45 protein-coding genes are annotated in these 44,511 nt (G+C 64.7%); 23 read left to right on the top strand and 22 right to left on the bottom strand.

The window, feature by feature from the left end; all coding sequences use genetic code 11:
* Positions 1 to 175: 175 nt before the first annotated feature.
* From yajC to CV770_RS28870, 6 genes are read left to right on the top strand one after another with little or no spacing between them, the layout of a single operon-like run.
* A complete protein-coding gene (gene yajC / locus CV770_RS28895; protein WP_014495068.1) occupies positions 176 to 550 on the top strand; it encodes a preprotein translocase subunit YajC in 375 nt (124 codons plus the stop codon).
* Between the two features lie 47 nt (positions 551 to 597).
* Complete coding sequence (gene secD, locus CV770_RS28890) at positions 598 to 2,202, top strand: protein translocase subunit SecD (RefSeq protein WP_104464795.1); 1,605 nt, start codon at positions 598 to 600, stop codon at positions 2,200 to 2,202.
* A gap of 10 nt (positions 2,203 to 2,212) precedes the next feature.
* Entirely contained in the window at positions 2,213 to 3,232 is a 1,020-nt protein-coding gene (gene secF / locus CV770_RS28885; RefSeq protein WP_091963258.1) for a protein translocase subunit SecF, read from the top strand.
* Positions 3,233 to 3,292: 60 nt separating this feature from the next.
* A complete protein-coding gene (locus CV770_RS28880; RefSeq protein ID WP_028144478.1) occupies positions 3,293 to 3,676 on the top strand; it encodes an Mth938-like domain-containing protein in 384 nt (127 codons plus the stop codon).
* A 7-nt stretch (positions 3,677 to 3,683) separates the two neighbouring features.
* Positions 3,684 to 4,547 (top strand): phytoene/squalene synthase family protein, encoded by an 864-nt coding sequence (locus CV770_RS28875; protein ID WP_104464794.1) that lies wholly within the window; start codon positions 3,684 to 3,686, stop codon positions 4,545 to 4,547.
* Between the two features lie 45 nt (positions 4,548 to 4,592).
* Positions 4,593 to 5,837 carry a threonine ammonia-lyase gene (locus CV770_RS28870; RefSeq protein WP_104464793.1) on the top strand — a complete coding sequence of 415 codons (1,245 nt, stop codon included), beginning with the start codon at positions 4,593 to 4,595 and terminating at the stop codon, positions 5,835 to 5,837.
* 6 nt (positions 5,838 to 5,843) lie between these two features.
* Here the strand turns inward: CV770_RS28870 and CV770_RS28865 are convergent, their stop codons facing one another.
* The 5 genes from CV770_RS28865 to CV770_RS28845 all read right to left on the bottom strand — a co-directional run bounded on the left by CV770_RS28865 (position 5,844) and on the right by CV770_RS28845 (position 10,561).
* Entirely contained in the window at positions 5,844 to 7,022 is a 1,179-nt protein-coding gene (locus tag CV770_RS28865) for an aminotransferase class V-fold PLP-dependent enzyme (RefSeq protein ID WP_104464792.1), read from the bottom strand.
* Between the two features lie 78 nt (positions 7,023 to 7,100).
* Positions 7,101 to 7,658, bottom strand: coding sequence for a CAP domain-containing protein (locus CV770_RS28860; RefSeq protein WP_201760088.1), 558 nt, complete (start codon positions 7,656 to 7,658; stop codon positions 7,101 to 7,103).
* A 93-nt stretch (positions 7,659 to 7,751) separates the two neighbouring features.
* Complete coding sequence (locus tag CV770_RS28855) at positions 7,752 to 8,846, bottom strand: serine/threonine protein kinase (RefSeq protein ID WP_201760087.1); 1,095 nt, start codon at positions 8,844 to 8,846, stop codon at positions 7,752 to 7,754.
* 7 nt (positions 8,847 to 8,853) lie between these two features.
* A complete protein-coding gene (trmFO, locus tag CV770_RS28850; protein WP_091963280.1) occupies positions 8,854 to 10,281 on the bottom strand; it encodes a methylenetetrahydrofolate--tRNA-(uracil(54)-C(5))-methyltransferase (FADH(2)-oxidizing) TrmFO in 1,428 nt (475 codons plus the stop codon).
* Between the two features lie 127 nt (positions 10,282 to 10,408).
* Positions 10,409 to 10,561 carry a DUF1127 domain-containing protein gene (locus CV770_RS28845; protein WP_007590701.1) on the bottom strand — a complete coding sequence of 51 codons (153 nt, stop codon included), beginning with the start codon at positions 10,559 to 10,561 and terminating at the stop codon, positions 10,409 to 10,411.
* A 660-nt stretch (positions 10,562 to 11,221) separates the two neighbouring features.
* Here CV770_RS28845 and CV770_RS28840 point away from each other — a divergent pair.
* Positions 11,222 to 11,485 (top strand): hypothetical protein, encoded by a 264-nt coding sequence (locus CV770_RS28840; RefSeq protein ID WP_104464789.1) that lies wholly within the window; start codon positions 11,222 to 11,224, stop codon positions 11,483 to 11,485.
* Positions 11,486 to 11,554: 69 nt separating this feature from the next.
* Here the strand turns inward: CV770_RS28840 and CV770_RS28835 are convergent, their stop codons facing one another.
* Entirely contained in the window at positions 11,555 to 12,379 is an 825-nt protein-coding gene (locus CV770_RS28835) for a lytic murein transglycosylase (protein ID WP_091963287.1), read from the bottom strand.
* Positions 12,380 to 12,508: 129 nt separating this feature from the next.
* Entirely contained in the window at positions 12,509 to 13,417 is a 909-nt protein-coding gene (locus tag CV770_RS28830; RefSeq protein ID WP_104464788.1) for a DUF2189 domain-containing protein, read from the bottom strand.
* A gap of 333 nt (positions 13,418 to 13,750) precedes the next feature.
* Between CV770_RS28830 and CV770_RS28825 the strand changes: the two genes are divergently transcribed.
* A complete protein-coding gene (locus tag CV770_RS28825; protein WP_165637606.1) occupies positions 13,751 to 14,146 on the top strand; it encodes a DUF3597 domain-containing protein in 396 nt (131 codons plus the stop codon).
* A 78-nt stretch (positions 14,147 to 14,224) separates the two neighbouring features.
* Here the strand turns inward: CV770_RS28825 and CV770_RS28820 are convergent, their stop codons facing one another.
* Positions 14,225 to 14,500 carry a GNAT family N-acetyltransferase gene (locus CV770_RS28820; protein ID WP_104464787.1) on the bottom strand — a complete coding sequence of 92 codons (276 nt, stop codon included), beginning with the start codon at positions 14,498 to 14,500 and terminating at the stop codon, positions 14,225 to 14,227.
* Positions 14,501 to 14,817: 317 nt separating this feature from the next.
* Here CV770_RS28820 and CV770_RS28815 point away from each other — a divergent pair, with 317 nt between their 5' ends.
* Entirely contained in the window at positions 14,818 to 15,213 is a 396-nt protein-coding gene (locus tag CV770_RS28815; RefSeq protein WP_091963689.1) for an SPW repeat protein, read from the top strand.
* A 49-nt stretch (positions 15,214 to 15,262) separates the two neighbouring features.
* Here CV770_RS28815 and CV770_RS28810 read toward each other — a convergent pair whose 3' ends face one another.
* Both CV770_RS28810 and CV770_RS28805 read right to left on the bottom strand, forming a co-directional pair.
* Positions 15,263 to 15,538 carry a GNAT family N-acetyltransferase gene (locus CV770_RS28810; RefSeq protein ID WP_104464786.1) on the bottom strand — a complete coding sequence of 92 codons (276 nt, stop codon included), beginning with the start codon at positions 15,536 to 15,538 and terminating at the stop codon, positions 15,263 to 15,265.
* A gap of 87 nt (positions 15,539 to 15,625) precedes the next feature.
* The gene (locus tag CV770_RS28805; protein WP_104464785.1) at positions 15,626 to 15,985 is read right to left on the bottom strand and encodes a hypothetical protein; all 360 of its coding nucleotides are present in this window, start codon (positions 15,983 to 15,985) and stop codon (positions 15,626 to 15,628) included.
* A 94-nt stretch (positions 15,986 to 16,079) separates the two neighbouring features.
* On the opposite strand from CV770_RS28805, the gene CV770_RS28800 reads away from it, so the two are divergent.
* The 6 genes from CV770_RS28800 to CV770_RS28770 all read left to right on the top strand — a co-directional run bounded on the left by CV770_RS28800 (position 16,080) and on the right by CV770_RS28770 (position 22,657).
* Positions 16,080 to 16,577 carry a hypothetical protein gene (locus tag CV770_RS28800; protein ID WP_104464784.1) on the top strand — a complete coding sequence of 166 codons (498 nt, stop codon included), beginning with the start codon at positions 16,080 to 16,082 and terminating at the stop codon, positions 16,575 to 16,577.
* Positions 16,578 to 16,682: 105 nt separating this feature from the next.
* Positions 16,683 to 18,290, top strand: a complete 1,608-nt coding sequence (locus CV770_RS28795) for an acyl-CoA synthetase (protein ID WP_104464783.1) — start codon at positions 16,683 to 16,685, stop codon at positions 18,288 to 18,290.
* Between the two features lie 9 nt (positions 18,291 to 18,299).
* A complete protein-coding gene (locus CV770_RS28790; RefSeq protein WP_104464782.1) occupies positions 18,300 to 19,160 on the top strand; it encodes a PCC domain-containing protein in 861 nt (286 codons plus the stop codon).
* A 105-nt stretch (positions 19,161 to 19,265) separates the two neighbouring features.
* Positions 19,266 to 20,033, top strand: coding sequence for an AAA family ATPase (locus tag CV770_RS28785; RefSeq protein WP_091963312.1), 768 nt, complete (start codon positions 19,266 to 19,268; stop codon positions 20,031 to 20,033).
* Between the two features lie 1,086 nt (positions 20,034 to 21,119).
* Complete coding sequence (locus CV770_RS28775; RefSeq protein WP_091963315.1) at positions 21,120 to 21,701, top strand: SRPBCC family protein; 582 nt, start codon at positions 21,120 to 21,122, stop codon at positions 21,699 to 21,701.
* 2 nt (positions 21,702 to 21,703) lie between these two features.
* Positions 21,704 to 22,657: a YVTN family beta-propeller repeat protein gene (locus tag CV770_RS28770; protein WP_104464781.1), complete on the top strand. Its 954-nt coding sequence runs from the start codon at positions 21,704 to 21,706 to the stop codon at positions 22,655 to 22,657.
* Between the two features lie 72 nt (positions 22,658 to 22,729).
* On the opposite strand, the gene CV770_RS28765 is transcribed toward CV770_RS28770, so the two are convergent.
* Positions 22,730 to 23,371 carry an HAD family hydrolase gene (locus CV770_RS28765; RefSeq protein WP_104464780.1) on the bottom strand — a complete coding sequence of 214 codons (642 nt, stop codon included), beginning with the start codon at positions 23,369 to 23,371 and terminating at the stop codon, positions 22,730 to 22,732.
* Positions 23,372 to 23,479: 108 nt separating this feature from the next.
* On the opposite strand from CV770_RS28765, the gene CV770_RS28760 reads away from it, so the two are divergent.
* Positions 23,480 to 23,992: a hypothetical protein gene (locus tag CV770_RS28760; protein WP_146101372.1), complete on the top strand. Its 513-nt coding sequence runs from the start codon at positions 23,480 to 23,482 to the stop codon at positions 23,990 to 23,992.
* A 15-nt stretch (positions 23,993 to 24,007) separates the two neighbouring features.
* On the opposite strand, the gene CV770_RS28755 is transcribed toward CV770_RS28760, so the two are convergent.
* From CV770_RS28755 to CV770_RS28735, 5 genes are all read right to left on the bottom strand, one after another.
* The gene (locus CV770_RS28755) at positions 24,008 to 24,574 is read right to left on the bottom strand and encodes a DinB family protein (protein ID WP_104464778.1); all 567 of its coding nucleotides are present in this window, start codon (positions 24,572 to 24,574) and stop codon (positions 24,008 to 24,010) included.
* 122 nt (positions 24,575 to 24,696) lie between these two features.
* A complete protein-coding gene (gene uvrA / locus CV770_RS28750) occupies positions 24,697 to 27,672 on the bottom strand; it encodes an excinuclease ABC subunit UvrA (protein ID WP_104464777.1) in 2,976 nt (991 codons plus the stop codon).
* 284 nt (positions 27,673 to 27,956) lie between these two features.
* A complete protein-coding gene (locus CV770_RS28745) occupies positions 27,957 to 28,703 on the bottom strand; it encodes an outer membrane protein (protein WP_104464796.1) in 747 nt (248 codons plus the stop codon).
* A 223-nt stretch (positions 28,704 to 28,926) separates the two neighbouring features.
* Complete coding sequence (locus CV770_RS28740) at positions 28,927 to 29,601, bottom strand: outer membrane protein (protein WP_091963333.1); 675 nt, start codon at positions 29,599 to 29,601, stop codon at positions 28,927 to 28,929.
* Positions 29,602 to 29,835: 234 nt separating this feature from the next.
* Complete coding sequence (locus tag CV770_RS28735; protein WP_091963335.1) at positions 29,836 to 30,585, bottom strand: outer membrane protein; 750 nt, start codon at positions 30,583 to 30,585, stop codon at positions 29,836 to 29,838.
* Positions 30,586 to 31,033: 448 nt separating this feature from the next.
* On the opposite strand from CV770_RS28735, the gene CV770_RS28730 reads away from it, so the two are divergent.
* Complete coding sequence (locus CV770_RS28730; protein ID WP_018317913.1) at positions 31,034 to 31,531, top strand: single-stranded DNA-binding protein; 498 nt, start codon at positions 31,034 to 31,036, stop codon at positions 31,529 to 31,531.
* A gap of 357 nt (positions 31,532 to 31,888) precedes the next feature.
* A complete protein-coding gene (gene gyrA / locus CV770_RS28725) occupies positions 31,889 to 34,618 on the top strand; it encodes a DNA gyrase subunit A (RefSeq protein WP_104464776.1) in 2,730 nt (909 codons plus the stop codon).
* Between the two features lie 65 nt (positions 34,619 to 34,683).
* Here the strand turns inward: gyrA and CV770_RS28720 are convergent, their stop codons facing one another.
* A complete protein-coding gene (locus tag CV770_RS28720) occupies positions 34,684 to 36,537 on the bottom strand; it encodes a potassium transporter Kup (RefSeq protein ID WP_104464775.1) in 1,854 nt (617 codons plus the stop codon).
* A 174-nt stretch (positions 36,538 to 36,711) separates the two neighbouring features.
* Complete coding sequence (locus tag CV770_RS28715; RefSeq protein WP_018317917.1) at positions 36,712 to 36,969, bottom strand: hypothetical protein; 258 nt, start codon at positions 36,967 to 36,969, stop codon at positions 36,712 to 36,714.
* Positions 36,970 to 37,228: 259 nt separating this feature from the next.
* Between CV770_RS28715 and coaD the strand changes: the two genes are divergently transcribed.
* From coaD to queA, 5 genes are all read left to right on the top strand, one after another.
* The gene (coaD, locus tag CV770_RS28710) at positions 37,229 to 37,726 is read left to right on the top strand and encodes a pantetheine-phosphate adenylyltransferase (RefSeq protein WP_104464774.1); all 498 of its coding nucleotides are present in this window, start codon (positions 37,229 to 37,231) and stop codon (positions 37,724 to 37,726) included.
* Positions 37,727 to 37,762: 36 nt separating this feature from the next.
* Positions 37,763 to 38,326: a peptidylprolyl isomerase gene (locus tag CV770_RS28705; protein ID WP_028144511.1), complete on the top strand. Its 564-nt coding sequence runs from the start codon at positions 37,763 to 37,765 to the stop codon at positions 38,324 to 38,326.
* Positions 38,327 to 38,335: 9 nt separating this feature from the next.
* A complete protein-coding gene (locus tag CV770_RS28700) occupies positions 38,336 to 38,758 on the top strand; it encodes a UCP034077 family protein (RefSeq protein ID WP_104464773.1) in 423 nt (140 codons plus the stop codon).
* Positions 38,755 to 39,219, top strand: coding sequence for a peptidylprolyl isomerase (locus tag CV770_RS28695; RefSeq protein WP_018317921.1), 465 nt, complete (start codon positions 38,755 to 38,757; stop codon positions 39,217 to 39,219). The genes CV770_RS28700 and CV770_RS28695 overlap by 4 nt, the downstream gene beginning before the upstream one ends.
* Before the next feature lie 141 nt (positions 39,220 to 39,360).
* A complete protein-coding gene (gene queA / locus CV770_RS28690; RefSeq protein ID WP_104464772.1) occupies positions 39,361 to 40,434 on the top strand; it encodes a tRNA preQ1(34) S-adenosylmethionine ribosyltransferase-isomerase QueA in 1,074 nt (357 codons plus the stop codon).
* Between the two features lie 126 nt (positions 40,435 to 40,560).
* Here queA and CV770_RS28685 read toward each other — a convergent pair whose 3' ends face one another.
* From CV770_RS28685 to CV770_RS28670, 4 genes are all read right to left on the bottom strand, one after another.
* Positions 40,561 to 41,598 (bottom strand): aspartate-semialdehyde dehydrogenase, encoded by a 1,038-nt coding sequence (locus CV770_RS28685; protein ID WP_104464771.1) that lies wholly within the window; start codon positions 41,596 to 41,598, stop codon positions 40,561 to 40,563.
* Between the two features lie 231 nt (positions 41,599 to 41,829).
* Positions 41,830 to 42,432 carry a PepSY domain-containing protein gene (locus tag CV770_RS28680; RefSeq protein WP_201760086.1) on the bottom strand — a complete coding sequence of 201 codons (603 nt, stop codon included), beginning with the start codon at positions 42,430 to 42,432 and terminating at the stop codon, positions 41,830 to 41,832.
* A gap of 251 nt (positions 42,433 to 42,683) precedes the next feature.
* The gene (locus CV770_RS28675; RefSeq protein ID WP_201760085.1) at positions 42,684 to 43,430 is read right to left on the bottom strand and encodes a TetR/AcrR family transcriptional regulator; all 747 of its coding nucleotides are present in this window, start codon (positions 43,428 to 43,430) and stop codon (positions 42,684 to 42,686) included.
* 136 nt (positions 43,431 to 43,566) lie between these two features.
* Positions 43,567 to 44,511 (bottom strand): patatin-like phospholipase family protein (locus CV770_RS28670; protein WP_104464768.1); only part of this gene is annotated, 945 nt, incomplete at its 5' end.

Below are 44,511 nucleotides of genomic sequence, written 5' to 3'. Positions count from 1 at the left end.
GTTCCTGAGAACGCAGCCTTATCGGGCCTGACGGCGCGCCGCAAGGTGGGTCAAAAGGGCAGTCTGGCAGCGTTGCAATTGGGGCAATGGCCGCTATAGTCCGCGCGAATTTGACCGAGCCGGTCGCCTTTGAGGGCCTGACCGGCTTTCCCCCGTTCTCACGAGGATCGTCCGAATGCTGATTACCCCTGCGTATGCCCAGGCCGCGGGCGCCGGCGACACCAACAGCATGTTGATGTCGCTGCTGCCGTTCGCCCTGATCTTCGTGATCATGTACTTCCTGATTCTGCGTCCGCAGCAGAAGAAGGTCCGTGACCACGCCGACCTCGTGAAGAATATCCGCCGCGGCGACACCGTCGTGACCTCGGGCGGCCTCGTCGGCAAGGTCACCAAGGTCGTCGACGACGACCAGATCGAGTTCGAGATTTCCGACGGCGTGCGCGTGCGGCAGATGCGCCAGATGATCTCGGGCGTGCGCGCCAAGGGCGAGCCGGCGAAGGAATCCAAGGATAGCAAGGAAGCCGCCAAGGACGACGCCGCCTCGAAGTGAGCGCGTCCGCGAGCATCTCAAGTCTCCTGATCTGACAGGTCCAGTCGATGTTGTATTTCACGCGGTGGAAGGCGCTCGGGATCATCCTGACAGCGCTGATCGTGTGCCTCTGCGCGGTCCCGAACTTCTTCCCCGAGTCGCAGGTCAAGACTTGGCCGGCCTGGGCGCAGCGCCGGCTCGTGCTCGGCCTCGACCTCCAGGGCGGCTCCTACCTGCTGCTCGAGGTCGATTCCAACTACGTGAAGAAGGAAAGGCTCGACCAGGTCCGCGACGACGTTCGACGCACGCTACGCGACGCCAAGATCGGCTTCACCGGCGGCGTGACCGTGCGCAACGACGCGGTCGAGGTTCGCATCACCAAGGAATCCGACGCTCAGGCTGCGCTCGCCAAGCTGCGCGAACTGTCTCAGCCGCTGGGCGGCCTGATGGGATCCAGCGGTCAGCGCGACCTCGAGGTGACCGATGCCGGCGGCGGGGTGATCCGCCTGAGCGTCCCGCAGGCCGCAATGCTCGATCGCCTGCGCAAGACCATCGAGCAGTCGATCCAGATCGTCGAACGCCGCGTCAACGAGCTCGGCACCGTCGAGCCCGTGATCCAGCGCCAGGGCAATGACCGCATCCTGGTGCAGGTCCCCGGCCTTCAGGACCCGACCCGCCTGAAGGAGCTGCTGGGCAAGACCGCGAAGATGGAATTCCGCATGGTCGACACCTCCGTGCCGCCGGATCAGGCGCAAGCGGGCAGGTTGCCGCCTGAATCCGAGCTCCTGATGAGCGCATCGCCGCCGCCGACGCCCTATGTGGTCAAGAAGCAGGTGCTGGTCGCCGGTGGCGATCTGACCGACGCCCAGGCGAGCTTCGACCAGCGCACGGGCGAGCCGGTCGTCAGCTTCAAGTTCAACACTTCCGGTGCGCGCAAATTCTCGCAGGCCACGCAGGAGAACGTGGGGCTGCCGTTCGCGATCGTTCTGGACAACAAGGTGATTTCGGCGCCCGTCATCCGCGAGCCCATCACCGGCGGCCAGGGCCAGATCTCCGGCAGCTTTACCGTGCAATCGGCCAACGATCTGGCGATCCTGCTGCGCGCCGGCGCGCTGCCGGCGCCGCTCACCGTGGTCGAGGAGCGCACCGTCGGTCCGGGCCTCGGCCAGGACTCGATCGAGAAGGGCGAGCTCGCGGCCTATGTCGGCTCGATCCTCGTCATCATCTTCATGCTGCTGACCTACAGGCTGTTCGGGGTGTTCGCGAACATCGCGGTGGCCATCAACGTCGCCATGATCTTCGGCCTGTTGTCGCTGCTCAACGCCACGCTGACGCTGCCCGGCATCGCCGGCATCGTGCTCACCGTCGGCATCGCCGTGGACTCCAACGTGCTGATTTACGAGCGCATCCGCGAGGAGTTGCGCGGCGGCCGCAACGCGATCTCGGCGATCGATGCCGGCTTCAAGCGGGCGCTCGCGACCATCCTCGATTCCAACATCACAACCTTCATTGCCGCCGCGGTGCTGTTCTACATCGGCACCGGCCCGGTGCGCGGCTTCGCCGTGACGCTCGGCATCGGCATCATCACCACGGTGTTCACCGCCTTCACGCTGACGCGGCTGATCGTCGCCTGGTGGGTGCGGTGGAAGCGGCCGCAGAGCGTGCCGATCTAGGAGCCTGATCGTGACTCACACCGTTCTCATCGGGCTCGGCGTCCTCATTGCCGTCCTCACCGTGGTTGCCGCGCTCGGCCTGCTGCCGTCGCTGCGTATCGTCCCTGACGAAACGCATTTCGATTTCACGCGCTTCCGCCGCATCAGCTTCCCGATCTCGGCGGCGCTGTCGATCGTCGCGATCACGTTGTTCTTCACTCATGGCCTGAATTTCGGCATCGACTTCCGCGGCGGCACGCTGCTGGAGGTCAGGGCGAAGTCGGGCGCCGCCGACATCGCCGCGATGCGCACGACGCTGGATGGATTGCGTCTCGGCGAAGTGCAGTTGCAGCAGTTCGGCGATGCCGCGAACGTCCTGATCCGCGTCGCAGAGCAGCCGGGCGGCGATGCCGCGCAGCAGGAGGCGGTGCAGAAGGTTCGTTCCGCGCTCGGCGATTCCGTCGAGTATCGCCGCGTCGAAGTGGTCGGCCCGCGCGTCTCCGGCGAGCTGCTGGCGTTCGGCATGCTCGGCCTGATGCTCGCGATCGTCTCGATCCTGATCTATCTCTGGTTCCGGTTCGAATGGCAGTTCGCGCTTGGCGCCATGATCGCCAACGTGCACGACATCGTGCTTACGATCGGCTTCATGTCGATCAGCCAGGTCGATTTCGACCTGACCAGCATCGCCGCGCTGCTGACCATTCTGGGCTATTCGCTCAACGACACCGTCGTCATCTACGACCGCATCCGTGAAATGCTGCGCCGCTACAAGAAGATGCCGATGCCGCAGTTGCTCAACGAGTCCATCAACTCGACGCTGTCGCGCTCGATCATCACCCACTTCACGGTGACGCTGGCGCTGCTGGCGCTGCTCCTGTTCGGCGGTCATGCCATCCACAGCTTCACCGCGGTGATGATGTTCGGCGTGGTGCTGGTCGGCACCTACACCTCGATCTTCATCGCGGCGCCGATCCTGATCTATCTCGGCGTCGGCGAGCATCGCGAGGATGCGCCCGATACGGCTACGCCGGCGAAGAAAAGCAAGGCATGATCCGAACCGCATGCCCTCGCAGGCGTTTGCGAGGGCAGTAAGCCCATTCGGACGAAGCTCATGGCCGGCGATCCCAACGCACCGCATTTCCCGCGCTCGGCGCCGATCGAGGCCTATGGCAAGGGCGGCTTTGCCTTTGCCGGCATGTCGCATCGGGGCTCGCTGCTGTGCCTGCCCGACGCGATCTGGGCCTGGGACGTGACGGATCCCCAGAAGATCGACCGCTATTCGCTGGACCGGGTCTTCACGGCCGCCAACAGCATCGACACGCTCCTGATCGGCACCGGAACCGGGGTCTGGCTGCCGCCGCCGGCGCTGCGCCAGGCGCTCAAGGCGGTGAGGGTGGTGCTGGACACGATGCAGACCGGTCCCGCCGTGCGCACCTACAACATCATGATCGGCGAACGGCGGCGCGTTGCCGCTGCGCTGATCGCGGTGCCATGAACAGCACATGAGCAGCGCCGCGCCGCCGCCCGATTCCGTCACTTTCTGCGCCGATCTCGTGCGCAGCCATGACTTTCCGCGCTATGCCGCGACGCTGTTCGCGCCCGCCGCCGAGCGCCGCGCGCTGCTGGCGCTCTATGCCTTCAATGTCGAGATCGTCCGCGTCCGCGATCAGGTGAGCCAGCCCTTGCCCGGCGAAATCCGCTTTCAATGGTGGACCGATCTGTTTTCCGGCCTGGTGCACGGCAGCGCCGAGGGCAATCCGGTGGCGGCGGAGCTGCTGCGCGCGATCCGGGACTTCGACCTGCCGGTCGAACCGCTGTCGCTGCTCGTCGACGAGCACCAATTCGACCTCTACAATGATCCGATGCCGACCATGGCGGCGCTGGAAGGCTATCTGGCCGCGACCTCATCGGCGCTGTTCGCTCTGGCGGCGCAGATTCTGGCGCCGCCCTCGGAAGCCACCGAGCATCTCGCCCGTCATGCCGGGCTGGCGCAGGGCATCGTCCAGGTCATTGCAAACCTGCCGCGCGATGCCGCCCACCGGCAATTGTTCCTGCCGCAGCAGCTGCTAGCGAGCCACGGTTGCAACGTGGACGATGTGTTCGCCGGCAAGGAGACGCCGAATTTGCGTGCCGTGCTGGAGCAGCTCGCGGGCGAAGCGAGGCAGCATCTGGCTACGGCGCTGTCGTTGCTGGCGGAGGTGCCGGCAGCGGCTCGGGCAGCATTTTTGCCGCTTGGACTTGTGCGGGCCGACCTCAAGCTGCTGTCGCAACCGGGGCGCAATCCGTTCAAGCCGCAGCAATCGTCCCGGCTGCGCACGCTGTGGGCGCTGTGGCGGGCTTCGCGGTCGCGTGAGTTTACCAAATAGCGGCCGGCTTATCGCCTGAGCCGGCCAAATGGCCTATGCTGTCCTATGGCTGACTTGTTCCCAATCTCGCCCTTTGATCTCAGCGGTCTGCCGGTCGCCCCAAGCGACATTGCTGCCGCAGCCGAGACGATCAGGGGCGCCGTCGTCGAGACGCCCTGCAGCTACAGCCGCACGCTGAGCAGCATCTGCGGCTGCGAGATCTGGCTCAAATTCGAGAACCTTCAGTTCACCTCCTCGTTCAAGGAGCGGGGCGCGCTCAACCGCCTCACCGCGCTGACGCCGGAGGAGCGCGCGCGGGGCGTGATCGCGATGTCGGCCGGAAACCACGCGCAGGGCGTGGCCTATCACGCCAAACGGCTCGGCATCCCCGCCACCATCGTCATGCCGGTCGGCACGCCCATGGTGAAGGTCGAGAACACCAGGCATCATGGCGCTGAAGTGGTCGTCACGGGCGCGACGCTGGAGGAGGCGGCCGCGTTCGCGCGCAGCCACGGCGAAGCCAAAAGCATGATCTTTGTCCACCCCTACGACGATCCGTTGGTGATCGCGGGGCAGGGCACGGTCGGGCTGGAGATGATGAGGGCCGTGCCGGAGCTCGACACGCTGGTCGTGCCGATCGGCGGCGGCGGCCTGATCAGCGGTATCGGCATCGCGGCGAAATCGATCAAGCCGTCGCTGCGAATCCTCGGCGTCGAGGCCTGGCTCTATCCCTCGATGTACAACGCTATCCATGACGGCAATCTGCCGGCGCGGGGCGACACGCTGGCCGAAGGCATCGCGGTGAAATCGCCCGGCAAGATCACCACCGAAATCGTCCGCCGCCTCGTCGACGACATCGCGCTCGTGAACGAGGCCGAGCTCGAGCGAGCGGTCGCAACCCTGATCTCGATCGAGAAGACAGTCGTCGAGGGCGCCGGCGCCGCCGGCCTTGCCGCGCTGATGTCCGATCCGACCCGCTTTGCCGGCCAGAAGGTCGGCCTCGTCCTGAGCGGCGGCAATATCGACACGCGACTGATCGCATCCGTCCTCACCCGCGAGCTGGCGCGCGAGGGGCGGTTGACCCAGCTCTCGCTCGACATTCCTGACAGACCCGGGCAATTGGCCGCCGTCGCGGCCCTCCTGGCCGAAGCCGGCGCCAACATCATCGAGGTCTCGCACCAGCGGACCTTCTCCGACCTGCCGGCCAAGGCCACGCTCCTGCAACTCGTCATCGAGACCCGCGACAGCGCCCATCTCGACGAGGTGATGGCGAAGCTCAGTGCATCTGGACTGAGCGCGCGCTGCACCTGAGCGGCTCTATCGCCGCGCCAGTCCCGCGATATGTTCGATCAGCCGGTCGACCTCGGCTTCTATGTTGTAGTAATGCGGCGAGGCCCGCACGACATTCGGCAACGAACGCATTTCGGCATCGATGCGGGTGCTCGCTGGATCTGAGGCGCCGATTGTGATGCCGGCCTCGGCGGCGCTGCGGACGATATCCTCGGCGTCGTGCCCTTCCACCGTGAAGCTGACGATCGCGCCCGGCGTGCGTCCGAGGTCGCGAATGGTAACGGCGCGAACGCCGGCAAGGCCGCTGCGAAGCCGGCCCGCAAGCAGGCGGCAGCGCTGTTCGATCGGGCCGATGCCGATTTGCAGGGCGTAGTCGACGGCGGCGCCGAGCCCGAGCCGGGCTGCGTAGTTGTTCTCCCAGGTCTCGAAACGGCGGGCATCGTCCCGCAGTTCATAAGTGTCTCGTGAGACCCAAGGCGCCGCGAAATGATCGATCATCGGCGGCTCGAGCCGTTGCAGCATCGCGCGGCGAACGTAGAGAAATCCGGTACCGCGCGGGCCGCGCAGGAATTTGCGACCCGTGGCCGACAGCATGTCGCAGCCGATGGCTTCGACGTCGACGGCCATCTGGCCGACCGCTTGGCAAGCGTCGAGCAGATAGGGAATATTGTGCGCCCGTGCGATCTTGCCGATCGCCGCTGCCGGATTGACCAGCCCGCCATTGGTCGGAACCCAGGTAATCGCGATCAGCTTCACCCGCTCGTCGATCATGCGGTCGAGCGCTTCGACATCGAGCTCGCCACTGGCATCGCTCGGCACCACGTCGATGGTCGCGCCTGTACGCTTGGCGACCTGAAGAAAGGCGACATAGTTCGCCGCGTATTCCGCCTCGGCAGTCAGGATCCGGTCGCCCTTGCGAAACGGAAGCGCGTAGAACGCCATCTGCCAGGCGACCGTCGCGTTCTCCACGAGCGCGATCTCGTCGGGCGCGGCATTCAGCAGACGCGCCGCCGCGCCGTAGACCGCTTCGAGCCGGTCCGCCTCGCGATCGGCAGCAGCATAGCCTCCGATCTCGCTCTCCAGATCGATGTGTTGCTTCATCGCCGCGACAACCGGCGCCGGCATCAGCGCTGCGCCCGCGTTGTGGAGATAGGCGAGCCGGCTAGTGGCTGGCGTCTCGGAACGAATTTGGTCGAGGTCGATCACTCACGCCCTCCGCTTCTTGCGATCTCGTGCATGAATTAGGCGCGTTGCCTGGCGCGAGCAAGATGGCTTTGGCTCGCCTCAGATACAGAGGCCGAGCAGCTTGACGTGGCAGTTGCTCGATTTGGGCTTGCTCGCAGGCGCCGCCTCTCGTTTCACGGCAACGAGGGGCTCCTTGTCCTTGTTCTTCTTGCCCTTGCCCTTCGGCTCGTAGTCGCCCGCGATCACCATGGCCCAGTAGGTGCGCTTGCCGTTGGCATTTTTGGCGTTGGCGATGCCGACGCGGGAGGCGTTGTGCAGCAACAGGTTTTTGCGGTGCCCGGACGAGTCGATCCACTGTCCCAGGGTCTTCTCGAAATTGTCGTAGCCGTAGGCGATGTTCTCGGCGGCGCGCCCCGCGCCGGCGGGCGCGACACGGCGATTGAAGGGGCCTAGCGCGTCGTGACTGAGGTCATCTTTCGCCGCCATCGCGCGGGCCTGGTCCATGGCGATGCGGTCGAGGGTGGAATCGCGGACGACGCGAACTTCACCGTGCTTGAGGCGGAAGCTGGAGATCAGCTCGGCCGGGGTCTCGGCCATTGCGGGCGCGGCCGCCAGCAGCAGAAGGCCGGCAATCAGGCCGCCAACCACGCGATGCATCATCGTCCCCCGAGTGCCCATGACCCCGCCGAGCCTAACTTGTCCGACCGCTTCTCTATCGCCAATGTGGACGCTTCAAGGCGAGACCGCCCGTCAGCTCGCTGGTAGGTCCGCCTCGAAATTGAAGCGGTCGCGCAGGTTCTTCCGCTGTTCCAGGATGTCCTTGAAGAAGGCGCGGTCCTGGTCGTTCTTCATCATCGGCTCGATCAGGTCGAGCTGGTTCATGGCAACCAGTTGCAGGATCTCTGTGCGCGGCTTGCCGCTGGCATCGCGCGGCAGCGCGTGCACCACCTGGATGTGCTCCGGCGGTTTCGGCCCCTTGGCGGCCGAAAGCTCGTTCCGCAACTGGCCTTCGAGCGTGACCTGGTCGGCTTCGACGAAGGCATAGAGCCCGACGCCGGAGCGGCGGTCCGCGAAAGCCACGATGGCGGTGTCGCGCACGGCTGGATTTTTGCGGATCAGCTCGGTCAGCACCGGCGCGTCGTTCACGAGCCTGCGGCCGCCGCCCTCGCGATCGGTGAAGTTGAACAGGCCGCGTGTGATGGCACGATAGACCTTCTTGCCGGTGACAAGCCACAGGCTGGCGGCGAATGACTTCTTCGCAAGGATCTTTCGCTCGCGCGGCGTCAGCGCCTCAGGTGCGTAGGAGCGCTTGTGCTTGAGCAGATGCCGGAGGTCTTCATAGGCGAGGATGCGATAGAGCCGGCCGCGCCGTGCAAAGCAGGCGGCGAGTTGGAAGTCGGTGACATAGGCGAGGCCGTCGCGGCCGACCAGCCAGTTCTGTTCCTTGGCAAGATCGTTGTGGCAGATGCCGGCGCGGCGCAGCCGGCGCAGGGCCGCCTTGGCCGAGCGGAAATAGGCGAGGTCGCCATGCGGCTTTGCCAGATGCAAAGCGACGCCGTCGACGAAGCCGCGCACCAGCGCACGGCGTCCGGCCCACAGCAGCTCCGGACCAACGTTGAGGCCTTTGGCGAGCGCCAGAGCGTGCTTCTCGCGGGCGAACAGATGGCGCGCCAGGAGAAACGACCACCACGGCACCTCGTCGAGCCGTCGCAGCACGGCATCGACCTCGCCGCTCTGGCCGTGGAAGCGCCCGCGCTCGACGGTCGAGAACACGTCGCGCTTGAGCAGCACGCCCTCGGTCCAGCGCGCCGAGAGCGTCGCGGCGTCGTCTTTGGGGAGGCTCATCTTGAACTCACGCGGCTGCGGCAATGCGCAAATGATCGGCGATCCAGCGATCGAGATCGGCGAGTGCCAGTGCGCTCATCGCCTGCTTCTTGGCCACCGTCTTCTCGTTGCCGCGCAGGCGTGTGCCGTCGGGCTTCTTCGTCGGCGCGGTCGCAAGCGGTGGGAATAGACCGAAATTGATGTTCATCGGCTGGAACGAGCGTGTGCCGGGCTCGATGGTCTCGATATGGCCGCCGGTGATGTGGCCGAGCAGCGATCCGAGCGCGGTCGTGCCAGGCGGGCTGACAAGCGTCTCGCCGCGCGCGTCCGCCGCTGCATAGAGACCGGCGATCAGGCCAACGCTGGCCGATTCCACATAGCCCTCGCAACCCGTCATCTGGCCGGCGAAGCGCAGCCTCGGCTGCGCGCGCAGGCGCAGCTGGCCGTCGAGCAGTTTTGGCGAGTTGAGGAAGGTGTTGCGATGCAGGCCGCCGAGGCGGGCGAATTCGGCCTTCTCCAGCCCGGGAATGGTGCGGAAGATGCGCTGCTGCTCGCCATACTTCAGTTTCGTCTGGAAGCCGACGATGTTGTAGAGCGTGCCGAGCTTGTTGTCCTGGCGCAGCTGCACGATCGCGTAGGCTTTGGTCGTGGGATCGTGCGGGTTGGTGAGGCCGACCGGCTTCATCGGACCGTGGCGCAAGGTCTCGGGGCCGCGCTCCGCCATCACCTCGATCGGCAGGCAGCCGTCGAAATAGGGCGTGTTGGTCTCCCACTCCTTGAACTCGGTCTTCTCGCCGGCGATGAGCGCGGCGACGAAGCCGTCGTACTGCTCCTTGGTCATCGGGCAGTTGATGTAGTCCGCGCCGGTGCCGCCGGGGCCGACCTTGTCATAGCGTGACTGAAACCAGGCCACCGACATGTCGATGGATTCGCGGTGCACGATCGGCGCGATCGCGTCGAAGAAGGCGAGCGCGTTCTCGTCGGTCAGCTCGCGGATGGCATCGGCGAGCGCTGCCGAGGTGAGGGGGCCGGTTGCAACGATGACGTTGCTCCAATCGGCCGGCGGCAAGCCTGCAACCTCGCCACGGGCGATCTGGATCAGGGGATGGTCGTTCAGCGCTTTGGTGACGGCCGCGGAGAAGCCGTCGCGGTCGACGGCGAGAGCGCCGCCGGCAGGCACCTGGTTGGCGTCGGCTGCACGCATGACCAGCGAATCGAGCCGGCGCATTTCGGCATGCAGCAGGCCGACGGCGTTGTTGGCGGCGTCGTCCGAGCGGAACGAATTGGAGCAGACGAGCTCTGCGAGCCCGTCGGTGCGGTGCGCTTCGGTCATGCGGGTCGGCCGCATCTCGTGCAGCACCACGGGCACGCCGGCTTTGGCCACCTGCCAGGCGGCTTCAGAGCCGGCAAGGCCGGCGCCGATCACGTGCACGATGTTGGATTGAGGTCCTGTCATGGGGCGGACAGGTAGCGCTTTTCGGCGGGGAGTGGAATCGCCGAGATTGAGTTTTCTGCGGCTAGATACGACAACGCCCGCACGAGGCGGGCGCTATCGGTCCGTTCCGGTGAAGGGCTGAACGATATCAGCCCTGGTACTGACCGGCGGCAACGCGCGGGATGTCCGAGCGATCGAGGCCGATATCGGCCAGTTCGCGATCGCTGAGCTGGGACAGCTCGGCAACATTGCGCTGATAGTCCCGGAAGGCCTGGATCATGCGGATGAGCGAGAGCAGCATTGGTAGTCTCCTGTAGTTCGATTCAGCCCTTGCCCGGGCTGCATCGTTGAAATGAATATAGGTGAGAGTGGTGCAGTGCGAAAGTTCCGATGTTGCGATGCAGCTAAGCGACTAGCGCATACCGTGAGTAAGGGACGCTTAACCTCTCGCCAGTCCCGCCCAAGGCTTGGGCTGTATGGGCCGAATCCAGCAATAAGCTCCCGTGAAATCATGGATTTAAGGGAAGTCGGCTTGATATCGATCATAGCCGAAATAGGTTGCGTGCCCGTCGCCGGCAAGTCGGTCGGCAGCTTCTATACCCAAGTCCGGCATGCGTGATTCGCATGAGAAGGATCTCGCCGATTTGAATTTAAGTTCACTTCTTGTCAGCCCCGAAATGGTCCTAGAGGCTTAGCCGGAGCAGATTTGGCGACGGGAATGCAGCGGAACCGCCCATTCGCACCCACATAGCGCAGCGCACACACGCCGAGCGTGTGGCGATGATTACCGGGATGTAATGAAAATCAGAAATTTCGCATGCGGCTCTGCGTGGCGCGCAACATCACGCAATTCTCGCGGGGAATTTATTGCGGCAAGTTGCCGCGTCCGGGGGAAAGTCATGTCGCAGAATCCGGCAATGTCGCTGGTCCTGCTTCAAGAACAAGAGAAGGAAGTAACATCATGACGAAGTTACTCGGGGTTATCGCAATTGCCGCCGTCGCGTTCGCCGTCGCGCCGGCCCAGGCCGCCAAGCACGCAGCGGGCGGTTGTAGCTCGGCCAACCTGGAGAAGACGGAGACCGCGATCGAGAGCATGGCCGACGGTGACAGCAAGTTCGTCGCGCAGAAGGAGATCGCGGCTGCCCAGGATTCGCTACTCAACGGCAAGATGGGCGCGTGCGGCGCGCATCTGAACAAGGCGATGCACGCCACCATGGGCAAGTAAACGGGTAGGTAGACGCACCAGAGAGGGCCGGTCGCCGGGCGATCGGCCCTACGCGTTTGGGCGACCCACTTAAGGGGCGCGCGCCAGCTGGGTGGCGAAATAGGCGACGGTCTTGGAATAAACCTCGCTCTTGTTCCACTGCTGCAGCACTGCGAAATTCGGACTGCCCGGCTGCCAATCCTTGCCCTTCTGCCAGCCATAGCCGGCAAGATAATTGGCGGTGGAGGCGAGCACGTCGGGCGCGTTGTGCAGGAGGTCGCGCTTGCCGTTGCCGTCGAAATCGACGGCGTATTTCATCCAGGACGACGGCATGAACTGGGTCTGGCCGAGCTCGCCGGCCCAGGCGCCCTTCATCTCGGCTGGCGCGAGATCGCCGCGCTGGACGATGCGCAGCGCGTCGAGTAGCTCGGCGCGGAACTGCTCCGCGCGCCGGCAGTCATAGGCCAGTGATGCGAGCGACCGGATCGTGGCGAACTTGCCGGTGTTGACGCCGAAATCGGTCTCCAGGCCCCAGATCGCGACCAGGACCTCACCGGGAACGCCATAGGTCTGCTCGATCCGCGACAGCACCGAGCCGTACTGCTTCATCCTGTTGGACCCTCGCTCCAGGCGCGGCGGCACCATGCGGCCGGAAAATTCCTCGAAGGTCTGGGCGAAGACCTTTTGCGAGCGGTCGCGGTTGAGCACGCTCTGATCCAGCGTCACCCCGGCGAGACCCGATGCAATGGCCTGTTGTGAGATGCCCTTGGCCGCAGCGTCGGTCTTGAAGTCCGCAAGCCAGGCATCGAAATTACCCGAGCCGCAGGCAACCGCGGCGAACGCTGGCTGGGCGGACAGGATTGACGCGGAGAGGGCGAAGGCTGCGAGAGCGAGACGAGAAATCGTCGAGGTCATTCGAGGTAATGAATTCCGTGAAGCGATCTGGCCGGCCGGCGCAATCTCGGTCTGAACCGCGGCCAAAGCAAGGCGTGCGACAGGCCACGATCCTGCCCGAACCAGGGCAGGATCGATGTCACGATACCGTCAGGCGTCCGTCCTGTTACGCCAGGGGAAGAGGTTGGCCGGGAAGTCGGCAGCCGGCTTGCGCGGACGATGCGGCGGGGGCGGCACCGGACGTGCACCGGGCTCCGAGACGATCACCTTGCGGTAAAGATGCCAGGTGGCATGGCCGAGCAGGGGGATCACCACGGCGAGGCCGACGAAGGCTGGAATGGTGCCGAGCGCGAGCAGCACCGCCACGATCAGGCCCCAGGCCGCCATCGGCACCGGGTTCCTCGCGACCACGCGCAGCGAGGTGCTCATCGCCTCGAACGCGCCGGTATGGCGATCCAGCATCAAGGGGAACGACACGGCGCTGATGCAGAGCGCGGCGAGCGCGAACAGGAAACCGACGCCGCAGCCGACCACGATCAGCCACCAGCCCTGCTGCGTCGTCAGCACGCGCGTCATGAAGTCCGAGATTCCGGTGACGCCCTCATAGCCGAACGCCGCAACATAGATCGCCTGCGCGGTCGCAACCCAGGTTACGAACAGCGCGAGCAGCAATGTGCCGAGGCCGAGCATCGCCCCGAACGAAGGCGAGCGCAGCACCTCCATCGCATCCCACGCGCTGGCTTCCTCATAGCGTTCGCGCCGGCTGGAGAGCTCGTAAAGACCGAGTGCCGCGAAGGGGCCGATCAGGGCGAAGCCGGCGGCGAGTGGAAACAGCAGCGGCAGCACCGAATAGCCCATCACCACGCGGGCGAGCACGAGGCCGAGCACCGGGTAAATCACGCAGAGGAGGATGGCGTGGCTCGGCACGGCCTTGAAATCTTCCCAGCCGCGCCTGAGCGCATCGTGCAGATCGGACAGCTGGATGGTTCGGATCACCGGTCCAGCCGCATCAGTGGGCTGGGCCATCGTGGGGACATTGCCCTGGTAGAGTGTGGCCATGGTCGCTAGCTCCCTTGCCGAGCGGCCGAATTCGGCGCCGGCAAACGGCGCGAGCGGCCGCCATTCTCTTAAGTCCCGCGATCCCGACCAGAGAATTCCGGATGGCGTCGCGAACTGAACTGCAACCGTACGCCCATTTCCGAGTCCTGTCCCTCACGCTTGGGTGAAATTCGATGCCGCATCGCAACCTCGACGATGTCATTCGGCCGTCATTTCGCCGCAGATAAGCTGATGCTGTGTGGTGGTTCGCAGAACTTCGCGGGCGCTACGTAGTAACTTGGTCTATAAGTGCCACTCAAGGCCCTTCCAACGGATCCTTTTCGGGGAGCAGACATGAGCATTTTCGGGAAAATCATGAGCGCGATCTTCGGCGGCCAGCCGGCTTCCGCCGCGCCCGCCGGTGGCGCAGCGCCGGGCAGTGCGCCCGCAGGGGCCGCGCCGGGAGCGCCGGCTTCCGCGCCGATGGCCGCGGTCGATGTGGCGGCGATCGTCGACAAGGCGGTGGCCGCGCACAAGGGCGAGAAGCTGGAATGGCGTACCTCGATCGTCGACCTGATGAAGGCGCTCGACATCGATTCCAGCCTCGCTGCGCGCAAGGATCTCGCCAAGGAGCTCGGCTACAGCGGCGACATGAATGACTCCGCCAGCATGAACGTCTGGCTGCACAAGCAGGTGATGTCCAAGCTCGCCGCCAATGGCGGCAAGCTGCCGCCTGAGATCAAGCACTGACCGCAAGCCCTGACCGCAAGCACTGACCGAATGCCGGTCGTGCCGCAGGGGCCCGCGATCTCGCGGGCCCTTTTGCTTTCAGGCGACCAGATCCGCATCCTCCGGATGCCTGTCGAGATAGTCGACCACGAAGCCGCAGCCGGCGATCACCTTGCGGCCGTCGCGCCGGATCAAATCGAGCGCGCCCTTGATCAGTTCGGAGGCGATGCCGCGGCCGCGCAGCGCGCGGGGCGTCTCGGTGTGGGTGATGATGACCGCCGTCGGGGTCAGCCGGTAATTGGCGAAAGCGACCTCGCTGCCGACATCGAGTTCGAAGCGGCTCCTGTCCTTGTTGTCCCGTACCGATGTCACCATGCAAGATCCTTCCGACGTGCGTCTGACGCGTTGATCTAGGAGCCCGTCCCCGTCCCTGGCAAGGCGCGGCCAGGGGAGCCTGCCGCACGGCAGATATCTGCAAACGCGCGTGCCTGTAGCTGCACTGCAGTATGAGACGTCATCGCTGGCGAACACCACGCCAGCTCCAATAATTACCGGCGCCACTCTTGCAAGTTCCACGGCGGCTCCCACGTCCTCTTAAGGACATACGCCCGAATGCGGCCGGCAGGGTCGCTAGACATTCGGAGTGTCATGATTGCCAGCCGCAGACGTATGCCTCTTTGTAGGAGGTTACGATGTCGGACTTTGGTTTCTTGAATACTCATCGAACATGGGAAGACTGGTGCGGGATGCTGCTTGGCGCGCTCATCGTGGCTTCGCCGTGGTTTCCCATCCAGGATCCGGCGATTGCCGGGCACCCGACGGCGATCCTGAATACGGTCGCAATCGGCCTGATCGTATTTGGCATCAGCCAGCTCGAATATGTCGCCTTGCAGCGCTGGCAAGAGGTGACGACGATCCTCGTCGGACTGTGGCTCATCGCCTCGCCTTACGCCCTCGGCTATTCCGCTGACGGCTTTCTCCGCATCTACCACACGAGCCTCGGCGCGGCGGTGGTGCTGCTGGGCATACTTCAGCTGTGGCAGGACTGGGATCTGAATGATCAGGACATGCTCAAGCACGGACGATAGGCCGTGGATGTCGGCAGGCCCGCTGGCTACGGGCGGCGGGCCTGTGCTCTCACCTCGCCACGAGATCTGCATAGGCCGGATGCTTTTCGATCCATGCCTTCACGAACGGGCATTGCGGGATCAGTTTCAATCCGGCCGCGCGGACCTGGTCGAGCGCGCCTTGCACCAGTTTTGAGCCGACGCCCTTGCCGCCGAGCTCCTTCGGCACGTCGGTGTGCTCGAAGGTGATCACGTTGCCATCGAGCTTGTAATGCTCGGTCGCAAGATGGCCTTCCACCGCGAGTTCGTAGCGGCAATGGTCCTTGTTGTTGATGACGTTGCTCATGTTGTCGACCCTCTAACTGCCAGCCTCGCGCACCAAGTCATAACGCACGGTCGCGCCGGCCGGTTTCCGATGTTGAGGTCGTTCGGTTCAATCAGCCGCTTTGGCGAGCCTGGAATCTTCGGGCTGCTGCGGCGGGCGCAGGCACCCCTGGCAGATGACCAGGGAGCGATTGACCCTGGCATCCTGCTCGGCGTCGCTGCCGTCCTGCGCCTGCCACCATTCCTTCGAGCGGGGCTGAAGCCCGGCTTGCGAGCCGTTCTGCTCGGATCGGGCCGCGGTCCGCGCTGGCTGTGCGGCTGCCCGCGGCCGATTGGGATCCTCGCCGGCGCCATCCCAGGCATAACGTGCAGGCTTGAACGCGGGATCGGAGGCAAGATGCGCCTGTGGCGCCACGGCACATCCGGCGAGCGCCAGCGACAACAGGAGGAAGGCGGGCGCTTTGACCATGATGCGGCACTCTGTACGCGAGAACTGAGCGAGGGTGCGCCGATCATGTTTAAAATTCCCTGAACGGTTGCGGCCGCGCCGGCGACAAACGCGCATGCGCTATTTGATGCTTCTGCTCGCTCTGTTCGTCTCCGCCGCGCGCGCGGAGGATGCAAAGCCGTTCGATCCCTCCGACTATCCGCCCGGCGTGCAGAAGGCACTGCGCTACGCCAATGAGGAATGCACCAGCCAGGACGGTGGCGAGGTGACCTTTGCGCCTGATACGGTGCGCAAGATCGACCTGACCTGTGACGGCCGCGACGACTACATCGTCGATTTCCAGGACACCAAATGCGGCGATCGCGAGACGACCTATTGCGGAACTGGCGGCTGCGTCATCAACATCCTGGTGACGCTGCCGGACGGCAACGTTCGCCCGGTGTTTGACGGCTATGTCCTCCGCTATAAGATCATGGCCCCGCCGATGAAGCGCGGCGCTGCGCGCACCGTCCGCTTCGATCTTCATGGCAGCTTCTGCGGCGGCTTTGGTCCGCAGACCTGCGTCAAGCAGAAGGCGATCACGGCGACGCCGTTTGCGTTCAAGCAGCCGTAGGGGAGCCGTGCATCCGGCGGCCTTGCAGGGGCGCGGGCGATGGCGATAAATGGGCTGCAATGAGCCGGCGGCCAGCGCGCCGTCCGCCCTCGAAGAGGAAACCCCATGCAGCCCCTGCGCATGTCGCGCCGCGTCATGAATCTCGCTTACATGCTGACCCAGAATGCCCGGCGGCATGGCGCGCGTCCCGGTTTCGTCTGGGGGGACAAATCCTGGAGCTGGCGCGAGATCGACGCGCAGGTCTCGGCGTTGGCCGCAGCGCTCGCCGCGCGTGGCATTGCCATGGGCGACCGTATCCTGGTCCATTCCAAGAATGGCGACGAGATGTACTTCTCGATGTTCGCCGCGTTCCGGCTCGGCGCGGTCTGGGTGCCCACCAATTTCCGCCTGATGCCGGATGAGGTCACCTATCTCGCAGAGGCCTCCGGGGCCAAGGCGTTTCTGTGCCATGTCGATTTTCCCGAGCATGCGGCGGCCGTGAAAGGCGGCGCGCTCGAGTTCACCTGGAGCGTCGACGGCAAGGGCGCGTTCGGCGAGCGCTCGGTTGCTGAGGCCATGGCCTCGCAGGCCGGCGCCAATGTCGCGAACGTCGCTGTCGAACACGACGATCCCTGCTGGTTCTTCTTCACCTCGGGCACCACCGGCCGCTCCAAGGCCGCGGTGCTGACCCACGGCCAGATGGGCTTTGTGATCACCAACCATCTGGCCGATCTGACGCCCGGCGTCACCGAGAACGACGCCTCGCTGGTGGTGGCGCCGCTGTCGCATGGCGCCGGCGTGCATCAACTGGTGCAGACCGCGCGCGGCGTCTGCACTGTCTTGTTGCCGACCGAGAAATTCGACATCAACGAGGCGTTCCGCCTGATCGAGACCCATCGGGTCGCCAATCTCTTCACGGTGCCGACGATCCTGAAGATGATGGTCGAGCACCCCGCCGTCGACAAATACGATCATTCCTCGCTGCGTCACGTGATCTATGCGGGGGCACCGATGTATCGCGAGGATCAGAAGACCGCGCTGAAGAAGCTCGGCAAGGTCATCGTGCAGTATTTTGGCCTCGGCGAGGTCACCGGCAACATCACCGTGCTGCCGGCAGCGCTGCACGATCCCGAGGACGGCCCGCACGCCAAGATCGGCACCTGCGGCTTCGAGCGCACCGGCATGCAGGTCTCGATCCAGGACGACGAGGGCCGCGAGCTCGAGGCCAACCAGAGCGGCGAGATCTGCGTGATCGGGCCGGCGGTGCTCGCAGGCTATTACGACAATCCCGAAGCCAATGCGAAGGCGTTCCGCAACGGCTGGTTCCGCACCGGCGACCTCGGCCACATGGACGAGGAGGGGTTCGTCTACATCACGGGCCGCGCCTCCGACATGTACATCTCCGGCGGCTCCAACATCTATCCGCGCGAGATCGAGGAGAAGATCTTGACGCATCCCGCGGTCGGCGAGGTCGCCGTGCTCGGCGTACCCGATGCGACCTGGGGCGAGGTCGGCGTCGCCGTCTGCGTGGCGCGTGCCGGCGAGAAGGCGGTGAGCGAAGCCGAAATGGCGGCGTTCCTCTCGCCGAAGGTGCCGCGCTACAAGATGCCGAAGCGGTTCTTCTTCTGGGAGGCGCTGCCGAAATCCGGCTATGGCAAGGTGCCGAAGCGCATGGTGCGTGATGAGCTCGAGGCGCGCGGGCTGCTCGATCTCGACAAGACGAAGGCAGGCTGAGCGCAGGTGATGCGGAGTATCAAGCAGCCGGGCGCGCCCATCGCGGAACGCATTCAATGGGTGGAGGCGAGGGGGCGCGCCTTCTCGTTTACGCTTCCGGCAGGTCTGCCGCTGCTGGAAGCCGCGCGGCGCGGCTTTGCGGCCGAAGGTTTCACCAGCGGCGTGCTGAACTTCAGGCAGGGCGCGCTCGGGCCTTTCGCCTATGTCATGCCGGCGCTGTCGAAGACCGGCGAGAACGCGGCGTTCTACAGCGACACGTACCGGCCCGGCGGCGTGACGCGCACGAGGGTCGGCTCCATGACGCTCGGCACGCGCGACGGGGCGCCGTTCTTTCACTGCCACGGGCTGTGGACGGAGGCAGGCGGCAAGTCGAGCGGTGGCCACATGCTGCCGGACGAGACTGTTGTCGCCGAGCCGTTCGAGGTCGAAGCCTTCGGCCTCGATGGCGCGATGTTCACCGCCGAGCCCGATCCCGAGACCAATTTCAAGCTGTTCGGGCCGGTGGCGGCCGCGCGCAGCGGCGCACGCGCCATGAGCCGCGCCTTCGCGCTGCGGCTGCGCCCCAATCATGATTTTGCTGGCTCCCTTGAAGAATTCTGCCGCGCGCACGGCATCGGGCGCGCGAAGATCCATGGCGGCGTCGGCTCGACCATCGGCGCGCGCTTCAGCCATGGCGGCGTGACCGAGCCGTTTGCGACCGAGCTTGCGGTAACGACCGGGCTGATCGTGCCCGATGCCGCCGGCGCGCTGGAAGCGGCGCTCGACGTCGCCCTGATCGATTACACCGGCGGCATCGCCGAGGGGCGCTTGGTCCGCGGCGACAACCCCGTGTTGATGACGATGGAGCTGGTGCTGGAGGCGCTGGACTAGCCGCGACCGGGGCCGCGCCGGGAGCTCCCGCCACTTGCGTAGCACTATTGTTCCCGTTACGTTCCGACCTAGAATGCCGGTGGCGGAACGGACGGAGATGCGGCTATGAGCCGGCGAGGTCATCGCACGATCAACCTGCCGGCGCCGTATCTGAAGCGGGTCTGGCTCGACCCGTCGAAAGTTCACGATCGCAAGGCATATCCGTTTTGCCTGCCCATCTTCCCGGATGATTTCGAGCTCAGTTTCGACGCCGCCATCACGATTATCGTTGGAGAGAACGGCACCGGGAAGTCGACGATCCTCGAGGGCATCGCATCGCTCGCCGGCTACGACGATGCCGGGGGCGGCAAGGGGTATATGCCGGTCGACCATTCCGAGGCGCGCGAGAAGATGGGCGGCCAACTCGGCAAGGCGCTTCGCGCGAGCTGGCTGCCGAAGATCAGCAATGGCTGGTTCTTTCGTGCCGAGAGCTTTTTCTCGGTCGCGCGATATCTGGACAAGGCCGCGCGTGATGCCGGCCAGGTCGGTCCCGATTTCCTGTCGCACTCCCACGGCGAAGGCTTCCTGCGCTTTTTCGAGGAGCGCTGTCAGCGCCAGGGCATCTTCATCTTCGACGAGCCGGAATCGGCACTTTCGCCGGCGCGCCAGATCGAGTTTTTGAAGCTGCTGCGACGCATGGAGGATTCCCGGATCTGCCAGGTGATCATGGCGACCCACTCGCCGATGCTGATGGCTTACCCGAATGCGCGGCTGCTGCGGCTCGGGAAATACGGGCTGGAGCCGGTGACGGTCGAGGCGACGGATCACTACCAGCTGATGCGCGAGTTTTGTTCGGATCCGCACGGGTTCGTCGAGGCGACGCTGGGGGAATGATCGAAGACGCGACCGCCGCTCTCTCTCTCTCCTTCGTCATTGCGAGCGCAGCGAAGCAATCCAGAGTGCTTCTGCGGAAAGATTCTGGATTGCTTCGCTGCGCTCGCAATGACGGTGTGTGGAGCTGCTGCATCCTCCACTCTCGTGTTCCGGACAAGCTGCAACGCGCATAGCGCGTCGAAGACGCGCGTAAACGCGCTTATGGCGTTGCGGCGCAGAGCCGGGACCCAGAAGCCGCGCATGTCGCTGCGAAATGGGCCCCGGCTCTGCAGCGCACCACGCCGCGAAGACGCGGCGCGCTGTGCTGCGTCCGGGCCACCAGCGTCGAATTCGTTTCGCAAGCCGATCCAGATCACACGCACACCTTTTCCTTCTCGCGGCATGATCTGCCCGAGCTTTTGCTTCACTTGCCGCCCTCGAGAACGCCGAGGGCGCAGGGAAGGCCGGGTGCCGGCTGGCACCCGCGGTCCACTGTGCGAAAGCGTGTGCTTTAAAAAAGCTGGACAGCGGCATATAGGTGAAGCCAAACATCCGGCCTTCCCTGCGCAGTGGCTTTACGGCTTATGTCGTGCTCTCCCCGGGGAGCGATGCACTATTGCCCCCGTCGCCTTGCGGATGGCTGATGCGCGCGCCCGGTCGGGCCGCAACATCACCGCAACACTTGGCGCACAGACCCCGGGCGCCAGGACCACACGATTTTGCCGTACGCAGGCTGCACCGGTCGTGTGCGCGTTAGTCCTTGCTCACGGTGTGACCCGCCCTGCAACCACCTTCGCGCCGACGCCGCCTGCGTCCACCACGTCCCATCCCGCGTGTCGTGACGATCGCGATGCGCCCCTCGGCCGGGTTGGGATAATCGTCTATACGATAATCCGAAATTCTGATAAAGAGAAATATTTCGATTCGGCGGCGTTGACCCTTCTATGGGTGTTTTGCCCGCCAGGAAGCGCAACAGCTTGTGGGGCGTACCAAGCTCCGCCGCAACGGCGCCACGAACCGGTCTCCCCTCGGCCCCAAAATACGCTAGGATGGCCGCAGCGCGCATTCCAAGTCGCGCACGATCAACTGGACGTATGAGGAAACGAGATGAGGGTGACGATTGGACGGCGCACGGCCATGGCTGCGGCGCTGGCTGTGGTTGGGGCGGCAGGCTTGACGGCGACCTTGGGTCCGGTTTTTTCACCGGCGGCTTGGGCGCATGGGCCGACCCGGCAGAAGGTGCGGGAATCCATCGAGATCAACGCGCCGCAGGACAAGGTCTGGGCCGCGATCCGCAACTTCCAGGACATGGGCTGGCTTCCGCCTGTCACCAAGACCACCGGCGAGAAGGGCAACGAGATCGGCGCAACGCGCCAGCTGACGCTGACGGGCGGGGCGACTGTCGATGAGGAGCTCTACAAATACGAACCCGACATGATGAGCTATTCGTACCGGATTACCAAGGTCGACGTGAAGGTGCTGCCGGTGACCAATTATTCCTCGACGTTGACGGTGTCGCCGGCTTCCGACGGCAAGTCCAAGCTGGAATGGACCGGGGCGTTCTACCGCGGCTTTCCCAACAACGATCCGCCGCCGGAGCTGAGCGACGAGGCCTCGGTGAAGGCCGTGAGCGGGCTCTACAAGACCGGCCTCGAAGCCCTGAAGAAGAAGATCGAGAGCGGTAGCTGATCGTGCGGATGCTGGTTCTGGCGGCGCTCGCCGCCAGTCTTTGTCATGCCTGCCTCGGCAGCGCCGCTGCCGAGGAGGCGTTCGTCACCAACCAGCTCAGCGACGATCTGATGGTCGTGGATCTCGCCACTTCGCGCGGCGTCGCGATCATCCCGATCGGCGGCAAGCCGGCGGGCGTTGCCGTCAGCGCCGACGGGCGGTTTGCCTATGTGACGAGCCCCGATGCCAAGGCGGTGACGGTGGTGGACGCGGCCGCGCGGCAGGTGACGGGGCGGATCGAGGTCGGCGGCGGACCGCTCGGCATTGCGGTGGCGCCCGATGGCAAGACCGTCTATGTCGCGGACTGGTACGCGGCGGCGGTGCGGGTGATCGATGCGACCTCGCGCAGCGTCACGGCCAGCATTGCGGTCGGCGCCTCGCCGTCGGGCCTTGCGGTGACGCCTGACGGCAAGCTGCTGCTCTCGGCCGACCGCGACGACGACAGCGTCTCGGTCGTGGACACGACGACGCGTCAGCGCAAGGCGACGATCAAGGTCGGCCCCCGACCATTCGGCGTCACCATCGATGCCGACGGCAAGCGCGCCTACACCGCCAATGTCGGCTCCGACGACGTCTCCGTGATCGATATTGCAGAAGCGCGCGAGATCGGCCGTGTGCCGGTCGGGATGCGCCCCTACGCGGTGGCGCTGACGCTAGGCCGCGGCTTCGTCACCGACCAATATGGCGGCACCGTCAGCGTGTTCGATCTGGCGAGTTTGAAGCCGATCAAGCGCATCAATGTCGGCGACTATCCCGAAGGCATCGCGGCGACCGCCGACGGCAAGCGCGTCATCGTGGCGTGCTGGGAGAGCAACACGCTAAGCATCATCGACGCGACTGATCTTAAGGTGATCGGCGAGATCAAGACCGGCGACGGTCCGCGCGCGTTCGGCGCGTTCCTGCGCAGGACGGAGTAGGGTGTGTAGGGCGGATTAGCGAAGCGTAATCCGCCATCTTGCATCGACGATCGATCGGCGGATTACGCTTCGCTAATCCGCCCTACGATGGCGGCACACCGCGTCCGCAATCTCGTCCATCCGCTCAAACACATGATCCGGCCCCAGCGCCCGCAGCGCTGCCGGTGCCGCATAGCCCCAGCACACCGCGCCGCAGGCAATCCCGACGCTGCGTGCCGCCTCGATGTCGCGCACCTCGTCGCCGATCGCGATGACCTGGCCGGGCTCGACGCCGGCGCGCCGGATGACGCGGCGGAATTTCGCGGGCTTGCCGAACAGCGAGGCCGAGCAGTCGAAATGCGAGAACAGCGCGGCGGCCCCGCCAAGCTTCTCGCGCGCATTGGCCTCGCTGTCGGACGTCACCAGCGCGAGCTGCACGCCGTTGTCCGCCAGCGTCCGCAGCATCGCCTCGACGCCCGCAAACAGCGATATCTCGCTAGCTGCCTCTCCCTTCAGCCGCCGCGCATGCCGCGCGATTGCCGGTAGCTTCCAAAGCGGCACCTCGAGCCGGGAGAGGATCTCCCGCGTCGAGGCATGCCGCAGCTCCTCGACGTCCTCATCCCGCACGCGGCGAAAGCCGAAGCGGTCGGCGATGTCGTTGACGGTGCGCAGGAACCACGGAAAGCTGTCGGCCAGCGTACCGTCGAGATCGAAGATGGCGAGGGCGTAGGGCATTCGTTATGAGAACGTTAAGCGAAGGCGCGAGAAACGCAACGTCCTTCGCTCGTCTATCCGACCCGATTTGCTATATCTTGGGCCGCCTTGTCGAAAGGGTCGGTGCAAATGGATAATGCTGCACAAGAAGGTCAGCGGCGTGCAGAATGGCATATTCTGATTGGTGTAATTGCGTCAATCGGCATTGCCGGAGTCGGCTGGACGATTGCTAAGGTGATCACCGCCCCGTCAACCGAAGAGGCAATGCGACTATCGCTCGCGGAAATAAATGTGCCGGAGCTCAGCACCGCATACACGCTGCACCCTGACAGCTGTGCGATTACCAAGACGATCTGGAAATGGAGCGTCGCGTGCGAAGACGTGCCGATCTATTTCTACCGCGATTCAAGACAGTGCGATCCCGGCCCACCAAGGACGTGCCGCACAGTGCCATCCGACCATCAGGTGTGCGTGTCATACTACTGGGAGATTGACCTCTCCGGAACGCCGTCGAACCCGATCGGCGATAAGGGACGCTACGCATCGATTGGGGACCGATGCAGGACTACTCGTTCCTTTGCGTCCGAACGCGAGGAGATGGCCAAGCGCGCCATCGCGCCCAACCTCGTTGAGGTTCGGTAGCGTAGCAAGACACGACTATGTCGACTTCCACACTGTCTCCTCGGTCCAGCCAAGCGCAGCGAACTCGGCGGCCCGGAGCGGGGCTTCTCCCTCGGCAAAGAACTCGTCGAGCTGAGGCGGGGCGACGGCCGTCTCGGACAGCATGGCGTGCGCCTGTCCGCGATGATGGATCTGATGCTGGAAGAGATGCATGAGGAGCCGGTCGCGGCGCTCGGTTTGCACCTGCGTGTCGCGATTGATCTTCACGATGTCATCGAGTCGTGCGGGCGTCAGCGTATCGCAGATGGCGATCAGCCGCTTGTCGATCGCAGCTTGAGCGGGCTTCAGCGCGGCAAGGGAAGGGTACGGCACGTCGTTCTTCCAGGCCGCCGGTCCGAGCCAGCCACCCTCCAGTGCATCGATATAGAAGAGATCGATGACATAGATATGGTTCAGGGTGCGCTGCAGGCTCGGAAAGAAGCCGGTGCGGTGGGCTTCGAATTCAGCCTGGGACAGCGCGTCGCAAGCCGAGAGCAGCCGATGGTTGGCCCAGGCATTGTTGTGGGCGAAGGCGCGGTAGGTCTGCACAAGGCCTGCGGACATGTCGGTCCTTCTCTGGAGTCTGCCAGTTCGTTGGTTACGACGCGTAACTTACGGTCTCGCGGGAAGAGCAGTGGCGCAATTACCTTCACTCATCCGCGCCCGACCGCTTTGATCCAACGTTGCTACTCCGCCGCCTCGCTCGTGCTCCTTCGCTTCGGCTTCCTCGCCTTCTTCAACACCGGCTCCAGAAACTTGCCGGTGTAGCTCCGCGGCGCCTTCGCGATGTCTTCGGGCGGGCCCCAGGCGACGATTTCGCCGCCGCCGTCGCCGCCTTCGGGGCCGAGGTCGATGACCCAGTCGGCGGTCTTGATGACTTCGAGATTGTGCTCGATCACGACGACCGTGTTGCCCTGCGCGACCAGCTCGTGCAGCACTTCCAGCAGCTTTTTGACGTCGTGGAAATGCAGGCCGGTGGTGGGCTCGTCCAGGATGTAAAGCGTGCGGCCGGTGGCGCGTTTGGACAGCTCTTTTGCCAATTTGACGCGTTGCGCTTCACCGCCCGAGAGTGTTGTCGCCTGTTGGCCCACGTGAATGTAATCGAGGCCGACGCGGTGCAAGGTTTGAAAAGTCTCGCGCACGCGCGGCACTGCCTTGAAGAACTCGGCAGCTTCCTCGACGGTCATATCGAGCACGTCGGCGATGCTCTTGCCCTTGAACAGGACCTCCAGCGTCTCGCGGTTGTAGCGCTTGCCCTTGCAGACGTCGCAGGTGACGTAGACGTCGGGCAGGAAGTGCATCTCGATCTTGATGACGCCATCGCCCTGGCAGGCCTCGCAGCGGCCGCCCTTGACGTTGAAGGAGAAACGGCCGGGCTCGTAACCGCGCGCCTTGGACTCGGGCAGGCCAGCGAACCATTCGCGGATCGGCGTGAAGGCGCCGGTGTAGGTCGCGGGGTTGGAGCGCGGGGTGCGGCCGATCGGCGACTGGTCGATGTCGATGATCTTGTCGATGTGCTCGAGGCCCTCGATGCGGTCATGCGGGGCGGCACCCTCGCTGGCATTGTTCAGCTTGCGGGCGATGGACTTGTAGAGCGTGTCGATCAGCAGCGTCGACTTGCCGCCGCCGGACACGCCGGTGACGGCGGTGAACAGGCCGAGCGGAATTTCGGCGGTGACGTTCTTGAGATTGTTGCCGCGCGCGTTGACCACCTTGATGGTGCGGCGGTGGTTCGGCGGGCGCCGCTCCGGCACCTCGACCTCGAGCTCGCCGGTCAGGTACTTGCCGGTCAGCGATTTCGGGTTGCGCATGATCTCGGCGGGCGTGCCTTCGGCAATGATGTTGCCGCCATGCATGCCGGCGCCGGGGCCGATGTCGAGAACGTGGTCGGCGAGCAGAATGGCGTCCTCGTCATGCTCAACCACGATCACGGTGTTGCCGAGGTCGCGCAGCCGCTTGAGTGTGTCGAGCAGGCGGGCGTTGTCGCGCTGGTGCAGGCCGATCGAGGGCTCGTCCAGCACGTAGAGCACGCCCGTCAGGCCCGAGCCGATCTGCGAGGCCAGGCGGATGCGCTGGCTCTCGCCGCCGGACAGCGTGCCGGAGGAGCGGGACAAAGTGAGATAGTTGAGGCCGACGTCGAGCAGGAAGGTCAGGCGCTCGCGGATCTCCTTGAGAATGCGTCCGGCGATCTCGTTCTGCTGCGCGTTCAGCGCCTCAGGCACGGTCTCGAACCATGCACCGGCGCCCTTCACGGACAGCTCGGAAATCTCGCCGATGTGCTTGCCGCCGATCTTGACGCAGAGCGCCTCGGGCTTGAGCCGAAAGCCCTTGCAGCCCTCGCAGGGCACGTCGTGGAAATACTTCGCCAGCTCCTCGCGCGCCCACTCGCTTTCCGTTTCACGGTAGCGGCGGTTGATGTTGGTGATGACGCCTTCGAACGGCTTCTTGGTGTCGTAGGAGCGCACCCCGTCCTCGTAGGAGAACTTGATCTCGTCCTCGCCGGAGCCGTGGAGGATGGCGTTCTGCGTCTTCTTGGCCAGGTCCTTCCACTTGGTGGTCAGCGTGAACTTGTAGTGCTTGCCGAGCGCGGTCAGCGTCTGCACGTAATAGGGCGACGACGACTTGGCCCAGGGCGCGATCGCGCCCTTGCCGATGGCGAGCTCCTTGTCGGGAATGACGAGGTCTTCGTCGACATGCTGCTCGACGCCGAGGCCGCCGCAGGCCGGACACGCGCCGTAGGGGTTGTTGAACGAGAACAGGCGCGGCTCGACCTCGGGAATGGTGAAGCCGGAGACCGGGCAGGCGAACTTTTCCGAGAACAGGATGCGCTCGGGTCCGCTCTTGTCGTGGATCTTGGCGGTCTTCTTCTTCTCTTCGGCGGGAGCCGCCGCCGGCGCGTCGGCGAATTCGACGACGGCGAGGCCTTCGGCGAGCTTCAGCGCGGTCTCAAAACTCTCTGCGAGGCGCTGGCCGATGTCGGCGCGCACCACGATACGATCGACCACGACGTCGATGTCATGCGGGAATTTCTTGTCGAGCGTCGGCGCTTCGGCGAGCTCATGGAAAGTGCCGTCGATCTTGACGCGCTGAAAGCCCTTCTTGAGCCATTCGGCGAGCTCCTTGCGGTACTCGCCCTTGCGGCCGCGCACGACGGGCGCGAGCAGATACAGGCGCGTGCCCTCGGGCAGCGCCAGCACGCGGTCGACCATCTGCGAGACGGTCTGGCTCTCGATCGGCAGGCCCGTGGCCGGCGAATAGGGCACGCCGACGCGCGCCCAGAGCAGGCGCATGTAGTCGTAGATCTCGGTCACGGTGCCGACGGTGGAGCGCGGGTTCTTCGACGTCGTCTTCTGCTCGATCGAGATCGCCGGCGACAGGCCGTCGATCTGGTCGACGTCAGGCTTCTGCATCATCTCGAGGAACTGGCGCGCATAGGCCGACAGCGATTCGACGTAGCGGCGCTGGCCCTCGGCGTAGATCGTGTCGAAGGCGAGTGAGGATTTGCCGGAGCCGGAGAGACCGGTGAACACCACCAGCTTGTCGCGGGGAATCTCGACGTCGATGTTCTTGAGGTTGTGCTCGCGCGCGCCACGGATCGTAATTGCGCGCAGGCTGGAGCCCGCGTTCTGTTGTTGGCGCTTCGCCTTGATCACTTCATCCATCCGAGTTGCCCTCAAGGAATCCCATGGGTGCGCGACCGCGCCAATAAAAAAGGCGCGCTCGCCCGGAACCGGGATCGGCGCCGATGGGGTTGTCAGCGAACGTAGGAAGAACGGAGACGGATTTCCAGTGGGACTTGCGAATCGTCAACGGAATGTTGGCGCGCTGGCGGCATCTGGCAGCAGGGGCTTTGCGGAACTGCGCGGCAAGGTGCCGCGAAAACAAAAAGGCCGGCGCGAGCCGGCCTTTCGTGACGATGCGACGTCGTAGCGATCAGGACTTCAGATCAATACCGGGCGACCACGGGGCCGCCGAAGGTGTAGTTGAGGCGGACGGTGCCCATGTCGACGTCCTGCTTGATCCGGTCGATGCGGTCGTTGACGCCGAGGGTCGTGAACGAGTTGTTGCGCTTGCCCATGAACAGATGGTCGTATTCGATCGCCACGGACCAGTTCGGTGCGAAGCCGAATTCGATGCCGGTGCCGACCGCGCCACCCCAGCGGGTCTCGCTCGCGCTATCGAGGACGACGCCGCCCAGCAGACCATTATATTTGGCGTGCGTGACAGCCGCGCCACCCTTCACGTACCAGAGCACGTTGTTCCAGGCATAGCCGACCTGGCCGGTGAACAGGCCAATCGCATCGATCTTGGACTGGTTGACCAGCGGTCCAAGCACCAAGCTCGTATTCGAGCCCTTCAGGTTGGCCCAGTCGCCCTGAGCTTCGAGGCCGAACACCCAGTTGGCCGACTGCCAGCGATAACCGACTTGGCCACCGACGACGCCGCCGGTCGCATTGTGACAGCCTTCAGCCGTGTCCGGACCCGCAACACCGAAGATATTGTTGACGTCCCAGCAGTTGCGGCTCGAGGCGCCGCCGCCGTTGATACCGATGTAGAAACCGCTCCAATTGTACATCGCGATCGGCGCGACCGGAGCCTTGGTGTAGGGGCGGGCCGCCAAATCGGCCGCCGAGGCCGGTGCCAACGCGCTGAGTGCGAACAAGCTAGCCGAAGCCAGCAAAAGCTTCTTCATATCCATTCCCCAGTTCCCGTTCCTCGTTCTGACCTTCCGGAAAGCGGAAGAGCCAGCGGACCTATGACCCGACTAATGTCATTGCTTTACACCATTAAAGCCAAAGGTTGTGTCACCCGGGCGCCACATCTCTGCGAAAACGCGAGCGAGCCGGTTGGCGCGCAAAAAACAAAAAGGCCGGCGCAAGGCCGGCCTTTCGTAACGCGAGGCGTTGAAGTGTAGCTTAGTACTTGGCGACCACGGGGGCGCCGAAGTGATAGTTCACGCCGACCTGCACGGTGTGGAAGTTGAGCGTGCCGGTGGTGATCGGAGCGCCGAGACCGGAGAAGTAGGTCTCGCCGCCGAGGCTGCGATAGAGGTACTCGCCCTTGACCGACCACTGCGGAGCGAAGAACGCCTCGACGCCGGCGCCGACGGTCCAGCCCGAGTGGAACTTGCTGTCGGAGACAGTCACGCCGAGCGCGCTGACGCTGACCTTGTTGTCGATCCAGGCGTAACCACCGGTGCCGTAGAACAGCACGTTGTTGACGGCCCAGCCGATGCGGCCACGGACGGTGCCGAGCGCGTCGGTCTTGGACGACACGGTGATGCCGAGAGCGGTCGCCGAGGCGCTGACGTCAGCCCAGGAACCATCGGCCTCGATGCCGAACACGACGTTGCCGGCCTGCCAGTTGTAGCCGGCGGTGCCGCCGACGAAGCCACCCTTCATCTTCGGGTCGCCGGAAGCGTTTTCCCAGGCGCCGCCACCGACGATACCGAGGTAGAAGCCGGTCCAGTTGTAGACGGCCGCTGCCGGAGCGATCGGAGCCTTGGTGTAGGGGCGGGCTGCGAGGTCGGCCGCCGAAGCGGGCGCAGCGAGAGCGAACAAACAGGCCGAAGCCAACAAAACCTTCTTCATTTTCAACTAATCCCAGTCCCAGTTTCTGTTGTTGCCTTCCTGACCGGAAGGGCAGCGGACTCAACGGCCCAACTAACGCCGTGCTTACACCACCAAAGCCGCAAGTTGTGTCTCCGAAAAGCCACATCGGTCGAAAAGGTGATGGTTACTGACTTATTGCCTCCACTCATGTCGCGCCAAACGAAAAAGGCCGGCGCGAGGCCGGCCTTAGACTTCAACGATGTCAGAGGGATATCAGTACCGCGCGACGCCGGCCGCACCCCAGTTGAAGTGATAGTTCACGCCTGCCTTGACCGTGTGGACGGTATCGGTCCACTCGGACCGGTTGGTCACGACGGGGCTGTACTGAATGGTGCTCTTGCCGAAATCGATATAGTTGTATTCGACCTTGGCCGACCAGTTCGGAGCGAACATGTATTCCGCGCCGGCGCCGACGGTCCAACCCCAGCGGGTGTTGTTCTGGATGAAGACGTTTCCGGGGATGCCATCGTAGCGATGCTGAATGTCGCCGACCGCAGCGCCGCCGCTGACGAAGAAGAGAGCGGGGCCGGTCGAGTAGCCGAGACGGCCCTTGATGTCGCCGAAGCCGCGGATTCTCGTGAAATAGGTGTCGCCGAGGCCGGCATTGATCTCGGCCGAACGACCGTTGATGTCAGCCCAATGATAGTCGCCCTCGATGCCGAACACCCAGTTGGCCGCCTGCCAGTTGTAGCCCACCACGCCACCGACAAAGCCGCCGGTGGTGTCGTAGTTCTGACTTCCAGCAAACAGCGCCGTATTCGGACCGCCAAAGAAGGTTTCGTCGCTGCGGCCCCAGGCACCGCCGCCCTGCACACCGAGGTAGAAGCCGGTCCAGGTATAGATCGGAGCGGGCGGCGCGACCGGCGCCTTTGTATAGGGACGTGCTGCGAGGTCGGCAGCACCGGCCGGAGCCGAGAGGGTCAGCGCAACCGCGCCGGCGAAGCCAATCAGAATCTTCTTCACTGTAATCTCCCCAGTCGTGTCCGCCTCTCTGAGTTCCCCAAGGCGGACTATCAGGCGCGAGGCCCATTGCATCAATTCCAGGCACGACGATAGCTCGATTCTGCGGCAGAGTCCGTGCCCGGAGCGCAACAGTTGGTGGTAATCGGCCTTCCTCTAACTTAATGAATGTTAAATGGTTTTTGTCATTCACGGGAACCCGATTTGGTTCCATCCCAATTGCCATCATGGCGCCATTTAGGCGCCATCCCGTCTCCACATTTGGCAGCGATTTCTGCAGGAACAAATCTGGAACGGACCGCCGGTCGGTGCTATATGTGGGGATAACCTTGGGGGTGACGGGCTGAGCAGCCCCTGCAAGCGTATAGGGTCGCCTTAACAGGGCGCAGAGGAACGCGGGCAGCGCGCTCGGCCTTAGGAAATTCAGTGGCATTCGGAGTGGAGAGCGGCGATGGCGGGAAGCGTCAACAAGGTCATTCTGGTTGGAAATCTCGGCAAGGATCCTGAAATCCGCCGCACCCAGGACGGGCGGCCGATCGCGAATCTGAGCATCGCCACCTCCGAGACCTGGCGCGACAAGAACAGCGGTGAGCGCAAGGAAAAGACCGAGTGGCACCGCGTCGTGATCTTCAATGAAGGGCTCTGCAAGGTCGCCGAGCAGTACCTGAAGAAGGGCGCGAAGGTTTACATCGAGGGCGCGCTCCAGACCCGCAAATGGACCGACCAGAGCGGCGTCGAGAAGTACTCGACCGAGGTCGTGCTCCAGGGCTTCAATTCAACGCTCACGATGCTCGACGGTCGCGGCGGCGGCGGAGGAGGCGGCAGCTTCGGCGACGAGCCGGGCGGCGATTTCGGCTCCTCCGGACCCGTCAGCAGCGCACCGCGCCGTCCCGTGGCCGCCGGCGGCGGTGGCCGCAACAGCGACATGGACGACGACATCCCGTTCTGAGCACGGACCGGACGATGAGGGGGCGCTGGCCGGCTGAGCGGCGCCTTCCCATTTCGTGTCAGCAAACCTTACTAATCCGCAGAAAGGGCTCGGGATTTCCGGGCCCGCTTCATGTTTGGGTTGAACTCGGATCGCGCCGGCGCAATCGCGTCGACGGCGCACGCCGGCCGCGCGATTGACGAGGTCGCGGAGGTGATTTCGGAAGGCCTGTTCCGGGCCCCTCCGAGGCGCCCTCCGTACAGCCGTAAGTTATTGGAAAAATAAGCGGAAAAAGCGCTTCCCTGAAGCCTGCAAGGGTGGTTATCAGGGGCTCGATGCGCTATATGATTCCCAGATAAAACCTCACCGGATTCCCCCTTGGCTGACGACGACAAGCCCGGCGACCAGCCGGGGCAACCCTCGGATATTCGCCCCGTCTCCATCTTCGAGGAGATGAAGAAGTCCTATCTCGACTACGCCATGAGCGTGATCGTGGCGCGGGCGCTGCCTGATGCCCGCGACGGTCTGAAGCCGGTGCACCGCCGCATCCTGTTCTCGATGAACGAGCAGGGGCACACGCCCGACAAGAAGTACGTCAAATCCGCCCGCGTGGTCGGTGACGTCATCGGTAAGTATCACCCGCACGGCGACCAGTCGATTTACGACGCCATGGTCCGCATGGCGCAGGACTTCTCGATGCGCGTGCCGCTGATCGACGGCCAAGGCAATTTCGGCTCGGTCGATGGCGATCCCCCGGCCGCCTATCGTTACACCGAAGCGCGCCTGACCAAGGCCGCGCTGGCTCTGCTGGCCGACATCGACAAGGACACCGTCGACTTCCAGCCGAACTACGACAACAACGAGACCGAACCGTCGGTCTTGCCGGCCAAGTTCCCGAACCTTCTCGTCAATGGCGCCGGCGGCATCGCGGTCGGCATGGCGACCAATATCCCGCCGCACAATCTCGGCGAGGTCATCGACGCCTGCGTTGCGCTGATCGACAACCCCGCGCTCACCATCGACGAGCTCATCAACATCGTGCCGGGACCGGATTTCCCGACCGGCGGCGTCATTCTCGGGCGGCAGGGCATCCGCGCCGCCTATCACCTCGGCCGCGGCTCGGTCGTCATGCGCGGCAAGGTCGCGATCGAGACCATCCGCAAGGAGCGCGAGGCGATCATCATCACCGAGATTCCCTACCAGGTGAACAAGGCGACGATGGTCGAGCGCATCGCCGAACTGGTCAAGGAAAAGAAGATCGAGGGCATCGGCGACCTGCGCGATGAATCGGACCGCGACGGTTACCGCGTCGTCATCGAATTGAAACGCGACGCCGTGCCGGATGTGGTCCTGAATCAGCTTTACAGGTTCACGCCGCTGCAAACGAGCTTCGGCGTCAATATGGTGGCGCTCGACAGCGGCCGTCCGCGGATCATGCATCTGAAGGACCTGCTCGCGATCTTCGTCGACTTCCGTGAGCGGGTCGTCACGCGCCGCACCAAGTACCTGCTCGCCAAGGCGCGCGATCGCGCCCATATTTTGGTCGGTCTGGCGATCGCGGTGGCCAATATCGACGAGATGATCCGCGTGATCCGGACCTCGCCGGATCCGACCACTGCGCGCGACACCCTGATGTCGCGCGACTGGCCGGCCCGGGATGTCGAGGACATGCTGACCCTCATCGACGATCCCCGTCACCGCATCAGCGCGGACGGCACGATCCGGCTGTCGATGGAGCAGGCGAGGGCCATTCTCGACCTGCGCCTTCAGCGCCTCACCGCACTCGGCCGTGATGAAATCCGCGACGAGCTCGACAAGCTCGCCGGCGAGATCGCCGATTATCTCGACATCCTGCGCTCGCGCGAGCGTGTGCTGGGCATCATCAAGACCGAGCTTGCCGAGGTGAAGGCCGAGTTCGCCACGCCGCGCCGCACGGTGATCATCGAGCAGGAAGGCGAGGTCGAGGACGAGGACCTGATCCAGCGCGAGGACATGGTCGTCACGGTGTCCCATGCCGGCTACGTCAAGCGTGTGCCGCTGTCGGCCTACCGGGCCCAGCGCCGCGGTGGCAAGGGCCGCGCCGGCATGCAGACCCGCGACGAGGATTTCGTCTCGCGCCTGTTCGTGGCCTCCACGCACACGCCGGTGCTGTTCTTCTCCTCGCGCGGCCAGGTCTACAAGGAGAAGGTCTGGCGTCTGCCGATGGCCGCGCCGAACGCGCGCGGCAAGGCGCTGATCAACATCCTGCCGCTGGAGCAGGGCGAGCGCATCACCACCATCATGCCGCTGCCGGAGGACGAATCCACCTGGGGCGAGCTCGACGTGATGTTCGCCACGACAGGTGGCAATGTCCGCCGCAACAAGCTGTCAGACTTCGTCGACGTCCGCCGCTCCGGCATCATCGCCATGAAGCTCGACGACGGCGAGTCGATCGTCGACGTGCAGATCTGTACCGAGCGCGACGACGTGCTGCTGACCGCTGCCGGTGGCCAGTGCATTCGCTTCCCGGTCCCCGACGTGCGCGTGTTCACCGGGCGCACCTCGATGGGCGTGCGCGGTATCGCGCTCGGCGAAGGCGACAAGGTGATCTCGCTGGCGATCCTGCGCCATGTCGAGACCACCTCGGATGAGCGTTCGGCCTACCTGAAGATGCGCCGCGCCGTCGCCGGCGAAGCTGCGGCCGAAGACGCTGCCGTGGACGCCGAGGCCGAGGAGACCTCCGGCAGCTTCCAGCTCGCGCAGGAGCGTTACGCCGAGATGTCGGCGCAGGAGCAGGTCGTGCTGACCGTCTCCGTCAATGGCTTTGGCAAGCGAACCCTGTCCTACGAGTACCGCACCACCGGCCGCGGCGGCAAAGGCATCGTTGCCATGAGCGTCAACAACCGCAACGGCAATCTGGTCGCGTCCTTCCCGGTGGAGGATGCCGATCAAATCATGCTGGTCACCGACAAGGGCCAGCTGATCCGCTGCCCGGTCGAAGGCATCCGCATCGCCGGCCGCTCGACGCAAGGCGTGATCGTGTTCGACACCGCCGAGGACGAGCACGTCGTCTCGGTCGAGCACATCACGGAAGAGGCCGAGAGCGGCAACGGGGCGAATGGCGAATAGGGAATAGGGAATAGCGAATTGGGTGAGCTGCTCAATTCGCTATTCGCCACTCACTACTCGCCGCCCTAAATCTCCAGCTCCGTGCCGAACTCCACCACCTGCTTGGTCGGCACGCCGAAGAACGCAGCAGAGCGTTCGGCGTTGCGCTGGAGGAAGGCGAACACGCCTTCGCGCCAAACCCACATGCCCGGAATGTCCTCGCTGGGAATGATGGTCTCGCGGCCGACGTAATAGGTGATGTCGGAGAGGTCGATGCCGGGCAGCTTGCTCTGGCGGCAGACGAGATTCAGGCCTTCATAGATCGTCGGGTTCTGCATGAAGCCGTAATGCAGGATCACGCGGGTGATGCCGGGAATGATCTCGATCACCTCGGCGCGTTCTTCGTCCGCGATGTGCGGCAACTCCTCGATCAGCACGGTGACCAGCAGCACGCGTTCGTGCAGCACGCGGTTGTGCCTGACGAACTGGGTGAGCGCGAGCGGCACGCCGCGCGGTGCGGAGGCCAGGAACACGGCGGTCCCGGGCAGTCTTGCGCTGCACTTGTTCACGGCGGTCTCGATCAGATCTTCCTCGGGCTGCCGCAGCCGGCCCCTCGCGGCCTCGACCAGCTTCACGCCGGCGCGCCAGGTCAGCATCATGAAGGCGACGAGGCCGGCGAGCAGCAGCGGAAACCAGCCGCCCTCGAACAGCTTGACCGAATTGGCCGAGAAGAAGATCACGTCGATGACGAAGAAGAAGCCATTCACGGCAACCACCAGCCAGGGCGAATAGCCCCACTGGATCGCCACCAGCGCGGCGAGCAGCGTCGTGATCGCCATCAGGAGCGACACCGCGATGCCGTAGGCGCCGGCAAGCGCGTCCGACGTGCCGAAGCTCAGGACCGCCCCGAGCGTCGCAGCCGCAAGCAGCCAGTTCACTAGGGGCACGTAGATCTGGCCGATCGCGTCGCTCGTGGTGTGACGGATCAGCATGCGCGGCAGGAAGCCGAGCTGGATCGACTGCTGGGTCAGCGAGAACACGCCGGAGATGATCGCCTGCGAGGCGATCACGGTCGCGACTGTCGAGAATGCGACGAGCAGATAGTGCAGGGCGTCGGGACAGAGCTGGAAGAAGGGGTTCTCGATCATCGTGGGATCGGTGATCAAGAGCGCGGCCTGGCCGAAATAGTTCAGCACCAGCGCGGGCAGGCAGATGGCGAACCAGGCGAGGCGGATCGGCAGGCGGCCGAAATGTCCCATGTCGGCGTACATGGCCTCGCCGCCGGTCACCGCGAGAAAGGCCGCGCCGAGAATTCCGAACGAGATGTGGAAATCCTGGTGGATCAGGAAGTCGAAGGCGTAGAGCGGGCTGAGCGCCACCAGCACCGCCGGCGCCTTGACGATGCCGTGGATGCCGAGCGCCGCGAGCACGACGAACCAGGCCAGCATCACCGGCCCGAAGATGCGGCCGATGAAGCCGGTGCCCTGCTTCTGCATCATGAACAGGCCGATCAGGATGGCGACGGTCACGGGCACCACGGCCGGCGCAAGCGAGGGGGCGTCGACCTTGAGGCCCTCGATGGCTGAGAGCACCGAGATCGCCGGCGTGATCGCGCCGTCGCCATAGAGCAGGGCAGCGCCGACGAGCCCGACCACCAGGAGGTGGGCGCGCCATGTGCCTGGCTGGGCGTGGCGGGCATGGAGCAGCGCCAGCAGCGCGACGATGCCGCCTTCGCCGCGATTGTCCGCGCGAAGGATCAGCAGCGCATATTTCAGCGAGATGATCAGCAGCAGGGCCCAGAGGATCAGCGAGGCAATCCCCAGGACAGCGTCGTGACTGAGTGTGCCGCCATGGGCAGCCGCCTTGGCGGCTTCCTTCAGGGCATAGAGCGGGCTGGTACCGATATCGCCATAGACTACCCCGAGGGCGCCCATGGTCATGGCAAGCGGTAGCGGATCAGGATGGTGGCCGGAGGCGACAGCGGGCGTACTGGACAATGGCAACCCCCCGATGGGATCGCGCCCGACGGGCCATTCCGGCGGGCGCGAGCAACGCAGTCTGCGACGAGACGTCGCAAAACTCCATCGGGATTATGTGACGTGAAGCTGACAGGCCTACGGGGTGCGGTTGGCGGTCACGAGGCGAGCCTCGCGGACATTCGCCTTGGTGCCGGCCTTGCGCAGGCAGGAGGCCTCGAAATTCGGCCAGGCCTGCTGCGAGCAGTCCTTGCCGATGGCGCGGATATCGAGCCGGTCGCTCTTGGCCAGCGGCTGCGGCACGCTGGCCTCGACGCTCGGGGCAAAGCCGGGCAGGAGGGTAAGGGCGGCGGCGACACACGCAGACAGAGCGATCGCTGAAAGAGCCTTGATCATTTGACAGTCCCCTGTGATGCGGCCGCCTACGCCCAGTGTGCGGCCCGTCATTCGTTGGCCGGATTAGTAACCATGGCCAGTTTCCGGACGTCTTCGCCGGCACGGGAAATGGTTTCGTGTCCGCGCCGCTTTGTTTCGTGGTCGCTCTCAGGACGAAACAAACCGGCCATTGCCGACGCGGCCGGCGGGATTTTCGCCGGAAACGGCTGGGGAACCGGCCCGGCTTGCCGGGCCGGGCCGGGCGCGGTAGGAGGGGGCCATGCCGCGCATTGCCTTCTACCCAGGTTCCTTCGACCCCATCACCAATGGCCACCTGGACGTGGTCCGGCACAGCGCTTCCCTGTGCGACAGGCTCGTGGTCGCGATCGGGGTCCACCCCGGCAAGAAGCCGCTGTTCTCGACCGAGGAGCGGCTGAAGATGCTCCACGACGTCTGCGGGCCGGTGGCGGCCCAGGCCGGCTGTGTGCTCGAAGCCGTGACGTTTGACGATCTGTCGGTGACCGCAGCGCGCAAGCACGGTGCGACGATCATGATTCGGGGCCTGCGCGACGGTACCGACCTCGACTACGAGATGCAGCTCGCCGGCATGAACGAGGCCATGGCGCCCGAGGTCCATACGGTCTTCCTGCCGGCGTCTCCCATGGTCCGCCCGATCACCGCCACTTTGGTGCGCCAGATCGCCGCCATGGGTGGGGACGTCTCAACCTTCGTCCCGCCCCAGGTTGCGGCCCAGCTCAAGGCAAAATTCGCCGCATAACGGCGCGTTTCCTTTTCTCTCTGATCCGGAGTTGTCATGATCCGAATTCTCGCAGTCCTTGCCGCGCTTCTGTTCGCGGTGCCGGCGGTGGCGCAGCAATTGCCGGCCAATCTCGACAAGGCCAACGCCATCGTCATCGACACCACCAAGGGCCGCATCGTCATCAAGCTGCGCACCGATATCGCGCCCCAGCATGCCGAGCGCATCAAGCAGCTCGCGCGCGAGGGCTATTACAACAACGTGCCGTTCCATCGCGTCATGGACGGCTTCATGGCGCAGACCGGCGACGGCCAGAACTTCAACGGCACCGGCGGCTCGAAATATCCGAACCTGAAGCAGGAATTCTCCAAGGTGCATTTCGCCCGCGGCATCGTCGGCATGGCCCGGCGCGGCGACAGCGTCGACAGTGCCAACTCGCAGTTCTTCATCATGTTCGCCGACGGCGGCAGCCTCGATAACCAGTACACCGTTATCGGCGAGGTCGTGCAGGGCATGGACGTCGTCGACAAGCTGAAGAAGGCTCCTCCAGGCTCGGCCGGCGGCGCCGTGACCGATCCCGACAAGATGGTGAAGGTGCAGGTCGCCTCCGACATCAAATAGGAGAGGGCGATGGCGCGCTGTGGCGACAAGCTCCTGCTGGTTGCTGCGGTGCTGTTGCTCGGCGTGTCCAGTGCGGCCGCCGAGGATAGGCAGGTCAATACCATCCAGGATATCTTCCGGCATCTGCGCACCTGCTGGAAACCACCGCCGGCCGCCAAGGCTCGCCCACTCGACATCACCGTCGTCGTGAGCTTTAACCGGTCCGGCGACATTCTGGGCCATCCGAGGATCTCCTATGAATCCGCGGAGGCCTCCGACAATGACCGGCTGCAATACCGGATCGCGGTGATGGAGGCGTTGCAACGCTGCACGCCGATGCCATTTACCGAGGCAATGGCCGGCGCCGCCGCGGGACGTCCATTCGCGATCCAGTTCCGCAGCCGCAAAGCGCCTGACAAGACTTCACCTCCAACTCAAGAGAGACGAGCATGAGCGCCACCGAAAACACCCTGATCCTCGAGACCACCCAGGGCCCGGTCACCATCGAGATGCGGCCCGACCTCGCGCCCGGTCATGTCGCGCGCATCAAGGAACTGGTCCGGGAGGGCTTCTACGACGGCATCGTGTTCCACCGCGTGATCGACGGCTTCATGGCGCAGACCGGCTGCCCGCAGGGCACCGGCACTGGCGGCTCGGGCAAGAAGCTGAAGGCCGAGTTCAACAAGGAGCCGCATGTGCGCGGCACTACCTCGATGGCGCGCGCCGCCAACCCGGATTCCGGCGACAGCCAGTTCTTCATCTGCTTCGACGATGCCCGCTTCCTCGACAACCAGTACACGGTGTGGGGCAAGGTCACCGAGGGCATGGAGAACGTCGACAAGATCAAGCGCGGCGAGCCCGTGCAGAACCCCGACAAGATCGTCAAGGCGCGGATGGCGGCGGACGCTGAGTAATCGTTTCCCCTCATGGTGAGGAGGCGCGAAGCGCCGTCTCGAACCATGAAGGCCGAGCTGATGCAGCCGGGCCTTCATCCTTCGAGACGTGCGTTCCGCGCTCTTCAGGATGAGGCGTGACTGCACGGCGCTGAGCCCGACATGCGCACCGACCTGTTCGATTTCGACCTGCCCGCCGAGCGCATCGCTTTGCGCCCGGCGAGCCCGCGCGACTCCGCGAAGATGCTGGTCGTGGAGAACGGCGCGCTGCGCGAGCAGACCGTCGCCGACCTCGCACAATGGCTGAGGCCGGGCGACCAGCTCGTCGTCAACGACACCAAGGTGATCGCGGCGCAATTGAAGGGCCGCCGCATTGGCCGCGAGACCGAGCCGAGGATCGAGGCGACGCTGATCAAGCGGCTCGACGGCTCGCGCTGGCAGGCGCTGGTGAAGCCGGCGAAGAAGCTCACGGCCGGTGACCGCATCCGCTTCGGCAATGAAGGCAAGGTCTGCCTGCTCGGCCATCTCGATGCCGAGGTCGAGGCCAAGGGCCTCGAGGGCGAGGTGACGCTGTCGTTCTCGTTCCACGGCCCGGCGCTGGATCAGGCCATCGCCGACCTCGGCAGCCCGCCGCTGCCGCCCTACATCGCCTCCAAGCGCACGCCCGACGATCAGGACCTTGCCGACTACCAGACCATGTTCGCGGTGAACGAAGGCGCGGTCGCAGCGCCCACCGCGGGACTGCATTTCACCCCGGCGCTGGAGCAGGCGCTGCGCGCGCGCGGGGTCGGCATCAACCAGGTCACGCTGCATGTCGGGGCAGGGACGTTCCTGCCGGTGAAGGTCGACGATACCGAAGGCCACAAGATGCATGCCGAGTGGGGCACGATCTCGGCCGAGACGGCGGAGCGCCTCAACAGTGCGCGGAAAAATGGTGGCCGCATCATCGCCGTCGGCACCACGTCATTGCGCTTGCTCGAGAGCGCCGCGAGCGAAGACGGCACCATCCAGCCCTTCGCGGCCGAGACCTCGATCTTCATCACGCCCGGTTATCGCTTTCGCGCGGTCGATGTCCTGATGACGAATTTCCATTTGCCGAAGTCGACGCTGTTCATGCTGGTGTCGGCGTTTTCGGGGCTGGAGACGATGAAGGCGGCGTATGCTCATGCGATTGCGAGCGGGTATCGGTTTTATTCGTATGGCGATGCGTGCTTGCTCTTCAGGTCGCGCGGCTAAGCGCTGGCGCTGTGGGGTGGGCAAAGCGAAGCGTGCCCACGTCTTTCTTGAATAGGGGGTGAGAGTGGTGGGCACGGCGCTTGCGCGCCTTTACCCACCCTACGATACCAGTTGCTAAGACATCGACTACGCCATCACCCGCTGCGGCAACAGCTCCGCGATCTGCACCGCATTCAGCGCTGCGCCCTTGAGCAGCTGATCGGCTGCCACGAACATCGAGATCGAATGCCCTGAGGGATCGCTGAGGTCCTTGCGGATGCGGCCGACCAGGACGTCGTCCTGACCCGAGGCGTCGATCGGCATCGGGAAGTAGTTCTTGACGCGGTCGTCGACGACCTTCACGCCGGGCGCCCGGGCCATGATGGCGCGGACCTGATCCTCGGTGATCTCCTTCTCGCATTCGAAGGTGATGGCCTCGCAATGGGCGCGCAGCACCGGCACGCGCACGCAGGTGACGCCGATCGCGATGGTCTCGTCCTCGAAGATCTTGCGGGTTTCCTTGATGACCTTGGTCTCTTCGTCGTTGTAGCCGGTGTCAGGGTCGACGGCGGTGTTGTGGTTGAAGAGGTTGAAGGCGTAGGGGTGCGGCATCACCTTCGGCGTATAGACCTGCCCGTTGAGATTGGCGCGGGTGGATTCGACGAGCTCCTCCATCGCGGCCGCGCCGGCGCCGGAAGCGGCCTGGTAGGTCGAGATGATGACGCGCTTGATGCGGTTCTTCTGGTGGATCGGCCACAGCGGCACCAGCGCGGTGATCGCGGCGCAGTTCGGGTTGGCGATGATGCCCCTGTGGTCGCGGATCCGGTTCGCGTTGATCTCGGGGATCACCAGCGGCACGTTCGGGTCCATGCGGAAGGCGGAGGAATTGTCGACCACGACCGCGCCGGACTTCACCGCAATCGGCGCATACTTCTTGGAGATGCTGCCGCCGGCGGAGAACAGGGCGATATCGACGCCTTCGAAGGAGCGCTCGGTCAGCTCCTCGATCACGACCGGCTGGCCGCGGAACGACACCGTCTTGCCGGCCGAGCGGGCACTGGCCAGCGCCTTGAGCTTGCCGACGCGAAAGCCGCGCTTGTCCATGGTGGCGATGAATTCGGCGCCCACCGCACCGGTGACGCCGACAATCGCGACGACGGGATCGTTACTCACTTTGTCCTCCATTGAATTGCGAATTAGACAACAAAAAAGCCCCGGACCATCGAGGGCGGGGCTTGCCGTAGAGCTGATGCGTTTTAGTCGACGACTACGCGCGCACGCCTCCCCGGGCCCCTGAGGCCGTGGTGGTTTTGGTCGTGCGTTTGGTGGTCGTGAACATGGCGGCGACTTATGGGCGAGAGTCTTGCGCCCGTCAATGGCTTTTCGCCCCGGTCGATGCCCGGGGCCGGACTCCCGCTATTTCGTCTTGGCGCCCGGCGGCTCGAGGGTGACCTCCTTGAGGTCGTCGCCGCTGACGACGACGATCGAAAAGTTCAGCCGGCCGCGTTCGCGCACCAGCCCGCCGCTGATCGCCTTGCCCGAGGCGGCGCGTTCGGCGACGCGCACGGCATCGGCGAGGCGGTGCCTGATTGCACCGAGCGCTGCGAGGTTGTCGCGATCGTCGTGGTCGAGCTCAGTGAGGGGGAGGGCGGCTTCGCCGCCGACGAGCTCGCCGGTCGTAGCATTGATGGTGTGGCGCCAGATCCGGTCGTTGTGCAGGGTCTTCACCCGGTACACCGGCACGCGGGCGGCCCCGTCAAAACTCACATCCGCCGTGGTGGCGCCGGCGTGCCGGGCTTCGGCGATCGACATGGCCTGGCTGATCGAGATCGACGAGCTGCGGAAACGCTCGATCTCACGGCTGACGGCTTGGCGGTCGGCCTCGGCATCACCATCTGTGTCGCTGTGAAGGGCGGTCGGCGTACCCGCGGTCACGATCGCCCGCGCAGGCGCGACGATGAGCAGCGCAGGCAAGGCGATCACAAGCAGTCGCGAGGTCCATCGTTCGGTTGTCGTCATGCTCGAAACCCTCGGCCAGCGAGTGTGCCGGATGATCGTAAAGAATTCGCGGCCGGCCTTGGGCATCGGCCGGCCGCGGAGCGCCGCACCGGGCTGTACCCGGTACGGCGATCTCAGCGGTACGGGCCACTTTTGGGGCTGGTGAAAAAAGCGGTCCGTATCGCTTATAACTAAACCATACCGTATCGTTTTATTTTGGTCAACGGCGCGGGCGGTTTCCCATGGGGAAAGCGCGCAATCTCACGGAATTGTCAGCGCGGGGGGCGTCGCCGCGGCGAGCCTTTGGTGGTGCTTTGGACGCGGTCGGCAGGCCCTAGCGCACCGGCGAGGAACAGCTTGATGGCCGTGCGCATCCGCTTTTCGGCGACCTTCAATTCGAGCGCCATCCCGAACGTCGCCATGCGGTGGGTGTGACCGACGACGACGTCGAGGAACACTTCCGCCGCGATGTCGGTGTCCTCGACGTCGAGCGCACCTTGCGCCACCAGATGGTCGAAGAAGCGCGCCGTGGTGGCGACGGCCTTCATCCAGCCTTCCTCCTTGCCGAGCTTGGCGACGTCGGGGAAGTTGATGGCCTGCGACGTCATCATGCGGCTGAAGGCGACGGCGTCGGGTCCGCAGGTGAATGTCAGCATCTCGCGCCCGATCTCGACCAGGCGCTGCTCGACCGAGATGTCGGAGGCGCTGGAGAGCTGCGTCTCGGCGGCGGCCGACAATGGCGCAAGCCAGCGCGCAATCTCGCGCCTCAGCACGGCGGCAAACAGGCCGCGCTTGTCGCCGTAGCGGGAATAGACCGTGGGCTTGCTGACCCGGGCCGCTTCCGCGACCGCGTCGAGCGAGGTGGCGTCGAAGCCGCGGTCCAGGAACAGGCGGGTGGCGACCTCGATCAGCCGCTGGTCGCGCTCGATGGCGGCGGTCTTCGTCGGCCGGCCGCCGCGGGATTTCGGCACCTCGCGCCGCGGCGCTGCTGGTCTCGTCCTGGTCGCAGTCAATCCCATGCCCAATGATTCCTGCGCGTTTCTAAAGGTCGTCATTCGCTCTATATCGCGCAGGAGCGGAGGCGTCATCGCGAATCTGGCCGAATTGGCCGTATCGTCAACGGTTTCGGCAGGGCCTCGTTCCGTCTCCGGAAGCTCACGGCACCGTCGAGCTCCAGGCCTGACCGGCAGCGGCCTTCTCATATCCGTATTGGTAGAGCGCCCGCATATAGGCGGTGTCGAACCCTTCCGACGGCGGCGCCGGATACTCGCGCGCGATGTAGGAGAGGTGGAAGCCGAGGCGGTTGCGCTTGGCGAAATCATAGGTCGAGAAGATGATCGAGCGCGTCTGCGACTGGGTGATCGCCGACAGGCTGCGCGAGGCGACATCGATGGTGCCGTTGGAGACCAGCTCGAAATTGCGTTCGATCTTCTTGTTGACGAGGATGTAGATGTCCATCTTCGCGTTGCCGGGCAGGCGGTTGCCCTGGAAAAGCAGGGCTTCCGGCAGCGTCAGCACCGGCGCGGTCACGCCGCCATCGACATGCATCTCCTGAAACTTGCGGCCCTGACCCTCGGCGTCGATCATGATCGGCGGAAACACCAGGGGGATGCTGGCGGAGGCCGCCATCACGTCGCGAAACAGCTTGAGCGCCTCGGGCGTGCCGACCGCGGCGATCTTGCCCATGTCCCAGATCGCGGTGCGCTGGGTGTCGAGATCGGTCGTCACCACCAGGAGCTTTCGGCCCTTGGCATTCTCGCGCGCGACTTGCGCCATGATCTCCGGCCCGACATAGCGGGCGACGAGTTCGCGCAGCCTCGTGTTGCCGAACAGGCCGGATCCGAACAGCACGCGCATGATGCTGGGATCGTTCAACAGGGTCTCGGCGATGCCGCTGGTATAGACCTCCTTCAGCGTGTCGTCGTATTGCGAGCCCAGAAACGCAAACGGCGCGATCAAGCCGCCGGTGCTCACGCCCGAGACGACGGAGAAGGTGGGACGGGTTCTGGCCGCGGTCCAGCCGTTGAGCACGCCGACGCCGTAGGCGCCATCGGCGCCGCCGCCGGATAGCGCCAGATAGGACTTCGTCGCGGTGCTGGT

This window comes from Bradyrhizobium sp. AC87j1 (assembly GCF_002936975.1).
Lineage (GTDB): Bacteria > Pseudomonadota > Alphaproteobacteria > Rhizobiales > Xanthobacteraceae > Bradyrhizobium > Bradyrhizobium shewense.
The sequence above is the reverse complement of the archived record's forward strand: the minus strand, read 5'-3'. Positions and strand labels throughout refer to the sequence as shown.

Excerpts from the sequence above, each read along its gene's own strand:
- yajC (WP_014495068.1), top strand. The coding sequence starts at position 176 with ATGCTGATTACCCCTGCGTATGCCCAGGCCGCGGGCGCCGGCGACACC.
- secD (WP_104464795.1), top strand. The coding sequence starts at position 598 with ATGTTGTATTTCACGCGGTGGAAGGCGCTCGGGATCATCCTGACAGCG.
- CV770_RS28880 (WP_028144478.1), top strand. The coding sequence starts at position 3,293 with ATGGCCGGCGATCCCAACGCACCGCATTTCCCGCGCTCGGCGCCGATC.
- CV770_RS28875 (WP_104464794.1), top strand. The coding sequence starts at position 3,684 with ATGAGCAGCGCCGCGCCGCCGCCCGATTCCGTCACTTTCTGCGCCGAT.
- CV770_RS28870 (WP_104464793.1), top strand. The coding sequence starts at position 4,593 with ATGGCTGACTTGTTCCCAATCTCGCCCTTTGATCTCAGCGGTCTGCCG.
- CV770_RS28860 (WP_201760088.1), bottom strand. The coding sequence starts at position 7,658 with ATGCATCGCGTGGTTGGCGGCCTGATTGCCGGCCTTCTGCTGCTGGCG.
- CV770_RS28855 (WP_201760087.1), bottom strand. The coding sequence starts at position 8,846 with ATGAGCCTCCCCAAAGACGACGCCGCGACGCTCTCGGCGCGCTGGACC.
- trmFO (WP_091963280.1), bottom strand. The coding sequence starts at position 10,281 with ATGACAGGACCTCAATCCAACATCGTGCACGTGATCGGCGCCGGCCTT.
- CV770_RS28845 (WP_007590701.1), bottom strand. The coding sequence starts at position 10,561 with ATGCTGCTCTCGCTCATCCGCATGATCCAGGCCTTCCGGGACTATCAG.
- CV770_RS28840 (WP_104464789.1), top strand. The coding sequence starts at position 11,222 with ATGACGAAGTTACTCGGGGTTATCGCAATTGCCGCCGTCGCGTTCGCC.
- CV770_RS28835 (WP_091963287.1), bottom strand. The coding sequence starts at position 12,379 with ATGACCTCGACGATTTCTCGTCTCGCTCTCGCAGCCTTCGCCCTCTCC.
- CV770_RS28830 (WP_104464788.1), bottom strand. The coding sequence starts at position 13,417 with ATGGCCACACTCTACCAGGGCAATGTCCCCACGATGGCCCAGCCCACT.
- CV770_RS28825 (WP_165637606.1), top strand. The coding sequence starts at position 13,751 with ATGAGCATTTTCGGGAAAATCATGAGCGCGATCTTCGGCGGCCAGCCG.
- CV770_RS28820 (WP_104464787.1), bottom strand. The coding sequence starts at position 14,500 with ATGGTGACATCGGTACGGGACAACAAGGACAGGAGCCGCTTCGAACTC.
- CV770_RS28815 (WP_091963689.1), top strand. The coding sequence starts at position 14,818 with ATGTCGGACTTTGGTTTCTTGAATACTCATCGAACATGGGAAGACTGG.
- CV770_RS28810 (WP_104464786.1), bottom strand. The coding sequence starts at position 15,538 with ATGAGCAACGTCATCAACAACAAGGACCATTGCCGCTACGAACTCGCG.
- CV770_RS28805 (WP_104464785.1), bottom strand. The coding sequence starts at position 15,985 with ATGGTCAAAGCGCCCGCCTTCCTCCTGTTGTCGCTGGCGCTCGCCGGA.
- CV770_RS28800 (WP_104464784.1), top strand. The coding sequence starts at position 16,080 with ATGCGCTATTTGATGCTTCTGCTCGCTCTGTTCGTCTCCGCCGCGCGC.
- CV770_RS28795 (WP_104464783.1), top strand. The coding sequence starts at position 16,683 with ATGCAGCCCCTGCGCATGTCGCGCCGCGTCATGAATCTCGCTTACATG.
- CV770_RS28790 (WP_104464782.1), top strand. The coding sequence starts at position 18,300 with ATGCGGAGTATCAAGCAGCCGGGCGCGCCCATCGCGGAACGCATTCAA.
- CV770_RS28785 (WP_091963312.1), top strand. The coding sequence starts at position 19,266 with ATGAGCCGGCGAGGTCATCGCACGATCAACCTGCCGGCGCCGTATCTG.
- CV770_RS28775 (WP_091963315.1), top strand. The coding sequence starts at position 21,120 with ATGAGGGTGACGATTGGACGGCGCACGGCCATGGCTGCGGCGCTGGCT.
- CV770_RS28765 (WP_104464780.1), bottom strand. The coding sequence starts at position 23,371 with ATGCCCTACGCCCTCGCCATCTTCGATCTCGACGGTACGCTGGCCGAC.
- CV770_RS28760 (WP_146101372.1), top strand. The coding sequence starts at position 23,480 with ATGGATAATGCTGCACAAGAAGGTCAGCGGCGTGCAGAATGGCATATT.
- CV770_RS28755 (WP_104464778.1), bottom strand. The coding sequence starts at position 24,574 with ATGTCCGCAGGCCTTGTGCAGACCTACCGCGCCTTCGCCCACAACAAT.
- uvrA (WP_104464777.1), bottom strand. The coding sequence starts at position 27,672 with ATGGATGAAGTGATCAAGGCGAAGCGCCAACAACAGAACGCGGGCTCC.
- CV770_RS28745 (WP_104464796.1), bottom strand. The coding sequence starts at position 28,703 with ATGAAGAAGCTTTTGCTGGCTTCGGCTAGCTTGTTCGCACTCAGCGCG.
- CV770_RS28740 (WP_091963333.1), bottom strand. The coding sequence starts at position 29,601 with ATGAAGAAGGTTTTGTTGGCTTCGGCCTGTTTGTTCGCTCTCGCTGCG.
- CV770_RS28730 (WP_018317913.1), top strand. The coding sequence starts at position 31,034 with ATGGCGGGAAGCGTCAACAAGGTCATTCTGGTTGGAAATCTCGGCAAG.
- CV770_RS28720 (WP_104464775.1), bottom strand. The coding sequence starts at position 36,537 with ATGACCATGGGCGCCCTCGGGGTAGTCTATGGCGATATCGGTACCAGC.
- CV770_RS28715 (WP_018317917.1), bottom strand. The coding sequence starts at position 36,969 with ATGATCAAGGCTCTTTCAGCGATCGCTCTGTCTGCGTGTGTCGCCGCC.
- coaD (WP_104464774.1), top strand. The coding sequence starts at position 37,229 with ATGCCGCGCATTGCCTTCTACCCAGGTTCCTTCGACCCCATCACCAAT.
- CV770_RS28705 (WP_028144511.1), top strand. The coding sequence starts at position 37,763 with ATGATCCGAATTCTCGCAGTCCTTGCCGCGCTTCTGTTCGCGGTGCCG.
- CV770_RS28700 (WP_104464773.1), top strand. The coding sequence starts at position 38,336 with ATGGCGCGCTGTGGCGACAAGCTCCTGCTGGTTGCTGCGGTGCTGTTG.
- CV770_RS28695 (WP_018317921.1), top strand. The coding sequence starts at position 38,755 with ATGAGCGCCACCGAAAACACCCTGATCCTCGAGACCACCCAGGGCCCG.
- queA (WP_104464772.1), top strand. The coding sequence starts at position 39,361 with ATGCGCACCGACCTGTTCGATTTCGACCTGCCCGCCGAGCGCATCGCT.
- CV770_RS28685 (WP_104464771.1), bottom strand. The coding sequence starts at position 41,598 with ATGGAGGACAAAGTGAGTAACGATCCCGTCGTCGCGATTGTCGGCGTC.
- CV770_RS28680 (WP_201760086.1), bottom strand. The coding sequence starts at position 42,432 with ATGACGACAACCGAACGATGGACCTCGCGACTGCTTGTGATCGCCTTG.
- CV770_RS28675 (WP_201760085.1), bottom strand. The coding sequence starts at position 43,430 with ATGGGATTGACTGCGACCAGGACGAGACCAGCAGCGCCGCGGCGCGAG.